The sequence below is a fragment of the Acinetobacter lactucae genome (assembly GCF_001605885.1).
In the GTDB taxonomy this organism is placed as follows: Bacteria; Pseudomonadota; Gammaproteobacteria; order Pseudomonadales; family Moraxellaceae; genus Acinetobacter; species Acinetobacter lactucae.
The window spans coordinates 1-57671 of sequence record NZ_LRPE01000007.1; the positions used below are offsets into that span (position 1 = coordinate 1).

Consider the following 57671-nt stretch of genomic DNA (forward strand, 5'->3'; position numbering starts at 1 on the left):
TTACACTACTATAAAAATATGAAATTAATAAACTAATTGTATAACAATCAATAAGTGAAGATCTAAAAGTATTTTTTTATTTTAATTTACTTTATTAGACATACTTCACATTACTCTAAGGGATAAGAAAGAGGGGGCATGGCTATGCGTATTTATGCATATATGCGAATAAATCCAAATATTGAGGATTTACAAAAAGAAAAAGAATCTTTTACTTCTGTACTAGCAAGCTTTAATCATAAAGTTCATCCAAATAGAGTTATTCTTGAATTAGTATCAGTAGATAAATCTATTATTATACGGAGTATTTTTTTTAATCTAATTAATTATTCCTTGGAGGAGGGTGACTTTTTAATTGTTAAAGGTATTGATTGTTTAGGAAATAGTTTTAAAGAAATATTATCTACAATTATTTTAATTGAAAAAAAGGAAATTAAATTAATTATATTGGATTATACAAATAGTGAGTTGAAAGGAGATACTAAAAATAGCTTTATTCATTTTATCGAAATTAATATTGGTTTTGAAAAACTTTTCATATCTGATCAATCTGTACAAAAAAACTATAGATTATCTAAAAAGGTTGGTAGACCTGAAAAATTAACGAATGATCAAAAACAGGATGTTATTAATAAGTTTAAAAAAGGATTTAGTGTATATTCTTTAGCTAAGGATCTTGCTGTTTCAAGGACTGTAATCCAAAGAGTAATTGAAAAATCCAATGATTAATTATATGAGTAATATTAAATTTAATAATGGATTGAAATAATTTAGTTTTTGTTGCGTATTAAATTGTGTTTTAATTTTTAATTTAATGCGTATTAAATTAAAAATTAATTTTAAAATTAAATTCATATTGATATTTTTATTTTTTATTCATATTGTTGTATGTGTTATATAAAATAATTTTAATTTATTAACAGTTATATTGGATAGCTATGTAGTTGGTTTTTATGATCTGGTAAAATTAAATATGGATAATAGTATTGATTTAGAGAAATGGAAGTGCTCTAAATGTAATGGTTTTATTGTAGTTGATCATTCAAAAATTCAAAAAGAAGATTCTGTGCAATTTGTATATAGACGAATAACTAATAATGATTCTATTTATTTTATTTATAGAGTTGGCATGGTGGTAGACCGAAAAGAAAAATTATTAACTATTAAGTATAAGAGTAGGTTATATAAGGTGCTGGATAGTGGTACTTATCCTGTAAATGCGCCAGCTCTTATTGTCTATAATATGTTTTGGATTTGTGGTTGTTAGTGTCTGAATATTAAAAAGGCTTATTTTAGCCAGTTAAAATTAATATAAATTTTAAATTTCTATATTGTTGATTTTTCTTTATTTTATCTGTTGTTTTCTAATTTAATGAAATATGTCTTAAATAAAAAACCGCTATAGATATAGCGGTTTTTTATTTAACAGATGCTTAAACTTACCAGCTTAACGCACCACCAGTTTGGTAGTCAGTTACGCGTGTTTCAAAGAAGTTCTTCTCTTTACGTAAGTCCATCATCTCAGACATCCACGCAAATGGATTAGTTACACCAGCAAATTGCTCTGGTAAACCTAACTGAGATAAACGACGGTTACAGATGAATTTCAAATATTCTTCCATCATGCTTGCGTTCATACCCAATACACCGCGTGGCATTGTGTCACGTGCATATTCGATTTCAAGCATCGTACCTTCAACAATCATTTGAACCACTTCTTGTTGGAACTCAGCAGTCCAAAGGTGAGGGTTCTCAATCTTGATTTGGTTAATCATGTCGATACCAAAGTTCAAGTGCATAGATTCATCACGCAAGATGTATTGGAACTGCTCAGCAACACCGTTCATCTTGTTACGACGACCCATACTCAAAATTTGAGTAAAGCCACAGTAGAAGAAGATCCCTTCAAGTACACAGTAGAACGCGATCAGGTTACGAAGTAAACGCTGGTCGTTTTCAGGTGTGCCCGTATGGAAATTAGGATCAGTTAAAGACTGAGTATATTTCAAGCCCCAAGCTGCTTTACGTGCAACAGATGGAACTTCACGGTACATGTTGAAGACTTCGCCTTCGTCCATACCTAAAGATTCGATACAGTATTGGTAAGCGTGAGTGTGAATCGCTTCTTCAAACGCTTGACGCAAGATGTACTGACGGCATTCAGGGTTAGTAATGTGACGGTAAATCGCCAATACCAAATTGTTTGCAACCAAAGAGTCCGCAGTCGAGAAGAAACCTAAAGAACGCATAACAATAGTACGCTCATCTTCGGTCAAGCCATTTTCAGACTTCCAAAGCGCGATGTCATGGTTCATGTTAACTTCTTGAGGCATCCAGTGGTTTGCACACCCGTCAAGATATTTCTGCCAAGCCCACTCATATTTAAATGGTACAAGTTGGTTCAAGTCCGCACGACAGTTAATCATTGCTTTGTCGTCAACTTGAACACGTTGAGCTCCCATTTCTAGCTCTTCAAGGCCAGGGGCAACGTCTAAATGTTCTAAGGCTTGAGCGGCTCTAGCCACTGTATCGGAGGCAACTGTTGGTCGCACGGAATGGGTTCCAGCGGATTGTGGAGCTGCCATGCTCGGCGATGATGGCTGCGCAGTAGATACATTCTGCGAATCTGACGCTTTTTCCGATTGGACGGGCGCAGACTTGTGTTCAGGTGTAGTCGGTTTTTGCGAATCATCTTCAAAATCGTCCCAACTAAGGATAGACATTTTTGTTCTCTCTTCGTTGTATATATCTATATTTGACATCTCTTAAACGAAGATGTCCCTACTATACGCTTTTAATGTGTAAACAAAATTAAGTTTTATTGATGCATGACCAAATTTTGGGCCTTTGGTCTCTACTCACTACAACTTATTTTGTTTACGCTGCTGCTTACGTATTGTGATAAATGCGTAAACCATCGGCATATAAAAGAAAATAAAGGCAAAGATTAAAACTCCAACACCAAGCATATAGTTATGGCTGAGATGAGAAAGCATAATCTTTACCTCTTTTAAGATTGCTCTTTAGTGAAAAAGAGCAACCTTATTGAATGTTATTGGCAAGCTTCACAATCAGGGTTGTCGATTGAACAAGCCATTGGTACTGGAGCTGCTTGAGTAAAGCCTTCTTCTTCAACCGCTGCTTCTGGTTTCTTCGCTTCTACCACAGGGGCAGCAACCGCCGCTGCTTCAACAGTCGCAGGTTTAACTGCGTTTAAAGCACCTGTGTTGATTGTAGATTTTTCAGCAGAAGTTGCACCTAAAGCTCGGAGGTAATAAGTCGTCTTAAGACCACGTAACCATGCCATCTTATAAGTGATGTCAAGTTTCTTACCGTTTGCACCAGAGATGTAAAGGTTAAGCGATTGAGCTTGATCAATCCATTTTTGACGGCGTGATGCAGCATCAACGATCCAACGTGTATCTACTTCAAACGCAGTAGCAAAGATTGCTTTTAATTCTTCAGGAATACGAGCAATTTTTTGTACTGAACCTTCAAAGTGTTTAAGGTCATTCACCATTACAGTGTCCCAAAGACCACGATCTTTTAATGCACGAACGAGGTAAGGGTTAATTACAGTGAACTCACCAGACAAGTTAGATTTCACATATAAGTTTTGGAATGTTGGCTCAATAGACTGAGAAACACCACAAATGTTAGAGATGGTTGCAGTTGGAGCAATTGCCATCACGTTTGAGTTACGCATACCGTCTTTTTGAACTTTGGCACGTAAAGTGTCCCAGTCTAAACGTTGAGTACGGTCAACTTCGAACATGCGCTCTGGACGAGACTTCGCAACAATTTCTAAAGAGTCGATTGGAAGGATACCTTGATCCCACAATGAACCTTTGAATGTTGAGTAAGCACCGCGTTCAACAGCCAAGTTGCTTGAAGTTTCAATCGCGTAGTAGCTAATTACTTCCATTGATTCATCTGCAAAATCAACAGCAGCGTCTGAACCGTAAGCAATACCCATTTCATATAGAGCATCTTGGAAGCCCATGATACCCATACCCACAGGGCGGTGTTTCAAGTTCGAGTTTTTTGCTTGTGGTACAGCGTAGTAGTTAATGTCGATCACGTTATCGAGCATACGTACAGCTGTTTTAATGGTGCGAGCTAATTTCTCACGGTCTAACACACCACCTTGAACGTGTTGTACAAGGTTGATCGAACCCAAGTTACATACTGCAATTTCGTCTTGATTTGTGTTCAAGGTAATTTCAGTACATAAGTTAGATGAGTGAACTACGCCAACATGTTGTTGTGGTGAACGTAAGTTACATACATCTTTGAACGTAATCCACGGGTGACCAGTTTCAAACAACATAGAAAGCATTTTGCGCCATAAATCTTTAGCACGTACTTTCTTGTGTAGCATGTTGGTTTCTTTCGCTACAGACTCATAGTAAGCATAACGCTCGGCAAATTCAGCACCAGTTAAGTCGTGCAAGTCTGGAGTTTCAGAAGGAGTAAATAATGTCCATTCACCATCTTCAAATACACGTTGCATAAACAAGTCTGGAACCCAGTTCGCAGTGTTCATGTCGTGAGTACGGCGACGGTCATCACCCGTGTTTTTACGAAGCTCTAAGAACTCTTCGATGTCTAAGTGCCAAGTTTCCAGGTATGCACACACAGCACCTTTACGCTTACCACCTTGGTTTACTGCAACAGCTGTATCGTTCGCAACTTTCAAGAATGGAACAACACCCTGAGACTTACCGTTGGTACCTTTAATATAAGAGTTCAAGGCACGAACAGGCGTCCAGTCATTACCTAAACCACCAGCCCATTTAGAAAGCATTGCGTTGTCACGCATTGCGCCATAAATGTCATAAAGGTCATCGCCAATTGTTGTTAAGTAACAACTTGAAAGCTGTGGACGTAATGTACCTGAGTTAAACAGGGTAGGCGTAGAAGCCATGTAGTCGAAGCTAGACAATAAGTTATAGAACTCAATTGCACGCTCTTCTTTATCTTGTTCATTGAGTGCAAGACCCATCGACACACGCATGAAGAATAATTGTGGTAATTCGAAGCGAACGCCGTTTGAGTGAATGAAGTAACGGTCAAATAAAGTCTGTAAACCTAAGTAGGTGAACTGATTAGAACGTTCTGGCTGAATTGCTGCAGATAATTTTTCTAAGTCGAAGTCAAGCAAGTCAGGAGAAAGCAAATCAAGCTCAACACCTTTTTTCAAGAATGCTTCAAGTGCATTATTTTCAGGTGTATCTGTTGATAAGCCTAAGAACGTTAAACCAGTGCTCACTAATTCGTTACAAAGCAAACGTGCAGTCACGTAAGTGTAGTTTGGTTCTTGTTCAATACGGGTACGTGTTGCCATCATCATTGTAGTGGCAATATCACTTTCTTTTACGCCGTTATATAAGTTTTTAACGGTTTCATCGACAATCGCTTGAACGTCAATACCTTCCAAACCTTCAGCTGCTTTAGAAACAGTTGCTTGCAATGCACTTAAATCAAGTGGCTGAAGCTGACCGTTTATGTCGGTAACTTGTAAAGTAGGGTGGTGGTTTGAGTTCGTTTGCTGACGAGCGCTAGCACGTTGTTCACGGTAAATCACATAAGCACGGGCAACCTTTTGTTCCCCAGTACGCATTAAAGCAAGTTCTACTTGATCTTGAATTTCTTCAATATGGATCGTACCGCCTGATGGTAAACGGCGAGTAAAAGTATTTAAGACCATTTCCGTCAACTGGGTAATACGGTCATGAATACGGCTAGAATCCGAACTCTGTTGACCTTCCACAGCAAGAAAAGCTTTACCAATCGCAACTGAAATTTTCTCTGCATCAAATGCAGCAACATCTCCAGTGCGCTTAATCACCTGAATTTGACCGGGAGTCGAAGTAATTACGCTCATGCCAGCATAGCTCCATTGTCACTTTTGTTATGTTCATAGACCGTTTGAACCGAGCAAAAAACATGCCACGATATTTGAGGGATAAACACAAGACTTAGTAGTTAAAGTTTATTTTCAACACAAGATACGGGATTTTTCATAGCAGATCAATCTTGACTTTTTAGTAATTTTTTATCTGTATGATTTGATGGGAGATAGCATAGCAAAGCTGTTAAAAATCACTTATAGATAAGTTTGTGGATAACTCAAAAAACAAACACTTAAATAAATTTAAACTAAACAGAGAAATAATTTGTTTAATATTCATACATTGGAAATATGAATAGAATATGAAATTTAATAACAATAAATAAATCTTAAAAACACGTGAAAATTCAAAGGTTAATAAAATGCAACAAAATACGATTGTCATGTATCAGTTTGGTGAACGCCTACTTGTTTACAATGTAAACGTGTGTATATTGCAAATGATAAACGAATGTATCTGCAAGATTTTTAAGATGCATGAAACGAGATTTATAGGGGCAATGATATGAGCCAAGAAGAAAAGTTACCAAAGATTCTGATCGTTGAAGATGACGAGCGCTTAGCGCGTTTAACTCAAGAATATTTAATTCGCAACGGTTTAGAAGTTGGTGTAGAAACTGATGGTAACCGTGCAATTCGTCGTATTATTAGTGAACAACCAGATCTAGTGGTCTTGGATGTCATGTTGCCGGGTGCCGATGGCTTAACAGTTTGCCGTGAAGTTCGTCCACATTACCATCAACCGATTCTTATGTTGACTGCACGTACAGAAGATATGGATCAGGTACTTGGTTTAGAAATGGGCGCAGATGACTATGTCGCTAAACCTGTTCAACCGCGTGTTCTTTTAGCGCGTATCCGTGCACTCTTACGTCGCACAGACAAAACTGTAGAAGATGAAGTTGCACAGCGTATCGAGTTTGATGACCTTGTCATCGACAATGGCGGTCGTTCTGTAACGCTAAATGGTGAACTTGTTGACTTCACTAGCGCAGAATATGACCTATTATGGTTGCTTGCATCAAATGCTGGTCGTATCTTATCGCGTGAAGATATCTTCGAACGTTTACGTGGTATCGAATACGATGGTCAGGACCGTTCAATCGATGTCCGTATTTCACGTATTCGTCCAAAAATTGGCGATGATCCTGAAAACCCAAAACGTATTAAAACAGTACGTAGTAAAGGTTACTTGTTCGTTAAAGAAACCAATGGGTTATAAGATCGGAATAAACTTCCTATAAGGTTGGTCGAGTGTTTAAACACAGTATATTCCTGCGAATATATGCGGGACTGGTAATTCTTGTTGTTTTGGTTGCTGTCTTTGGTTATTTGCTTGTACAAATTATCAATTATCAACGGGCACAAGAATACCGAGAATCTTTAACCGATGGTATTTCTTATGTCATTAGTGAGGGAGTCGCTCGACAACCGGGGAAGCAACAGAAAATAGATTGGGTTTCTGATGCGTCAGATTTATTGGAACTTCCAATTTACTATACTGATGCAAGTAAGGTTGAGTTATCTCGTACCGAGAAAAAACGAATCGAAGCTCAAAAATCTGTTGTCCGTTACGATGCCAGTAATAGTATTGCGTATATCATTATTGGCTTACGTGACGACCCACAACATTATTTATCTATAAAAGTAGACAAAATTAGTGAGCGCCAAATGAAGGCTCTCCCTATTTTTGTACTTGATTATCTAATGTTTTATCCGGGGCAAGAACAAGAATATCTTGCCAAGATTCAAAAACATTTCTCTTATCCAATTAATATCTACAATATTCAAGATATTAATCTGGACTCTGAGCAAATTGGCCGTTTGCGCCAAGACCAAAGTGTCATGTTGTACAAAGATAGTGCAACAATGCGTGGCACAACCATTTCAATCGTATCTCCAATACCAAGTCATCCTACACAAGTTCTCGTGCTTGGACCGGTTCCAATGTTTAACTGGATGCCTTTACAGCTTTCGGCAGGGATTACCTTATTTAGCCTATTCTTACTGAGCTTAGGTGTTTATGGGTTGATTTTGCCGCTAGAGCGTAAAATTCGCCAAGTACGTTATGCATTAAACCGCATGAAGTCTGGTGATTTGTCATTGCGTGTTCCTATTGAAGGAAGTGACGAAATGGCAAACTTGGCATCAAGTTATAACAACATGTCTGATCATATTCAGCGTTTAATTGAGGCTCAGCGTGAGTTAATGAGAGCTGTATCTCATGAGCTTAGAACGCCAGTTGCCCGCATTCGTTTTGGTACAGAGATGTTGGCTGAAGAAGACGATTACAATCATCGTATGCATCAGGTCGATATGATTGATAAAGATATTGAAGCACTCAATACTTTAATTGATGAAATCATGACTTATGCAAAACTAGAGCAGGGCACACCTTCACTAGATTTTGATGAAATTACTTTATTTGATGTATTGGATCAGGTTGCGGTCGAAACCGAAGCTTTAAAAACGCAAAAAGAAATTGAACTTGTTGCTCCGCCACTTTATGTGAAAGTAGACGCAGAGCGTCGTTATTTACATCGTGTTGTTCAAAACTTGGTGGGTAACGCGGTTCGTTATTGCGATAATAAAGTTCGGATTACCGGTGGTATCCACAGTGATGGCATGGCCTTTGTTTGTGTTGAAGATGATGGCGCAGGTATTCCTGAACAAGACCGTAAAAGAGTATTTGAAGCTTTTGCCCGTTTAGACGATAGCCGTACTCGTGCGTCAGGTGGTTATGGTTTAGGGTTGTCTATTGTAAGTCGTATTGCTTACTGGTTTGGTGGTGAAATTAAAGTGGATGAAAGCCCAACTTTGGGTGGCGCTCGTTTTATCATGACATGGCCAGCAAAACGCTTTAAACAGCCTCCTTTAAAAGCCAATAAAAAAGCACCTTCATAAGGTGCTTTTTTATTGAGCTATTTATAATTGAGTCGCATCTGGTTCCAAAATAGGTTTCCCGCTTCTTAAGCTGGTTAACGCCTCGGAATTAAAGTCGATCAGTAATGAATTATTTTTTGCATCAATCTGGTATTTTTGAATAAGAGGTTGATCTCCATTAATTGTTTCTATTTTATATTCATCTGCAATATGCAAAATACCTTCTAGGTTTGTTGTGGTTGACGCAAAATCCTGTCTAAATATTTCATAGACATCCCGCAAGTCAAAAATTGCATTGTTAGCATCTGGATGTTTGTGAATATAGCTTTCTATATGTCGCACAAGTAGCTGTGCAAACAAGTAGTAATTTGGTTTATGCGTATATTCTAGAGTCATGCATTTTTCTCCTTATTATCTGTTATTAGCATACATGGCAAAACACAGGTTATTGTATAAAATTCATTACACTAGATGATGAAATGAAAAAATTATAAAGATATAAAGACTCGATTACGCCCTTGGCGCTTTGCTTGATATAAAGCATCATCTGCTTCTTTAAATAAACTTTCAATCGCTCGATGAGAAGATGGGGAATATAAGCTTATACCAATACTGACTTGTATAAAAATGGGTAATTTCCCATAAATATAAATGGGTTGCTGGCTAATTTTAATTCGTATTTGTTCTGCAAGTTCAAAAGCACTTTCCTTAGTGGTATCTGCAATAAAAATGGCAAATTCTTCACCGCCCAAGCGGCCCAACAAATCATGAGGATGCAGAATATTTTGAATCGTGGTGACACAAGTCTGTAGCGCACGATCACCGATTTGATGCCCGTAGTTGTCGTTGACTTGTTTGAAATGGTCGACATCCAACATGAAAAAAGCTGAGGTTTTATTTTCTTTTTGTACTTTTTCTTGAAGTAATCTGACTGACTGTAAAAACTGACGTCGAGTCAGACTTGAAGTTAGTTCATCATGTGCAATCGCATGTTGAAGCTTTTGAATTAACTCTGAATGCAAAACACTAATACTCGAAACTGTCAGAGGGGCAATCGTCATCATGATTAACCCTATACGGATTGAAATCGTATTGCTGAAATAGTCATTCGGGTAGAGTAAAAGGTAGTGCCCAGAGACATGATAAATAATATAAGCACTGGTAAAGCTTGTAATGAGTGCAACAACAATAGGTTTGTAGCGAATAGCACACCAGATGAGTGCAGCAATTGGGTAGAGGAGTGAACCGGGACCAGAATCATAATAACTGGCTGCGATAGAAATAAGGACAGCCACGAAAGGTAAGAGGTCGGTTGCGTGTAAACCACGATTTCTTGAGAAGGAATGTTTTATCTGACTATATTGAGGGATGTTCAGTATGATTGGTAAAAGAAGTAAGGCATTTTGCAATTCTGAGGTAAACCAGTAACCAAATTCATCCAACAAGCCACCAAGCATAAATTTAGTATTAAACATAGGCACAAAAGTTGCTGCAAACAATCCGCCTACTACGCTACCGACCCCACATAAAGCAAATAAAAATAAGTAAGAATAACCTCGGTAAGCGGCTTTAATATACTGATTAAAAAACATGTAGAGCGCAAACGTAGTAACAACATAAAGAAAGTTTGAAGTTGTTAAAACGAGTGTGAGAGCAAATGGCGTACCCTGAAATAGATCGGCAATAACATAGCCGCTATATGCACCTAAAAATGTACCTAGTCGGCGTGTGCTTGGAAAGCGAATGAGTAACCCAAGCAAAACCGAGTTGGCAGGCCAAAAAAATGCGAGAAAACTTAAAGGACGAGATGCGATGCCGATGAAACAACATACTGCAATAATGAAGCTAAAGAGGAGAAAAAGTTTTAAAAAGGAGAGAAATGAAAATTCACGAAGTGAGTATGGCATCAGCTGCCCTTAATGATAAATACTCTTATCCAAGAGTAATAAAATATTATGCATGATTAAACATTCATCATAATTCAGAGGAGAAGCTGAATACAATAAAAAACAAACTAATATTATAAAAAAGTAAGTTATAAAAACTTAATCAGGGCTTCAACTGTGTAAATATTCTAAAATTAAAAAATGAAAAAAATCATCATAAACAAAAAAACTATTAAATAAACCGATTATGTGCGGTGAAACCCCCCTTACAACACATAGATGAATAGTTTTGTCTATAAAATCATCCGAAAGACTAAGACGCTTCAACTAGCATGGGAAATTAGAAATCAGGTACAATTGGCGGGATTAATTTTGTGTTTGGTGTATTTGAAGGCCAATACATACATTCTTTGTTAAATAATAGGCCTGCCAGGAGTTATCCCCGCATGAGTGCCATTACTCCATACGACTGGGCGATTATCGCCTTCGTGATCGGCGTTACATTTCTTTGCGTCTTTATGCTCACAGTTCCCTTACTCCTCGGGGGAAAATCGTGGGGACGTGCTAAGCAAGAGCAGTTTGAATCAGGTGTCGTGAGTGCTGGTGGCGCTCGCATTCGCCTGTCTGCAAAGTTCTATTTAGTTGCAATTTTCTTTGTTGTCTTCGACTTAGAGGCTCTTTACCTCTATGCATGGTCTACTTCTGTGCGTGAAGTAGGGTGGTTGGGATATACCACTGTTGTGATCTTTGTCGTTGATTTATTGATTGCGCTTGTTTATGCCTTCTCTGTAGGTGCTCTAAGTTGGTCGCCAGCAGATCGCCGTAAATCAGCAGGTGAGGCGATTAAAGTCGGTTCACCAACAATGAACATTGCTGAAATTACACGCTTTAACTCTATTGAAGAGCTCGTAACTGACCCTACAGGCCAGATTCCAGCTCAATCATCAGGTCGTGTTAAGTCAAAAACTACACCTGCATTGTCATCTGAAAAGGAGTAAGTCGGGATGAAATATACTCTGACCCGCGCGAATCCGGATGCTGATCAATACCCATTGCAAGAACGTCAAATTGTGACGGATCCGCTTGAAGAGGAAGTGAATAAAAACGTATTCATGACTCGTTTAGAGGATGTCTTGCATACAGCAGTAAACTGGGGACGTAAAAACTCCTTGTGGCCATTTAACTTTGGTACCTCATGTTGTTACGTCGAATATGCAACGACCTTAACAGGCGTGCATGACTTGTCACGTTTCGGTGCAGAGGTTATCCGTGCTTCACCTCGTCAGGCTGACTTGATGATTGTTGCAGGGACCTGTTTCGTAAAAATGGCACCAGTTATTCAGCGTCTGTATGAACAGATGTTAGAGCCTAAATGGGTCATTTCGATGGGTGCTTGTGCAAACTCTGGAGGTATGTACGACATCTATTCAGTAGTACAAGGTGTAGACAAAATTATTCCTGTTGACGTGTACGTCCCAGGTTGTCCGCCTCGTCCTGAAGCATTAATTCAAGCTTTAATGCTTTTACAAGACCAGATTCAATTAGAGCGACGCCCGCTTTCTGCCGTGATCGGTGATGATCTTCAGCCAGTGTATAAGCCAAAGATGATGCCAGAACGTGATCGTAAGAATGCAGAGCGTATTGCCGTTAAAAACTTACGCTCTATGGATGAGATTAAATAATTTTTTGACGGTGTTTTGACATATCTAACTGATATGTTCATCGAGAAAATTGACAGAATTTGTATTAAATAGGAAGCCAAGCCAATGGCTGAAACTGACATTGCTATGCCAGAGTCAACAGCAGTTGATTCACGCCCAGCATTTGCAATCGTAGAAGAGCTCAAAACCAAATTTGGTGAGAACTTTTACGTGCAGGCGACTTTTGAAGAGTTTCCAACAGTCTGGGTTGAGCGCGCACGCGTGCACGAAGTCCTTATGTTCCTGCGTAAAGTGGAACGTCCGTATGTAATGCTGTTTGACTTATCTGCGATGGATGAACGTTTACGTATTCATCGTGATGGCTTACCAGCATCTGACTTCACTGTGTTCTATCATTTATTATCGCTTGAGCGTAATAGTGACATTCGTATCAAGGTTGCCTTGAACGAAAATGATCTTAACATTCCGACAGCGACAAATATCTGGCCAAATGCCAACTGGTATGAACGTGAAGCTTACGATATGTTCGGTATCAATTTCGAAGGGCATCCAATGCTCCGTCGTATTTTGTTGCCAACCTATTGGGAAGGTCATCCGCTTCGTAAAGAATATTCAGCACGTGCGACAGAATATACGCCGTACATGCAAGACAAAGCGAAACAAGACTTTGAACAAGAGCACTTACGTTTTGTGCCGGAAGACTGGGGTCTTAAGCGTGGTAACGCTGATGAAGACTTCATGTTCTTGAACTTGGGTCCTAACCATCCATCTGCACATGGTGCGTTCCGTGTTGTATTGCAGCTAGATGGCGAAGAAGTGAAAGACTGTGTACCTGATATCGGTTATCACCACCGTGGTGTGGAAAAGATGGCTGAACGTCAAACATGGCATTCTTTCATTCCTTATACTGACCGTGTTGACTACTTAGGTGGTTGTGCTCAAAACATGCCGTATGTGATGGCTGTCGAGCAAATGGCTGGTATTAAAGTTCCTGAACGTGCGCAAGTGATTCGTGTCATGTTGAACGAATTGTTCCGTATCAATAACCACTTATTATTCTGTGGTACGGCAATTCAGGATGCCGGTGGTATGACACCAGTATTCTATATGTTCGCAGACCGTCAAAAAGTTTACGACATTGTTGAAGCAATTACGGGTTACCGTATGCATCCAGCATGGTTCCGTATTGGCGGTACAGCACACGATCTTCCAAACAACTGGCAAAAGCTTGTGAAAGAATTGCTAGAGTGGATGCCTAAACGCTTAAACGAATACTACACAGCAGCATTGAAAAACTCTGTGTTTATTGGTCGTACGCGTAATGTTGCACAATACGATGCCAAATCTGCACTCGCATGGGGTGTAACTGGTACTGGTTTACGCGCAACAGGTATCGATTTTGACGTACGTAAATATCGTCCATACAGCGGCTATGAAAACTTCGATTTTGATGTGCCGGTTGAGTATGAAGGCGATGCTTATGCACGTGTGCTTGTTCACTTCCGTGAAATTACCGAGTCGCTAAAAATTATTCAACAGTGCTTGGATAACATGCCTTCTGGTCCATACAAAGCGGATCATCCATTGGCTGTTCCACCACCGAAAGATAAGACATTACAAGATATTGAAACCTTGATTACGCACTTCTTGAGCGTTTCATGGGGTCCTGTCATGCCAGCGGGCGAGTCATCATTTATGACTGAAGTGGTTAAAGGTGCAAGTACTTACTACTTGACTTCAGATAAAGCGACTATGAGTTACCGTACTCGTATTCGTACACCGACGTTTACTCACTTACAGCAAATGCCGTCAGTGATTAACGGAAGTTTAGTATCTGACTTAATCATTTATCTGGCGACCATTGACGTGGTTATGGCTGACGTGGATCGCTAAGAGGTAACACATAATGATGATTTTGACTGATAAAAAACCACGTGTGAATGTTGAAGGAATTTTGACTGCGGAAGAAATTCACGACATCGAACATCACATTGGTCACTATCCATACCCTCGTGCAGCCTCTTTGGATGCATTGAAGTGCGTACAGCGCCGTAATGGTTGGGTAGATGACGCTCAGATGAATGCCATCGCACAGATGTTGTCGATGAGTGTTGCTGATTTGGAAGGTGTTGCAACATTTTACAACCGTATCTATCGCCATCCGGTAGGTCGTCACGTGATTTTGCTTTGCGACTCAATTGCTTGCTTCTTAATGGGTGCAGAAACTCTTGCTGAAGCATTCCAGCGTGAATTAGGAATTCAGTATGGTCAAACGACACCAGATGGTCGTTTTACACTGCTTCCAATTTGCTGCCTAGGCAACTGCGACAAAGGCCCAACTTTAATGATTGATGAAGATACTCACGGTTTAGTGGAAGTGACATCAATTAAACAGTTATTGGAGAAGTATGTATGAATACTGAACCAAAACCAATTTATGGCGACGGTAATCCGGAAACTCATCCGCTCACTTGGCGTTTAAGCAAACAAGAAGCGGTACGTAGTGCTGATGATTACGAAGCACTTGAAGGTTATGCAGGCTTTAAAAAAGCATTAGGCATGAAACCTGCTGAAGTGTTAGACGTCATTAAAGCTGCAACTGTAAAAGGTCGTGGTGGTGCGGGTTTCCCAGCGGGTATTAAATGGTCATTGATGGCACCAAATGATGGTGGTCCACGTTACTTGATCTGTAATGCCGACGAAATGGAACCGGGTACCTTTAAAGACCGTTTGTTGATGGAAAAACTTCCACATCAATTGATCGAAGGGATGTTAATTGCGGGTTATACCTTAGAAGCAACTCAAGGTTATATCTTTATCCGTGGTGAATACATCGAGGCTGCTCAATATCTAAATGAAGCATTAGAACAGATTCGTGCTAAAGGTTATTTAGGCGAAAACATCTTAGGTTCTGGCTGGAATTTTGATCTGCATGTACATACGGGTGCAGGGCGTTATATCTGTGGTGAAGAAACTGCATTGATTAACTCGCTTGAAGGCCGTCGTGCTAACCCACGTACTAAGCCACCGTTCCCGCAAGTTGCAGGAGCATGGGGCCGTCCGACGATTGTGAACAACGTTGAAACTTATAACAACTTGCCAGCAATCATGCTTCGTGGACCAGAATGGTATATCGGTTTATCAGCGGGTAAATCAAAAGATCCAGGCACTAAAATTTATGGTGCATCGGGTAAAGTTAAATTCCCGGGTCTTTGGGAATTGCCGTTTGGTACAACTGCACGTGAAGTGATTGAAGATCATGCAGGTGGTATGCGTGAAGGCCTGAAGCTTAAAGCATGGTTACCAGGTGGTGCTTCAACTGACTTTTTACCAGCAGATACCATTGATTTACCAATGGATGCGGACACGATTATGAAAGCAGGTTCTCGTTTGGGAACATGTTTGTTAATGGTGGTAGACGAAACTCAATGTATGGTATCGCTCACTCGTAACTTAGAAGAGTTCTTTGCGCGTGAATCATGTGGTTTCTGTACACCGTGCCGTGATGGTTTGCCATGGGCTGTTAAAGCGCTTAAAGCACTTGAAGCAGGCGAAGGTAAGAAAGAAGATATCGACCATTTACAAGAACTAACTCGTAAATTATGGATTGGTAAAACTTTCTGTGCCCACGCACCAGGTGCGATGGAGCCGCTTATGGGCGCACTCAAACATTTCCGTGGTGAGTTTGAAGCGAAAGTGACGAATCGTCCTGTCGTGCAAACCAGCAACGTAGAACAAGCTTAAGGAATTCGACTATGGCTACAATTCATGTCGATGGAAAATCGTATGAAGTCAACGGCTCGGAAAACTTGCTACAAGCATGTTTGAGTCTGGGCATCGACATCCCATATTTTTGTTGGCATCCATCCTTAGGTTCGGTTGGTTCTTGCCGTCAATGTGCTGTTACGCAATATGCGAATCCAGAAGATACGCGTGGTCGTTTGGTCATGTCTTGCATGACACCAGCATCTGACAATACCTATATCTCAATTGAAGACAAAGAAGCAACGGATTTCCGTGCATCTATTGTTGAATTTTTGATGACCAACCACCCGCACGACTGTCCAGTTTGTGAAGAGGGTGGTCACTGTCATTTACAAGATATGACTGTAATGACAGGTCATGACCGTCGTCGCTATCGTTTTACAAAACGTACGCATTACAACCAAGAACTTGGCTCATTCATTGCACATGAAATGAACCGCTGTATTGCTTGTTACCGTTGTGTTCGTTACTACAAAGACTATGCAGGCGGTACAGATTTTGGTGTCTATGCCAATGCATCTCGTGTTTACTTTGGTCGTCCAGAATCAGGTACTTTAGAATCTGAATTCTCTGGTAACTTGACTGAAGTATGTCCAACAGGTGTATTCACTGATAAGACTCATTCAGAGCGTTATAACCGTAAGTGGGACATGCAGTATGCACCAAGCGTGTGTCAAGGCTGTTCTTCTGGCTGTAACATTTCTCCGGGTGAACGCTATGGTGAAATTCGTCGTGTAGAAAACCGTTTCAATGGTTCGGTTAACCAATACTTCCTTTGTGACAAAGGTCGTTTTGGCACAGGTTATGTAAACCGTGCAGACCGTCCACGCCAGCCTCAGTTCCGTAATGGTGAAACTGTTGCAACTGTTTCTGTCGATCAAGCTCTCGATCAAGCGATTGCGAAGCTTCAAGGCAAAAAAGTTTTGGGTATTGGTTCTCCTCGCGCAAGCTTGGAATCAAACTACGCATTACGTGAGCTTGTAGGTCAGGCAAATTACTCAACTGGTATTGCACAAAAAGAGCAAAAACTTGTTGAGCTTGCTGCATCTATCATGCAAACCGAGGGTATTTACAACCCGAACATGCGTGAAATTGAAAGCTATGATGCTGTTCTGATCTTAGGCGAAGACCTCACTCAAACTGCACCTCGCATGGCATTGTCTGTTCGCCAAGCTGCGAAAAACAAAGCACGCGAAATGGCTGCAAAAACACGTACACCAGATTGGTTAGCTGAGCCTGTACAACGTATTGGTCAAGAAGCAAAATCTCCGGTTTACATTTTAGCTGCAACTCAAACTCGTCTTGCCGACGTTGCAACTGGTGAAGTTGTTGCTTCTCCTAATGACATCGCACGTTTAGGCTTTGCAGTTGCTGCGGCAGTTAATGGTGAAGTTGTAAGTGGTTTAGATGAAGATGCAAAAGCATTTGCTCAATCCATTGCCGACACTTTAAAAGCAGCAAACAAACCATTAATTATTGCGGGTACAAGCTTGCAAGATGCTTCTATTATGGAAGCTGCAGCACAGTTAACTCAAAACTTAGGTTCTAAAGCTGGTTTAAGTCTTGTAGTTCCTGAAGTGAACTCTATGGGCTTGGCATTGTTTGGTGGTTTAAGCCTTGAACAAGCATTTGCTCAAGACTACGACACGCTTGTTATTGTTGAAAATGACTTGTTCCGTCGCTTACCTGCTGCACAAGTACAAGCCGCATTAGATAAAGCTGAAACAGTAATTGTGCTTGATCACAGTGAAACTGAAACTGTGAAACAGGCTGATATCGTTCTTTCAGCAGCAAGCTTTGCAGAGGGTGACGGTACTGTTGTAAGCCAAGAAGGTCGTGCACAGCGCTTCTATCAAGTTTACGATCCAAGTTACTACAAACCTGAATACGCAATTAAAGAATCATGGCGCTGGTTACATGCCATTGAAACTGGCATTAAAGGTAAAGCTGTAGATTGGACATTACTTGACGATGTCATTGAAAGCATCGTGAAAAATGTACCAGTACTCGAAGCTATCCAAGATGTAGCACCTGATGCAGGTTATCGTGTACATGGCTTGAAAATCGCGCGTGAACCACGTCGTTATTCAGGTCGTACAGCAATGCGTGCGCCGTTATCGGTTCATGAGCCTAAACAGCCTACCGATCCAGATTCAGCATTAACATTCTCAATGGAAGGTTATGTTGGCCCGCAAAAAGCATCATCATTAGTACCATTTGCATGGGCGCCGGGTTGGAACTCTCCACAATCTTGGAACAAATACCAAGATGAAGTTGGTGGTCACTTAAAAGGTGGCGATTCTGGTGTTCGTTTATTCGATCGCTTGGCAAAACGCCCTGCACGTAGCTATGTTGCTCCAGTGCCGGTTGTTGCAAACCCTGAAAGTTTCCGCTTAGTACCAATGCATCATATTTTTGGTTCTGGTGAATTCACGATTAAAACACCTGCAATGGAAACTCGTATTCCTGAAGCTGTATTTGCAGTGGGCGAACAAGATGCAACTCGTTTGAACCTTCAAGAAGGTCAACGCATTACAGTAAAAGCAGGCGAAACAACTGTAAGCTTGCCAGTACAAGTAATTGAATATTTACCTACAGGTTATATTGGTTACCCAGTTGGTCTAGCACCAATGGTGTCACTAGCTGAGCCTGTTTCAGTGGCTTTAGGAGTGTAATTCATGAATCAAGAAATTATACGTCAAACGCCACTTTGGGCTGAAAACTGGCCGATTGCCTACGCTGTTGTTCAAGCAGTTGTGATTTTGCTTGTTGTGGTTTTAGTTGCAGCATTGATGTCTTTTATTGAGCGTCGTTTACTTGCTTGGTGGCAAGACCGTTATGGTCCAAACCGTGTTGGTCCTGGTGGTATGTTCCAGATCGTTGCCGACATGCTTAAGATCATGTTCAAAGAAGACTGGACCCCAAAATTTGCTGACAAACTTACATTCCGTTTAGCACCAGCTGTTGCAATGGCAACAGCGGTTCTTTCGTTCATGGTGATCCCAGTGAGTCCTTCACTGGGTGTTGCCGACATGAGTATCGGTTTATTGTTCTTCATGGCAATGGCTGGTATTGCTGTCTACGCAGTTTTATTTGGTGGCTGGGCTTCAAATAACAAATACTCATTGCTTGGTGGTTTACGTTCAGCTGCTCAAACCATTTCTTATGAAGTGTTCTTGGGTATTTCATTGATGGGTGTGGTTGCAATTGCAGGCTCATTTAACCTTCGTGAAATTGTTGAAGCACAACGTGATGTTTGGTTTGTCATTCCGCAATTCTTAGGTTTCTTGATTTTCGTAGTTGCTGGTGTTGCGGTAACTCACCGTCATCCATTTGACCAACCAGAAGCAGAACAAGAATTGGCAGAAGGTTATCATGTTGAATATGGCGGTATGAAATGGGGTATGTTCTTCGTTGCTGAATATGTCAACGTAGTACTAATCTCTGCATTGATCGTGACTTTATTCTTTGGTGGCTGGTTAGCACCATTCAATTTAGAAATTCCATTTGTTCCACAAGTATTCTGGTTTGTGATTAAAACAGCATTCTTTGTAATGATGTTTGTATTGGCACGTGGTTCTTTAATGCGCCCACGTTATGACCAAGTCATGAACTTTGGTTGGAAAATTTGTTTGCCATTGGCGTTGGTCAACTTGTTAGTGACTGGTGCTGTGATTCTGATGAATCAGGCCTAGGACAGCAGGGAGTACAAAATGTATAAATTTCTAGCTGGATTCGGATCAATTGTACGTACGTTACTCATGGTATTTAGCCATGCAACGCGTAAACGTGACACGATTTTATATCCAGAAGTTCCGGCTGAACAGATTGTGCCGCCACGCTTTCGTGGTCGTATCGTATTAACGCGTGACCCTGATGGGGAAGAGCGTTGCGTAGCATGTAACCTATGTGCGGTTGCATGTCCGGTTGGCTGTATCTCACTACAAAAAGCAGAAACAGAAGATGGTCGTTGGTATCCGGAGTTTTTCCGTATCAACTTCTCACGTTGTATTTTCTGCGGTATGTGTGAAGAAGCATGTCCAACAACTGCGATTCAGCTCACACCAGACTTCGAGTTAGGCGAATATGTACGTCAAGACCTTGTTTATGAGAAAGAAAACTTACTCATTTCAGGTCCGGGCAAATACCCAGACTACAACTTCTACCGTGTAACGGGTATGGCGATTAACGGTAAAGAGAAAGGTCAAGCACAAAAAGAAAGTGCACCAATCGATGTACGGAGTCTATTACCATGATGTGGCCGTTTTATTTGATGGCACTCGTGGCCATCGTTTCTACGGTTCGTGTAGTGACTAACACGAACCCTGTACACGCTTTACTTAGTCTAATTGTTTCATTGCTTGCTGTTGCTGGTATTTTCATGATCGTGGGGGCGCCTTTTGCAGGTGCTCTTGAAATCATCGTTTATGCCGGAGCGATTATGGTTCTGTTTGTCTTCGTGGTGATGATGTTGAATTTAGGTCAACACACCGTTGAACAAGAACGTAAATGGCTTTCTTCAGATGCTTGGGCATATCCAGCACTCATGAGTTTCTTGCTCGGCTTGCTTTTAGTTTGGATGCTTGGTGGCGAATACACCACTATTTCAGCACCGCTTGGGGCACAAGTGATTGGACCAAAAGTCGTTGGTCAAGCACTCTTTACTCACTATTTATTATTGGTTGAAGTTGCCGCGATGTTATTGCTAGCAGCCCTTGTTGCAGCATACCACTTAGGTAAACGTGAACCAGGTGCAGAAGAGGAAAAAGAATAATGGGCCAGATTCCTTTAGAACATGGTTTGATTGTTGCAACCATCCTTTTTGCACTCGGTTTTTACGGTGTAATGGTGCGACGCAACCTATTATTTATGTTAATGAGCCTTGAGATCATGATGAATGCTGCAGCATTGGCATTTGTTCTTGCGGGTAGCGTATGGGCACAACCAGATGGGCAAGTGATGTTCATCCTGATTTTGACCCTTGCAGCAGCAGAGGCATGTATCGGTCTTGCGATTGTCCTTCAGTTCTATCATCGCTTCCATCATTTGGATGTGGATGCTGCTAGTGAGATGCGCGGATGAGTTATTTATATCTAACAGTATTATTTCCGCTAATCGGTTTTATTTTATTGGCGGCGGGACGAGACAAACTCTCTGAAAACGTTGCAGCAATTATTGGTGTAGGTTCTGTAGGCTTATCTGCATTATTTGCACTCATTGCTGGAATGGCATTTACCACGAGTGGTCAGCAAGTTTTTGTTCAAAACTTGTGGACATGGTTCAATGTTGGCGGTTTTGCTCCTGGCATTAGCTTACATCTAGACGGCTTATCTTTACTCATGATGGGCATGATCACGGGTGTTGGTTTCTTAATCCACATCTTTGCATCATGGTACATGCGTGGTGAAGAAGGCTATGCGCGTTTCTTCTCTTATTTCAACCTGTTCGTTGCCAGCATGCTTGTGCTTGTATTGGGTGACAACTTAGCGTTGTTATTCTTGGGTTGGGAAGGCGTAGGTCTTTGCTCTTACTTGCTGATTGGTTTCTATTATGCAAACCCTGCAAATGGTTGGGCTGCGATCAAAGCGTTTACAGTGACCCGCGTTGGTGACGTATTCTTACTTATTGCTTTATTCTTGCTTTACCAACAATTTGGCACGCTAAATACTCAGTACATCGTTGAACACGCAGCAGAAGTAATGACGAAGAGCTCGTCACTTACTATTTGGACTGCATTAATGTTGTTCTTGGGTGCTGCTGGTAAATCTGCTCAAATTCCATTGCAAACATGGTTGGCAGATGCGATGGCAGGTCCAACACCTGTTTCTGCATTAATTCACGCTGCAACAATGGTAACAGCTGGTGTGTACTTATGCTGTCGTCTATTTAGCGTATTTGAACTTGCTCCTGAAGTGATGCAATTCATTTCAGTAACAGGCGCAGTAACTTTGTTAGTTGCAGGTTTTGCTGCACTCGTTCAAACAGACATCAAACGTATCTTAGCTTACTCAACAATGAGTCAGTTAGGTTATATGTTTATGGCTGTAGGTGCGGAAGCTTATCAAGCTGGTTTGTTCCACATGTTGGCTCACGCATTCTTTAAGGCATTATTATTCTTGTCTTCTGGTGCGGTTATTCTGGCTTACCATCACGAGCAAAACATTTTCAAAATGGGTGGTTTGTTCAAACGTAACAAATTCCTGTTCGCTTGTTTCGCGATTGGTGGTGGTGCATTAGCAGCTATTCCATTCTTAACAATTGGCTTCTTCTCTAAAGATGCGATTCTTGGTGAAGTTTGGGTACAAGGTCAATCAGTTGCTTTATATCACACCTTATATTGGGTGGGTGTAGCAGGTGCATTCCTGACTTCAATCTATACATTCCGTTTAATCTGGGTTGTATTCTTTGGTCAAGAAAACACGCCTTACCATGAAATTAAAGGTGCAACTTACTGGGCTCCATTGGGTATTTTAGCTGTACTGTCTACTTTTGTTGGTGCCGTATTAAAAGCACCTGTAGCTGGTATTCTTAATACTGCAAAAATTCCTGAATTCCATGTGGCTGAACAATTTGTAGAAGGCATGCATGGGGCAGAGCATTTAGCAGTAGGTATTGCGCTAGTTGGTCTAGTTGTTGGTATAGCATTATTTACATTTGCTTATGGTGCAGTGAAATCATTCGCTCAAACAAGTTTGGGTGCAGGTCTGGCACATATTTGCCGTACTGCTTTTGGTTTTGATGCACTGTATGACATCGTTTTTGTTAAACCTTATTTATTCTTCGCCAAAATCTTTGGCCGTGATCCGATTGACGGTTTGTGGTTGGTTCTTCCTGCACTCGTGAAAGGCGGAAACAGTTTTACAAGCTCACGTCAAACAGGTTCATTGCGTGAATACGCATCAAGCATGTCACTCGGTGTAGTGGTGTTATTGATGATCTTGATCGTTATTCAGGTAGTGGGGAAATAAAATGGAAAACAATTTAATTTTACCCGCGCTGATCCTTGTTCCGTTCATTGCCGGTTTTATTTGTTGGTTAGTCGATAAGCTCGACAAAACTCTGCCACGCTGGATTGCCTTAATTGGTATGCTCATTACTTTGGGCTTAGGTCTTGCACTTTGGCAAAGTGGAACTTATAGCTACGAGTTGGGTTCTAAAATCCCAACTTGGTCTGCTGAGTTCTATTTACCGTGGATTCAATCACTCGGTATTGGCATTCACTTAGCTGTGGATGGTTTATCTTTACTCATGGTGTTATTAACAGCGTTACTTGGTGTACTTGCTGTTGGTTGTTCATGGGGTGAGATTCAAAAGAACGTTGGTTTCTTCCACTTAAACCTCTTATGGAGTTTAGGTGGTGTTATCGGTGTATTCTTAGCGATTGACTTGTTCTTGTTCTTCTTCTTCTGGGAGATGATGCTTGTACCAATCTACTTCTTGATTGCGTTATGGGGTCATAAAGGTTCAAACGGTCGTTCACGTGTTTACGCGGCTACTAAGTTCTTCCTTTACACGCAGATTGCTGGTCTAGTGATGTTAATCGGTATCCTAGGTCTTGTGGTTTATGGCTACATGATGACAGGCATGATCGGTTTCGATTACAACTATTTATTAGCTGTAGCTAACCACTTACCTGCAGGCTTAGCATACGGTTTCATGATCTGTTTCTTCATCGGTTTTGCGGTGAAGTTACCAGTATTCCCATTACACGGTTGGTTACCAGATGCACATGCTCAAGCACCTACAGCGGGTTCTGTAGACTTAGCGGGTATCTTGATTAAAACAGCTGCGTATGGCTTACTTCGTTTTGTTATTCCTTTCTTCCCGACCGCTTCTGCACAGTTTGCAGACATTGCGATTATTTTCGGTTTGATTGGTATTTTCTACGGCGCATGGTGTGCTTACCAGCAAACTGACATGAAACGTTTACTTGCGTATACGTCGATTTCACACATGGGCTTTATCTTACTTGCAATCTATGCAGGTAACATTTTGACCTTCCAAGGTCTAATGATCATGATGTTGGCACATGGTTTGTCATCAGCTGCATTGTTCATTATGTCTGGTCAAATCTACGAACGTTTACATACACGTGATTTACGTTTAATGGGTGGTCTTCGTGGCCAGCTTCAGTACTTGCCATTTTTCTTGATGTTCTTTGTTGCTGCTCTTGTAGGTGTACCGGGTCTAGGTAACTTTATTGGTGAATTCCTGATTTTGATGGGTTCATTTAATAAATATCCTGTCTTCACGATCCTTGCTTCTATCAGCCTTGTGTTCGCAGGTTTATATGGCTTGATCTTGATTCACCGTGCTTTATTCGGTGAACCAAATCCTGAACAAAAGCAACATTACACTAGTCCATTGAAAGACTTATCTGCTCGTGAAGTTGGTATTTTGATGATTTGTGCGATTGGTCTCGTTTGGCTTGGTATCTACCCACAAACATTCTTGGATGTATCTCATTCAAGCATGCAGTGGTTAGTCAATAGTTATGTGCCAGTACAAGAAGTCGTTGAAACTGTTCAGCAAACAGCTACTCAACTTGACCATGTGGAGATCCAATAATCATGAACTTCACAGTATCATTCTCTACGCTTATGCCTTTAACTCCGGTGATGATTGTTGCTTTGACAACAATCGTCGTCATGTTGTTAATTTCTATTAAGCGTAATCATAATTTAATCGCAACGACTTCTGTTGTTGGTTTAAACCTCGCTGCACTTTATATTTTATTTGCAGTATTTGGCGGTAAGTTTGTTCCGGCAAATGTGATGGGCATGTTTATGGTTGATCCATTTACCATGTTCTATCAATTTATGATTTTGATTGCGGCATTGGCTTGTTGTACTTTGTCTCATGCCTATATCGAAACTTATAAAGATAACCGTGAAGAGTTATACCTTTTGTTACTTGCTTCAGTAGCAGGTGCAATGTTAATGGTTGCAAGCTCTCACTATGCATCGTTCTTCATTAGCCTTGAGTTAATGTCGATTCCTGTATATGGCTTACTTGCTTATACTTATCAACGTAGTAATTCACTTGAAGCGGGTATTAAATATCTCGTACTTTCAGCAACAGCTTCTGCAATGTTGTTGATGGGTATGGCATATATCTATGCATATACTGGTTCGCTTTCATTCTATGATTCTGTACAAGCATTATTTGAAGCAATCAAACAGCCAATGGTGTTATTAGGTTTAGCACTTATTATCTTTGCTGTTGCATTTAAATTGTCGCTTGCACCGTTCCATAAATGGACACCGGATGTATATGCAGGTGCACCAGCACCAATGGCAACTTTCTTAGCAACTGCTGCTAAAGTTGCAACAATTGGTTTATTCGTGCGCTATATGCTTGCTTCGGGCGCAATGATGGTGAACTCGTTAGTAACTATTTTGACAATCATTGCTGTTTTGTCGATTTTGGTTGGTAACTTACTCGCTGTTCGTCAAGTTAACTTAAAACGTATTCTTGGTTATTCATCTATTGCTCATTTTGGTTATTTGTTAATTGCTTTAATTAGCATGACTTATGCAAGCTTGGGTAGCGTAACTGTATATGTGGTGTCTTATGTATTAACAACTATCGGTGCCTTTGGTGCGGTAGCGTTAATGTCTAGCCCATATAACAACGTAGATGAAGCACAAAGTCTTGCAGACTACCGTGGTTTGTTCTGGCGCCGTCCAGTACTTACAGCAACTTTAACAGTCATGATGTTGTCTTTGGCTGGTATTCCATTAACAGCAGGCTTCATTGGTAAGTTCTTGGTGGTAATGGCAGCTGTAACAACTCAACACTGGTTCTTAGCTGCAATGATTATTGTGGGTAGTGGTATTGGTTTGTACTATTACTTACGTGTGATGGTTGTCATGTATATGACACCACCAGAAACTCCTCGTATTGATGCGGATGCTCATTGGGGACAAAAAGTGGGTGGTTTAATGGTATTAGCTGCTGCTGCATTAGTTATTATTTTGGGTGTTTACCCAGATCCAATGATTAATTTGGCATTAAAAGCAGAAATTTTATCTCCATTACATTTCATGCTTTCACAACAGTAATTCTGGTGTACAAAAAAGCCTCCAAAACTGGAGGCTTTTTTTTATTGGGCGTTAAAAAAAGATTATAATAAATACGTTTTTATATTTTTAGGTAACATCTGTGGCCATTCAAGAAATTCGTCACCCACTTATTCGTCATAAATTAGGTTTGTTACGCCGTGCTGACATCAGTACTAAGAATTTCCGTGAGCTTGCTCAGGAAGTGACTATGTTGTTGACGTATGAAGCAACAAAAGATTTACCCGTTGTGGATTGCGAAATTGATGGATGGGCTGGAACTGTTACTACACAGCGTATTGCTGGTAAGAAAATAACGATTGTACCGATTTTACGTGCCGGAATTGGTATGTTGGATGGAGTACTTAACCTAATTCCAAGCGCAAAAGTGAGTGTTTTAGGTCTTGAGCGTAATGAGGAAACTTTAGAAGTTCGTACTTATTATAAAAAACTAGTTCCAGATGTCGCTAACCGTCTTGCGATGATTATTGACCCAATGTTAGCAACAGGTAATTCTTTAGTTGCTGCTATTGATGTGTTAAAGGCGAGTGGTTGTAAAGATATCCGTGTTATGGTGTTAGTTGCTGCTCCTGAAGGCGTTGCTAAAGTTGAAGCAGCTCATCCTGATGTGCAAATTTATACAGCATCTATTGATAATGGCTTAAATGAACAAGGTTATATTGTTCCTGGCTTGGGCGATGCTGGCGATAAAATTTTTGGTAGTGTACAAAAAGATTAATTTTTTGAAATCGCATTAAAAAGAGACTTCATTAAACCGTATAATTTTAAAAACGGAATCGTGAGTCTCTTTTTTTATTTACTGCAACGACTGGATTGGAAAAGTAGGGGAAAGATCATGAAGCAAGAGTTTTATACTGGAAGGGTAAAACAATATAACGCTGATAAAGGGTTTGGTTTTATTGAAACTACCGAAGGAGATATTTTCTTTCATATTTCTGATTTCCCTGCATCAGAGGGCGAACCGAAAAGAAATGAAAAAGTGAGATTTCTTGCCGCAGATAATCAGGGCAAATTTAAAGCGATCAAAATTGAGCGTGTTGACCCGAATCCTGCGAAAACCAAGAAAAATAAAATTGCTGATCACAATAAAGCGATCACAAGCGAATTGTTGTCAAATTTTCGACGTTAATTAATGAAAAGATCAGGTTTTAAACCTGATCTTCACAAAATTGTAAGAATGCTTTGAGGCCTGGACCCTGATACTTTTGACGGTGTACCAGCATATAAAGCGGACGGGTAAGTTGCCAGAATGGTGTATCTAAAATTACTAATTGTCCCTTTTCAATTAAAGGTTCAATGGCAAGTTTAGAAATACATGACATACCTAAACCACCAGCAACGATTTTTAAAATTGCTTCATTGTGACCTAAAGTTAGGCGAATATTCGCGTCTGGCAGATCTTGCAATATAGCATTATCAAACACTTCACGAGTTCCTGAACCTTCTTCACGTAAAATCCATTCAACTTGAAGAAAATCATGTGCTGTTAAAGGTCTATTTAAACGTGCTAATGGGTGATTTGGGGAACAGCAGACTGCAAGCTCATCATCACGCCAATGGATACATTGGAGCTGAGGTAAGTGACATGAGCCTTCAATTAAAGCTAAATCAAGTTGGAATTGATTAACTGCTTCAATCATTTGGCGTGTATTACCCACCTGTAATTGCAAATGTGCTTTAGGGTGATGTTGTAAAAAGTTTGCCATTAAATCTGGCATGAGGTAATCACTAATTGTTAAAGTGGCCCCAATACGTAAATCAATACTTTGCAACTCACCTTTTGCAGCTTGCTCAAAAGCTTCACAGCGACCTAATATTTCTAGGGCTTGTGGTAACAGAAAGCGACCTAAATCATTAAGTTGTAAGCGTTTACCTAAACGGTCAAATAGAGGAGCACCAAGGCCATCCTCTAAATCTGCTAAAGCCATACTTGCTGCACTTTGCGTCAGTCTGACCGCATCACTGGCTTTAGTGACAGTTCCTTCTTGAGCGACTGCTACAAAAACAGCCAACTGGCGTAATGTCATGCGCATGTTTAAAAAGCCTTAACGTTTAAAAGTATTCATTATTTCGGCTGTCATGCTAACATGAGCGCACTATTTCATGCCACGTTGAAATCATGTCAATTGAAAAATTTAGCGTAGAAAAAGTTTTATCTGTACACCGTTGGACCCCAACTCTTTTCAGTTTCACCATGACTCGCCCTGCACATTTTAAATTTACGGCTGGGCAATTTGCACGTATTGGGCTGAAAGTTGGAGAAGAACTTGTTGTTCGTGCTTATTCTGTAGTTTCTTCTCCATTTGATGAAACGCTTGAATTCTTTTCGATTGTGGTACCCGATGGCGCATTTACTTCAAACCTTCAACATCTAAAAGTAGATGATGAGCTTTACTTAGAAAAAATACCATATGGCTATTTGACCTTAGCTCGTTATCAACAACCTTTACCGCATGATTTATGGTTATTGGCAACAGGTACAGGTTTAGCTCCATTTTTATCGATGCTACAAGACTTTGAAACTTGGTCTAATTATCAAAAGATTAATTTGGTTTACAGTGTCCGTACTGCAGATGAATTGGCTTATGTCGATCGTATTCAAGAGATTGCTGAAACTTTTGGAGAAGGACATAACGGATTTAAATTTATTCCGATTATTACTCGAGATCCATCTGCACCATTGCATGATCGTTTGCCGATTCTGATTGAAAACGGGGAACTGGAAAAATCTGCTGGTATAGAACTGAACCCTACCACAAGCCATGTCATGCTTTGTGGAAATCCACAAATGGTGGATGACACTAAAGAGGCTTTAAAGCGCCGTGGTTTGACGATGAATCGTCGAGGTGAGGGAAATATTGCGGTAGAAAATTACTGGTAATAAATCTTATTTTGAAAGTACTTTAAAATTAATTTTATGGATATGTTTATTAGTGGACAAACATATCCATAAATTCGCGAATTTCTGCAATTGCACTATCTACATCAGTTGAAAGCCAAGTTGGCTCAAAAAGACCTGCATAATGTTCCAAACGATCTTGTGGAACCACTAGGCGAACTGGACAATCTTCTTCAAGTAAACGCCAAGGTAAAATCGGAACTTCATTGTCCAAAAAAATATTGATATTACGAATATCAACAATCATGGCATTAATGCAGTCAGGAAACGGCATAACAGAAAATTCTTCAGTACGGCGACGAAAATACTCTAAATCACCCCATTTGAGTTCATAGCTTGGTTTATTAAATTCAATAATACCAATGAGATGTTCGTCTCTCGTCTGATGTAAATAACATTGATGTGTGACGTCAGTGTCGAGATCAAGTGTTACGTTTTGCTGACGATACATCATAAAATAGAGCAGCTTTAAAATAAGGGGGCTTATTATAGCCTATTTTATAAAAAGTAAGCGCTAAAACATATTGTATTACAAATAGAACATTAAAGAAGTTCGAGCATAACTGGTCATTATTTTTATACAGCTAAATAATTTTGCATAAATTTTATACAGTTTTTATTGTTTTAATAGTAGAGTTTTGCAACTACAGACACCTTAGCATAATGCTTTTTCACACAATGCAACAAACCAAATTGCTATGATGATTATAAAGTTAATGAAAAAAGAAGAGGGGAAAGAAGATGCATGATTTTTCAAAACCACCTCATGTGACGAGTCCTGAAGAAACTGCGAAAAAAAGAAGATTGCCAGTTTACATTTTAATTATTGTTGGGCTTTTTCTTATAGCACTCATCGTCTACATGGTCGCTGATCACAGCACAACACCTAAAGAAGAAGCCGCTTTTCAACATGAGGCCATACCACATGTCATTAAGAGCACTTCAGATTTAAATATCTATAAAGGGTAAGCTAACCAGTATAGCTTGATAGAAAGCCTTTGGGACGTGACCTGAAGGCTTTTTTTGCAACCTTTTGCATCAATTTGTTGTATTTATGCAGAACTGTGTTGATTAGAAAATACTCAAAACATAAGGTGAGATAGACCGCATTTATCGTCATTTTTAACAACGAATGGTGTTTTTCATAATTGATGGCACTGAAAAGAACATAACAATTGAGGACATAACAATATGAATGAATTTTTTGATGGGCCTCGCGGCGCTCAGTTTGATGCGATGTATTACTGGGATCAGTTTCATCCTATATTAGCTGCAATCGTCATCTTACTGGTTGGCTGGATAATCGCTTTATTAGTTGCGGCAGGTGTAAAAAAACTTCTGCAAAAAGTAAATACCAATGCAAAATTATCTTCAGCAACTGGGCGTGCTCCAAACATAGAAGGTCTTATTTCAAAAGTTGTATTCTGGTTTATTTTAATTTTAGCTGTTGTCGCAGCTCTCAATGTACTTAACATTAGTGGAGTAAGTGGCCCGTTCAGCAATATGGTGAATCAGGTACTCGTCTATATTCCAAATATTATTGCTGCTGTTGTGGTGGGTTTTATTGGTTGGATCGTTGCTCGACTGGTGCGAGCGGGGGTGACCAATGTTTTATCCCGAACTCAACTCGATGATAAGTTAAGCAGTGAAGTGGGTGTAGGTGGAATTAGCCAGAATATTGGTGAAATTCTTTACTGGCTTGTATTGTTACTTTTCCTTCCGATTGTTCTTTCAATACTAGGATTAACAGGCTTACTGATTCCAGTTCAAAATATGGTAAATGATGCAGTAGCGTTCTTACCAAATATCTTTATTGCTGGTGTTATCGTTTTTGTTGGTTATATCTTGGCAAAAATTGTACGCGGTATTGTTGAAGGTTTAGTAAATAGCTTGGGTGTTCAGGCGCAAGCTGAAAAAATTGGTCTTTTTAAAAGCTCTAACGTAGGCAAATTCTTAGGTTCATTTGTTTTCGCAATCATCATTATTACAACATTGATTGTAGCGTTTGAAGCTTTAGGCATTGAGACAATTTCTCAGCCAGCAACAGCTATGCTCAATGAAATTTTGCAGGCGATTCCAAACATTATTGCTGCTGGTTTAATTCTACTGGTTGCTTATATTGTTTCTCGTTTTGTTGGTCGCTTAGTCGCTGAATTAATTGCAGGTACAGGTGTTGATGAAATTCCTGCAAAGTTAGATGTACAACGCTTTTTAGGTCAAACTAAAGTTTCTAATGCAGTTGGCTGGCTAATTGTATTCTTTACGATGCTGTTTGCGGTTTCTGAAGCTGCGGATCGTCTTGGTTTCGATCAGATTAGTAGTCTAATCGCAATGTTTATCCATTTCGGTGCAAACATTCTATTGGGCGCTGTAATTTTAGTGATTGGTTTCTGGCTTGCCAATGTTGTGGCAAATGTGGTTCAACGCGGCGAATATAATAGCTCGCGTTGGTTGGGTAGTTTAGTTCGTGTGTTAATTATTGGTCTTGTACTTGCGCTTGGTTTAAGAGCGATGGGTATTGCAGATTCAATCGTTAATCTTGCATTTGGTTTGACTCTAGGCGCCGTTGCTGTTGCTTTTGCTCTTGCATTTGGTTTAGGTGGTCGTCAACCAGCAGAAAGACTGTTGAGTGATTTGCTAGATAAAGCTAAAAAAGAAGCGAATGAACCAAATCCTCTATACCAACCACCTTCTACTACGACAACGAGCAGTCCATCTGCTGGTAGCTCATCTGCAACCACTACTTCGTCAACATCTACAGTTACACCAACGTCTACAACTTCACCATCAACGGTTTCATCTGATGCAAAACCAGCTGATTCTGCGCAAGTAAATCCAGCACAACCACCAGTAAATAAACCGTTTGGATCTACTGGAGAAAATGACGAAATTTAGTAAATAAAATCAATTTTCAGATAAACCGTACAAAAAATCTTTGATTTTTGTGATAAGTTCGACCACTCTATATTGAGTGGTCGTCCTTTTTTGGCCGTTATAAAAACAAATAAGTGAGGAAAATACGATGAAGAAACCAGGTCGTTTTTTAGCACCGATTGTCATTGCGGGAATTACTGTCGGTTTTTTGGCAAGTGCTTATAAGTTTGTATTTAACAAATCTAATTCATCAAAACAGACAACAACGCATACGCGTAATTCTGAAAATTCGTCAAATGATTCGAAAGCGTCAAATTAGCTAATTCATCATTTAAACGTATTGTGCTGCTGCATAAGCGGAAGACCAAGCCCATTGGAAGTTATAACCTCCTAAGTGGCCAGTCACATCAAGTACTTCGCCAATAAAAAACAAACCTTTTTGCTTTTTACTTTCCATGGTTTTAGAAGATACTTCAGTTGTATCAACTCCACCTAAAGTAACTTCGGCAGTACGATATCCTTCTGTACCTGATGGTTTGACGGTAAAGCCATGTAGCTGCTCAGCAATATGATCTAGCTGTGCATCACTGATATTACCAATCGCTGTTTCACTCTGCTCTGGCCAGATGAGTTGCTGTAACTCTTGAACAATACTCTTGGCAGTAAAATCACTAAGAAGGGTACGCAATAAAACTTTAGGTTGAGTTTTCTTTTTATCTTTTAAATAAGTTGCTAAATCTTGGCTTGGGAAAAAGTCAATTTTAAAATTTTCACCAGTATTCCAATAGTTTGAAAGCTGTAAAGAACTTGGACCACTCAAACCACGATGGGTAAATAATAATGCTTCAGTAAAGCTATTTTTCGAGTTACTGAGTGTCACATCTAAAGCATTACCACTTAGACGTGTAGTGACTTCTTTAATATGATCTGAAAAAGTAAATGGAACCAAACCTGCGCGAGTTGGGAAAACCTGATGTCCAAATTTTTGTGCCAGTTCATAGCCAAAACCAGAACCACCCAAAGTTGGAATGGATAAGCCACCTGTAGCTACGACTAGGGACTCACAGCTAAATCGACCTTGATTTGTGTGTACAGTAAAACCACCTTGTTCTAATGGATTAATCTGGACAGCTTCGCATTGAGTTTGAATATCCACATTGTTAGTTTTATTACATTCACTCACCAGCATTTCTAAAATTTCTTTAGAGCCATTTAGCGTGAATAACTGTCCGTGTTTTCGTTCTTCATAAGCAATTTTATAATCACATACCAAACCGATAAAGTCCCAGTTGCTATAGCGTGACAGGGCTGAAATAACAAAGTGTGGATTATGAGAAATATAGTTGTCAGGCTCTACATAAAGGTTGGTAAAGTTACATTTACCGCCGCCTGACATTAAAATCTTTTTACCAATTTTATTGGCTTTTTCTAAAATTAAAACCGAGCGACCTCGTTTAGCAGCATGTGCAGCCAACATGAGTCCAGAAGCACCTGCACCTAAGACAATGACATCAACATGACTGTTAGACATAAGAGGTTCTCGATTAATCGTGAAAATTTAAAAGGGGCATATACTATCATGCCGAGCCTTAGTCATGCTAAAGACATTTATTATGGTAGTGAACAATGCGACCTAAAAATGATAAGTTATTGATGTGATTTATTTCTTATATCTGCCTGTAAACCACCAGAATGAATTGCCAAAATACGAGTTCCTTTAGGGAAGTAATTATTTTTTATAAGATCAAACAGACCAAACACCATCTTTCCCGTATAGATCGGTTCAATTGGTAGGGCATGTTGCTCTTCAAAATTTTCTATAAATGCCAATAGTTCGGGTGAGGTTTTTGCGTAGCCGCCACAGCAGTAGGCATCTGTCAGAGACCAATTCTGTTTTTTGGTCCAATGCCGAATTTCTTGTGGTAAAAAATCACCTTTTAGAGCCGAAAATCCTAAGACTTCTTGATCTGCTGAACTTCGTTCAATAAGTCCCGAAATCGTTCCACCAGTTCCTACTGCACAGCAAATCACATCATATTGTTCTAAATCGCTTTGACTGAGAATTTCCTGACAGCCTTGAACTGCGAGTTCATTAGTCCCACCTTCGGGAATAATGAAAGTTTTAGGAAACTGCTGATGTAACTGTTGAAGATAGTTTGCATCATCTCGTAAGCGATATTCACTGCGTGAGACAAAATGTAGATGCATTCCTAAACTTTGAGCTTTTGCTAAGGTTGGATTAAGAGGTCTGTCAGCTAACTCTTCTCCACGAATAATTCCTATACTTTTTAAGCCAAAAAGATGAGCTGCATAGGCAGTCGCGGCAATATGATTTGAATAGGCCCCTCCAAAAGTCAAAATGCTTGATAAATTTTGCTGTTTTGCGGCAAGAAAATTGTATTTTAATTTGAAAAACTTATTGCCCGAAATTTGAGGATGAACTAAATCTAATCGTTTAATGTCGAGATGAACTAAAGAGGGGAGTTCAATGTGCTGGTAGGAGATGGGCTGGGCAATGTGATCAAACATTAGAAATTGAGAAAAATAATGATTGATCACATTGTAGCTTTTTAATGAGGTTTTTAAAAAGCAGTTTACGAACCTGTATCGACAGAAGTAATTACTGACATGCCAGGGCGTAAGTGTTCCATTCCTTCCTGATTTGGATCAATGGTAATACGTACCGCAATTCGTTGAACCACTTTGGTAAAGTTTCCTGTTGCATTGTCAGGTTTCAATACACTGAACTCAGAACCTGCAGCTGGTGAGATCTGCTCAACATGTCCTGTAAATTTTTTATGTTTCATGGCGTCGACTGTGAACCATGCTTTTTGACCGATTCGCATATTAGCAATTTGGGTCTCTTTGAAGTTAGCGATTACCCAAGTTTGCTGTGGAATCAGATAGAGTAATTGTGAACCTGCTGCTACATATTGCCCAACACGAGGGTTCACCTCACCAAGTTGACCATCCATTGGAGCAACAATAACACTGTAGTCTTTAGTAGTTTGCGCCTGATCTAATTGTGCTTTAGCGCTAGAAACTTGTGCTTCTAAGCCAGCTTCTGCGACCTGCGCCGTTTTAAGTGCTTCTTTGGCAACTAAAACGTTAGCCTCTGCCTGTTTAAGGGCTGCAAGATTATTTTCAGCATCTGCTGCGGCTTTATCTTGTTCAGATTTAGAGGCAGCGCCACTATTTCCTAACTGTTGATAGCGTCTAAGCTGGGCTAAAGAGAGTTCATATTGAGCTTTAACTTGTTCTACTTTAGCTTGTGCAGCCACAATATCAGCTTGTTTTTGAGCAATAGACTGTGTCTGATTGGCTAAAGTATTTTTAGCTTGCTCAACACCTGAAGCGGCTTGCGCTACTTTTTGGTCGTAAGTCGTTGCATCAATATGCATTAATACTTGACCCTTCTTAACGTAGTCAAAGTCCTTAACTAATACATCTTTAACGTAACCATTAATTTGTGACGATAAAATCGTGGTTTTACCTTTGACATAGCTATTGTCAGTTTGCTGAACACTCGTTGCGAAAGGTCCGATTCTCCATGCCCATAAAATCACTAAAATACCGACAATGAGCACAACCAGCATCCATAATAAAGTTGAACGTTTTGTCGGAATCAGTTTACTTGCAGGTGCAGGTGCAGGTGCAGGTGCAGGTGTTGGCTCGTTGGCAGGTGCCTGAGCAGGTGTTGGTTCTGGTTTGTTTTGATCATCTGACATATATCAATCTCAATTTCTATTTCATCAATAAAGAAGCTATTAAGGACGGCTAATTCCTCTGCGTTGTAGATATTTACTCCGTGCAATATTAAATCCACCCCACAAAAGTAGTGCGACAGCAAAAATACCGTTTAATGCAATAACATCATTGTAGGCACGCACTTGCGCTTCACGAGTGACTACTTGATTAAGTGAGCGCATGGATTGAGCTGTTTGTAATGCTGGGTCAGTCGTAGTAACTGATGCGCTGCGTTGATAGGTAGAGAGTCTTTGAGCGACCAGAGGGTCTGCTTGTTCTAAATCTTTAATAATTTCGGCTTGATAGTTTTGCGTCCGATGTTGTTGATAGGTCGAGAAGAACGAAGACCCGACAAGACCACCGAAAGTTTGGGTTGCAGAAAATAATACGATGAAGGTCACCACATAAGATGGACCTTTAGCAAGTGTTTGCGCAAAGCCAATTAAAAGCAATGGTCCAATAAATAGACCACCAGCAAAGCCGACTAAAAACTGACTTGCAAAGAAATTCACAGGTCGGACATCACTGGTTAAGTGATAATCTAGTCCACACGCGACTAAAATTAAAAACTCTGCAAAAAGTAAGTGGAAGATAATTCTTTCACGTGAAAAAGTAAGCGCACTAAAAAGTGTTCCGCTTAAAATCCCCACTAATATGACCACATAGAGGGGAACAAATTGGTCAGGACCCATTCCCATAGTTTTTAAGAAGTTAACCGCTGCATAACTTTGTTCTGACATTAAAAGTCGAATGGCAAAGGCACCAAAAATGAAACGTAAGGTGGAAGCGGCCCCTAACCAGCGCGTCATAATTAATGGATTGGCGCGATAATGTTCATACAGCAAACCTAAAACAACTAAGCTAAAACCTGCAATTAATACATAAGCAAGCCACTCGCTATTAAACCACCATAAAATTGGACCTTGTGTGAGCACAATACATAAACAGGCAAAGCCGGGAGCGAGTAAAGCAAAGGTGAAAAAATCTTGCTTCTCAAAAACATATATTCGTAAGCTACGTGGTAATTTCAATGAAACAACCATAGCTAAACAACAAAGTGCTAAACCAAGCTCAAAAGTGTAAAGAACAGACCAACTGTCTGTACTGACAAGAAATGGAGAAATAATCCAAGCCAATGGTACGCCGAGTTGCTGAAAGCCGAAGGCGATATATATTCCTTTTGCCATGTCTGCTTTTTTAAAAGCTTGCATGGTGTAATACATACCTAATGAGCTCAGTGGCGCGCCAGCTAAACCTGCCACAACCCGAGCGAATAGCGCCATTTCATAGGTATGCACAAAAATATGTAATACCAGAACTGCAATAAAAATCACGAGTCCTATTTCTGAAAACACTCTCAGACCATACTGTTGTCGAGCTTTAAACAAAATCAGGTTTGAGCTGACATTTGCCATAACATAGGCCGCAGGCAGCCAAGCAGCTTCGGAAGGAGTTAGTCCATACTCACCTTGGATTAAGGGTAAGTTTGCTGTAATAAAACCATTACTTAAGCTTGCTGAAAGAGCGACGAATAAACCGATAAAAAAGTAAATAAACCGCTTAGGTACAGAATGCGCAATAGCTGCTGGTGAACCAGGTAAAGTCGGTTGCTCTTCAGGCGTCCAGTCGGGTGGTGTTTCTAAATAACGAGGCGTTTTACTCATTCTATCCCTCGAATTTTTTGTATTTGAATACCATGAAATAGTAATTCAATTGCTCGTTTTGCTAAGCGAGTCTGTTCTTCTGGCTCATGTCCTTGAAATGAAGAACCTAACATTGCAGTGACCATTGCATAGTCGTCCGCAGTTAGATCGGCTCGGCACAATTTTTGTTTTATCGCATTTTCAATCAGTGGGTTAAGTGCATTATTTCGCCGTTCATAAATTTTTAACATAATTGGATCTTGTCGATCAATCACTCTCCAAAAATCTTGCAAAATTGCAAGCTTGGGAAGTTGTGCAATATGTCCTTCAATTAAACGAAATAAACCATCCTCGAATTGTTGAAAATGAGCTGCTTTTTGCTCTAGCTGTGTAATCGCACGCTCTAAAAGGGCGCTAATTAAAGCTTTGCGATCACAAAAGTTGCGGTAAAAAGTTGCTCTACCAACACCAGCGTGGTCAATTACAACTTGTAAGGGGACATTAATGCCATGGATACGAAAACATTCTTCGGCTGCATTGAGTAATTCATCCCGATTATGGGCAGCGATTTTTTGACGTTTACTCATGTCATTGATTGAGGAGTTTTAAAGGTTATATATTTAACGGACATTTTTGTCCGTTGTGAAGATATAAATTGTAAAAACATGAAAATTCAATTTTCATCATTTATATCTTCTGCATTTTTATATGTGTCATAAAAAGCTGTTAGAATACCGCGCAATTGCGTGATGCTAGGTCAATACAATGTTTGAGTCCCTTATTCCTCTTTTTTCAATTGCGATGGCATTGATGCTTGGAGCAATAAGTCCTGGGCCAAGCTTTATTTATGTTGCACAAAATTCAATTTCTAAATCACGTAAACATGGGTTGTTTACCGCTTTAGGGACGGGGACAGGCGCAGCGCTTTTTGGTCTATTAGCAGTAATGGGATTACAAGCAGTTTTATTGGCGGTACCTTCTGCTTATCTAATTTTAAAAATTGGTGGTGGGCTATATTTGCTTTGGCTGGCTTTTAAAATTATTAAACATGCTAAAGAACCAATTGCAATGGAAAACGATGGGAAATCGAAAATGACTTATAAACAGGCATATCGATATGGCTTAATTACCCAGTTAAGTAACCCGAAAATTGCAGTCGTGCTAGCAAGTGTATTTACAGCTTTACTGCCAAAAGAAATCCCAAATTATTACTATGTCGCATTGCCAGTGATTTGTTTTATGATTGATGCTGGCTGGTACTCATGTGTTGCGATGCTGCTATCTTCAGAGAAGCCTCGAAAAATGTATTTAAAGGCAAAAACAGGTGTTGATCGAGTTACTGGAAGCATTGTTACGCTATTAGGTTTAAAACTGATCTTTTTCAAGTAAATAAAGTTTAATTCAAATATCTAAAAAATAGAAAGCCGGACAATGAAAGTCAGGCTTTCTTTTGTGTAAAATATATACAAATTGAAATATCTTTTTTAGCATTTAAACACTTAAAAAGTGGTAACTTAATAAATAAAACAAAAAGAAATGAGGATCACGTTATGAAAAAACTAATGGTGAGCATTTCTGTAGTTTTTCTCATCTTAACGACTGGATGTGAGATGAGAACGATGAGCAAGCAGCAACCGGCAAATGAACGGTCCATGAGTATTGTGGGTACACCTGTTCATGAAAAAGATTATAAGATTTCTGATTTACAAACCAATAATCATGAGCTATCCAACTATTAAATTATTTCTAGGCTGCATCACTTACTTCATTTTAAATGGGGTAAGTGCATGTGAGCCTGCGTCTTTAGATTGGAAACTTTTTCAGGAAAAATATGATCTAAATCATGATGAAATGTATAGTTTAAAAGAATTTCAACGGGTTGAAGACTTTTATCCTTATAACTGGCCGAGTGATAAGCGCTTTCAAGGCGAAAATAAGCAAACGAAGCTATTCAATTATTTAGATGAAAATAAGAATGGTTATTTAACAAATGAAGAGCTAGGTAATGTTCATGTTTTATTTAAAAATCCTTGTGAAGGATGGCCATGGTCATAATTTGATATGGCTAGTTTAAAAGCATTGAAGATTCTTAAATATAAAAAAGCTCCCAATTTAGGGAGCTTTTTTTATGAACCTAGATTAAGAAACTTTATCGCCAGGTTTCGCACCGCTATCTGGTGAAATAATGAAAATACCTTCACCATTTCCGGCAGCAAGTACCATACCGTTTGAAATACCAAAACGCATTTTACGTGGTGCAAGGTTAGCAACCATCACGACCAATTTACCTTTTAGATCTTCTGGTGCATATTGGCTACGGATACCACTAAATACATTGCGTGGTTCAGCTTCACCAACGTCTAAAGTAAGTTGAAGTAACTTATCTGAACCTTCAACTGTACCTGCTTCAACAACCTGAGCAACACGTAAGTCAACTTTTAAGAAGTCTTCAATACCGATAATTTCAGCTTCACCCACTGCTGGAGTAGGCGCTGCTTTTTTCTCTGCAGATTTCTCTTTTTTTGCAGCGGCTTTTGTTGCTTGTGGAGCGGGAGTACCCAAAGACTCTTTAGAAGCATCAACCATGGCTGCAACAGCTTTCGGATCAACACGCTGCATGAGAGGTTGGAACTGCGCAATCTCATGGCTTACAAGAATTTGTTTACGCGATTCAAAATTAAAGCTGTCAAGTTTTAAGAAATCTTGAACTTGTGCAGCCAAAGTTGGTAAAACAGGCGCCAAGTACACAGCTAATTGACGGAATAAGTTGATACCAACCGAACATACATCAAGAACTTGTTGTTCTTGACCTTCTTGTTTCGCAAGTGCCCAAGGCTTTTTCTCATCAATATATTGGTTTGCACGGTCAGCTAGCGCCATAATTTCACGAATAGCCGTAGAAAATTCACGTGCTTCATATGCAGCAGCAATTGAATCACCTGCATCAATAAAACTTTGTACTAAGTCAGATTCTGCACAGTCAGCAGATAAAGTATTGTTAAAGTTGCTATTGATGAACTTCGCACAGCGGCTAGCAATATTGACAACTTTACCCACTAAGTCTGAATTTACTTTTTGAACAAAATCATCAAGGTTCAAGTCAGAGTCTTCAACTTTATCTGAAAGCTTAGAAGCAAAGTAATAGCGTAAATATTCTGGATTTAAATGCTGTAAGTAAGTCTCGGCCTTAATGAAAGTACCACGTGACTTAGACATTTTTTGACCATTTACAGTCAGGAAACCGTTTACAAACAAGCCAGTTGGGGTGCGGTAGTTCGCGCCTTCAAGCATTGCCGGCCAGAATAAAGCATGGAAATAAACAATGTCTTTACCAATGAAATGATAAACATCATTTTGGCTATCTTTTTTCCAGAAATCATCAAAGTTTAAATCTGGGCGTTTAGTTTTGATGTAGTTTTCAAAACTAGACATATAACCGATTGGGGCATCTACCCAAACATAGAAATATTTGTTTGGCGCATCTGGAATTTCAAAACCAAAATAAGGGGCATCGCGAGAAATATCCCAGTCTGCTAAACCGGCTTCAAACCATTCATCAAGTTTGTTTGCAATCGAAACTGGTAAGCGACCTTCATCACGGGTCCATTTCTGCAAATATTCAGCGAAGTTAGGAAGTTTGAAGAAGTAGTGATCTGATGATTTTTCAACTGGTGTTGCACCACTTAAAGTCGAACGAGGGTTAAGTAACTCGGTCGCATTATAAGTTGTACCGCAGACTTCACATGAGTCGCCGTATTGATCTTCTGACTTACATTTTGGGCATGTACCCTTAATGAAACGGTCGGATAAGAACATACCTTTTTCTGGGTCAAATAATTGAGTTACAGGACGAACTGCAATATTTCCAGCTTCACGGTTTTTAATATAGATATCTGTTGAACGTGCTTTGTTGGCATCGCTATGTGTAGAATCGTAATGATCGAAATGTACGCCAAAACCATCAAAATCACGGATATGTTCTTTTTGAACATTGGCAATTTGTTCTTCTGGGCTAATACCATTTGCTTCGGCACGTAGCATAATTGCTGTACCGTGAGCATCATCCGCACATACATAAGTCACATCATGACCCATTGCTCGCATGGCACGAACCCAGATATCTGCCTGGATGTAACCGAGTAAATGACCCATATGAATTGGACCATTAGCATAAGGGAGGGCATTAGTGACTAAAATTTTACGCACGGATTTCATTCTCTCATTCGTATTTATAAGGTGGAAGATTTTAACTGATGCAGGGAGATAAGCAAAGATTAATAATCTTGGGCTTGGCGTAAGAGGATTCTATGAAAATGAATTTTAGTCATTGATAGTTTCCTTTAGAACAGATAAACAAATCAAAAAATATTTGAATCATCCTGTATTGTCTTTGTTTCAAATTGCAGTTACGGTCAGAAAATAAGCCATAACGATGTATAACTAATAACTTATTCAGGTAATTTTTTAATTAGCTATGAGGATAACAACGATGACTACTGAAAATAAATTAGACGAATTAAAGGCAAAAGCGGCTGATGCAAAAGTACAAGGTGAAAAAGCTTTGGACGATTTAAAAGAAAATGTAAAAGAGAAACAAGCTGCTGGTAAAGAAGCAGTTGAAGAGAAAGTAGACCAATTAAAGGCAAAAGCAGCTGATGCAAAAGTACAAGGTGAAAAAGCTTTGGACGATTTAAAGGAAAATGTAAAAGAGAAACAAGCGTCTGGTAAAGAGGCTGTTGAAGATAAAGCAACTGATTTAAAAGGCAAACTTGAGGATGCTCAGCATACTCTACAAGACAAGTTCGATCATTTACGTACTGAGGCAAGCCATAAACTTGATGATGCCAAAGTTAAAGCTGCGGAACTAAAGCAAGAAGCTGCTACAAAATTTGATGAGTTAAAAACTCAAGCAACAGCAAAATTTGACGAGTTAAAGAAAACAGCAACTGATAAGTTAAATAAATTAAAAAATCATGATTCTGCTGAATAAGCTGATCTAAACTAAAATCTGCACTCCTCACCTAAAAGATGAGATTGTAAGTGAGTAATTATTCATCCCAAGGTGAGCGAGTGCGGACCAATACTGTTACACTATCTCCATTAAGCTGTAATGATCTGTTTTTGGAGTAAACAATATGTCTTGGCTTTCTTCATTAAAGTCCGTTTTTTCACCCGCACAAGAAGTGAAAGAAGATGAAATCCAAACCGTACTCCAGAATTATTTATTACCGCATTCAAAAGATGCTCTAAAAGAGCGCATTAGTCAGCTTCAAGTTCAAGGTCGTGTATTACAACTTACGATTAATACATTTCCAGATGAAAAAGAGCATTTGCAGCAAATTCATGATGATTTAGCGAGTGCATTAGAAAAGTGCGGTATTGAAGAACTTAACCTGCATGTGGTTCAACAAAAACGCCCTACACCAGAAAATTCAAATTTACCTCCTGTGCTGGATGCTTCACCTAAATCAGAACCAGATCCAAATAATCCACCGATTCAAAAAGCCGCTCCGCAACAAAGAGAGGTTCCACTTCACCCTCGTATTAAAAATGTCATTTTAGTTTCATCTGGGAAAGGCGGTGTTGGTAAATCGACAACTACAGTCAATTTAGCACTTGCCTTGCAAAAAATGGGACTTAAGGTTGGGGTATTAGATGCTGATATTTACGGCCCAAGTATTCCGACCATGCTAGGTAACGCTGGTAAAACTCCTCTTATTGAAAGTGAAAATTTTGTACCTTTAGATGCTTATGGTATGGCTGTACTTTCTATTGGACATTTAACTGGTGATAACAACACACCTGTTGCATGGCGTGGACCAAAGGCAACAGGCGCTCTAATGCAATTGTTTAATCAAACGCTTTGGCCAGATTTAGATGTACTTATGATTGATATGCCACCGGGTACTGGTGATATTCAGCTTACACTTGCTCAGCGTATTCCTGTTACAGGTTCAATCATTGTGACTACTCCACAAAATGTTGCTTTGCTAGATGCCACTAAAGGAATTGAGTTATTTAATAAAGTTGGTATTCCAGTATTAGGTGTCGTTGAGAACATGTCGACCCATATTTGTTCGAACTGTGGGCATGAAGAGCAAATTTTTGGTATTGGTGGTGGTGAGAAGCTCTCCGAGCAATACCATATTCCATTATTAGGTCGGTTGCCTCTAAATGCTCAAATACGTGAACATGCTGATCAGGGTAAACCGAGTGTTGTAGCAATGGATGATGCGGCTGATAGCTATATTGAGATTGCTAAAGCAGTCTGGCAGCAGATTGAAAAAATCCCTCAACGCACACGTGATGATAAGCGTATTTTCTAATTTATTAAAACCCGGCTTTAAGTCGGGTTTTTTATCATCTGATTAAAATAAAAAATTAAATTACTGAATCCTAATAACAAAGCTGAACTTGAAATTGGCATGTAGATTGCTACCTTACACTTTTTAAAAAGAAAGGTTAAAAAATGCAATTTAAGTATAGTTTGGGCGTAATCAGTTTATGTAGCGCTTTATTTTTAGTGGGATGTAATGATGACAACTCATCCGTTTCACAAACACCAACAGTTCAGGAACAAAAACAGAAGTTACAGCCAATTATTATTCAGGGTGCTTTACCCGTAGAGTCGGAAAGAATGGCTTCAAAGTTAGAGAATAAGACTGTTGAAAAAGTTGGTGGGTGGACCTTCTGGAAAGGAACCTATAACGGCTATCCAATGATTATTTCTAAAACCCGCATGGGTATGAGTAACTCGGCTGCCGCAACAGCTTTAGCGATTGAACGTTATAAACCGATTGCGATCATTAATCAGGGAACATCAGGTGGACACGACCCAGATCTACATGTCTACGATATTGTTTTAGGAAAATATACAACCAATATTGGTGCATTTAGAACACCTAAACAGCCAGTAGGTGGTGGTTCAGACTCACTCACCTGGGTTGAGGCTTTCGATGTTTTACCAACAGATGAATCTGACCCAGAACCGATTGCAATACGCAAATTTGAAGGTGACCAAGAGTTGTTAATGGCGGCACATAAAGTTCGTTATGATAAAGGCGAAGTAGTTGAAGGAACGATTGGTTCAGCAGATGTTTGGAATAACGAACTTGATCGTATTCAATTTTTCCATCAGCGTTATGGTACTTCTGTTGAGGAAATGGAAGCAGCATCAGTTGCACAAATCGCAAGCCAGTTTAATGTTCCGTTTTTAGGCATTCGAATCTTATCCAATAATATTACCAATAATGGAGCTTATGACCCAGGTACGGGAGAGGCTTGTCAAGAGTATGTGCTTAATGTGGCTGAAGAGTATATGAAATCAAAACTGCCAAAATAATGATTTAAACTTATGCAAGAAGAGAGGAACCTTTATAAAACCTCTTCTTGCTTCTTTTGACGATGTCTACTTTTCCAGTTTTTAATGACCATCCAGCGCCAGAAAATTTCTGTGCATATATATAAAATGACGGCAAATACAAAAGCTTCTACAACAAGACCTGTCATTAAGATTTTCGCAAGACTAAAGTCAATGTGTCCATGCCCGAAATGAGTAATCCAGCGCGAAATTTGGTGCAATACACCTAGCAACATTTCTTTATTGATCATATGCACATGAAAAATGTGTGCACCGAACCAAAAACCAATATATAAAATAGGAACTAATGTAATAGGATTACTTAGCCAAGCCAGCATTAAGCTAATGGGTAAATTTACTTCAAATAGTAAGACCGCCATCACAATAAATACGCTGTGAAAAGGGATAGGCAGTAAACCAAAAAAAGTTCCGACAAAAACAGCACGAGTAATTGATTTTCGATTGACGTACCAAAGCACAGGATTCAGGGTCTTTTTACCAAAAATCCTTAGAAATTTCATATTTGAAACTTTCTCGGGGGAGGGAAGCCAAGATTGAAAAAAATGCTTTGCCATAATCATTAAGGGTATTAGAGCGCGATGCTCTATATAAAAAATCAGAAATAATATAAGAATCGAAACTTATTAAAAGCTTAAAATTTAAACTTACCATTGCTATATATTTTTTATTATAAAGACTTTTGATGGAAAAATAGACTTAAAATAAAAATACTTATGTTACTTAATGCGTAATCTATTTGAAAAGCATCACAACTGACCGTAAAGTTTTCTTCTCTATTTTTTGAAATAATTTTATAAATATTTGTTTTTATAAATTTTATTGAGAGGATAAAAATAATTTTAAAAATTTTGTCTTACAATTACCTTTTGCCTTGTAACAGGATATCTATTAATCTGAGATGACTATATTATGAGGTCATTCAATGATTTCATGGCTTTTTATTGGCTTAGTAGCCACAATTTTACTTACTCCTGGTCCAACCAATACACTACTCGCTTCTTCAGGCGTGCAAGTGGGCTTAAGGAAATCAGTAAAACTTATTCCAGCAGAAGTTTTGGGCTATGTGATCTCTATTTCTGCATGGGGAATGCTGATTGGGAAAGTGTCTAACACACTGCCAATGCTGCCGCCTATTCTAAAGCTATTGAGTGCTTGCTATATTATTTTCTTGGCCATTAAGTTATGGCATACGGCGAATCAAGAAGTTGAATTAAATCAGCCGACGATACGTGCTCGTGAGTTATTTTGCGCCACTTTATTAAACCCAAAAGCCTTACTCTTTGCCTCAGCAATTTTCCCGGTAGCTGCGTGGAGTAATTTTCATATTTATTTAATTCATATGATTGCTTATTTAGCGCTTATTACACCAATTGCGTTGTTATGGATTTTCTTGGGATCGGTTTTAGCTTCTAAAAAAGTAGGTTGGCTAAATCAAACTAACTTGCAAAAAACCGCTTCACTTGTCTTGGTCAGCTTTTCAATTCCAATTAGTTATTCTGCTTTACTTAACCTTTAAATGTACCGCCGAGCTATTCTTATTTGTTTGAGTAGCTTTGTGTTGTTTTCATAATTGGTTTTTTAAGTTAAAGTACGTCGCAATCAATGAATTTACCTTTTGGATAGAAAATACATGGCCATTAAGTCTGATCGTTGGATTCGCGAAATGAGCGAAAAACACGGCATGATTGAACCTTATGCAGAGAATCAAGTCCGTTTTGATAAAAATGGTGAAAAGTTGATTTCCTACGGGGTCTCTAGCTATGGTTATGATGTACGCTGTGCCCGTGAGTTCAAGGTTTTTACAAACGTACATTCTGCAATTGTCGATCCGAAGAATTTTGATGACAAAAGTTTTATCGATATTGAGTCTGACGTTTGTATTATTCCGCCAAACTCATTTGCTCTAGCACGTACAATTGAATATTTCCGTATTCCTCGCAATGTGTTGACTGTTTGTCTAGGCAAGTCGACCTATGCTCGCTGCGGTATTATTGTAAATGTGACTCCCTTAGAACCTGAATGGGAAGGTCACGTTACGTTAGAATTCTCAAATACCACTAACTTACCTGCACGTATTTATGCTGGGGAAGGCGTAGCACAAATGCTATTCTTTGAAAGTGATGAAGTGTGTGAAACATCTTATAAAGATCGTGGTGGTAAATACCAAGGCCAAACAGGTGTTACACTTCCTAAAACATAATTTTCTTAGCTGAATAATAGTTTTAATATGATGGGTCACTTAGGTGGCCCAATTTTATAAATAAAATTTTTGTGAAAAGCGTTTATCGGAATTATGATAAACGACAGTTTCCTTTTGTAAAAAATGATATAAAATGATCAATGATGGATTTGTTTTTTGCTCTGCATCACAGAATTTAAAAGCAAATGTGGTTGATATAGGCGCTCTTTGATAATGTTTAGTTAAATACATGATCAAATGTAGATAGGCCAAATAAAAAGAAATTAAACAGGATTATGCCCCCACGGATACGGAGGTCGGCCATGCGACAGTTTACGTCTCTTCGAGTAGCACTTTTGACACTCGGAAGCTTATGCTTTTCTTCAGCTTATGCTGCTTCGACATTAGTTCCTATGTCAGATGCTGAATTATCAGCGACCCGTGGCCAAGCCTTGATGAGTATGTCATATGTTGCGCCTACCGATTCTGCAAACTTAGAAAAACTACGTGACAGTAATAGTAATGTAGGCTTTTATAAATTAGGCCTAGATGCTGATTTAGAATTGAACGCGAATATTAAAAAGTTACAGCTTGGCTGTGGTGGGGCTAACGGTGCAGGTGCTTGTGATATTGATATTGATAACTTAAGTCTAAGCGGCATTTCAGATACTAACGATGGCCGTGCGAGTTCTTCGGCAAAATTAACCAATCCATTTATTGAGTTTGCGATTAAAAACCCTAACAGTGCATCGACTCGTGAAGTAGCGGGGGTGAGATTAAGTGCCGAATCTATTCAGGGCCTACTTACTTTTGGTTCGGAAAATACGACTACAAAAAATGGTATTAACTCTTTTAGTGGTTATATGGTAACTCAAGCGACTGGAGGAACTGTTAGTACTTTACAAGCAGTGTCAGGACAAGCTGGCTTAACTCAGACAAATTTAGGCACAGCAATTACGGGGAAAGTAAAAAGCACGACAGGGTTAGTCACCGCAGATTTCCAGACAACAAGCTATGATTTAGGTTTAAGTAGTGCATCTGGTAGTTTATTTTTACCTTCCCAGGTTATTTCTGGAAAACGTATTACCACAGCTAATCTAACTGGTACCGCTGTAGTTAGTGGAATTAATTTATCGGGACCTATTCAAGCAAATGCCCAAGCATGGGGGGCTATCCCGCTTACTATTAGTGGGAATCTATCAGGGACAATTAATAATCTAGGTGTAAATGTAGCAGTTAATGAGGACTTAGGATATTTCCATAAAGTTAATTTGAATGGGACTGCGGCCTCTCTTTCCTTACAAGGACAAAATTTACAATGGACAGGAGCAAAATCAGTTTCTCAGGCTGGTTGGTGGTTAGAACTCTCAAATCCAATTGATATTGGTGACGTGACCCCACAATCACAGGTCAAAATTACAGACGATGTTGTCAAAGCAACTTTAGGTAAAGTGAGTCAGTATTTAACGGCTAATCCAATTGAATGTGGGATTCTTGCTACTTCTTGCTTATTGGGAGATATCAATGTTCAATCAGTTGATTTAACAGGTCAATATGTTCCTATGAATTTGACGAATTTGGTCTTAAAAAACCAAAGTTTTGCTCCGAACTGTTATGGTAGCCTAAAGTTCTGCTAACTTGAAAAGAAAGTAGCTATTGCTATTTTACATTCATCGGAAAAGTAAATTTTTACATGCTTTTTTTTGCATTTGTGCAAATATTCCGCATAATAGAAATGTGGAAAGGTTGGCAATATCTTTTAGATTTGCCTCTTTGTCTAAGGTGAAAAGGATAGCTTCACCTGGCATCAGGGATTGTTAAAGAAAAATAAATATGGTGCGCGGCATCGTATAAAACAGGAAGGTCAAGATGACTACACTTAATTATACGGTAAGGTTTCAAAAAACCGTTTTGGCAAGTTTAATCGGGCTTTGTATAAGCCAACCTAGTTTCGCACTCGAAGAACTTTCTGATGCGGGCTTGAGTGAAACGACAGGTGAAGGTATTGCTATCTTGCCACAGAATACTTATATGGTATTTCGTGGTGCAGGTGCAAATGAAACCTCAACCCAGATTTTAACTGATCGTACTAAAGATACAGGTTATATCAATTATGTACCGGTTGGCCCTTTAAGTATGACAGCCGCTGATACCAATAAAAATGGTTCTATTGATTCAGGTGACCGTGCGGTAGGTAAAGCAGATATTTTTCTTTATGGCTTAGCACTTTCTAAATCTGATAATAATACCAATACTCGCCTTGCTTCTACCGATGCAGCTGCTGCAATCTCAAGTTGGGGTACTGCTGTTAACCCGTGGATTTTCAAAGTTGCGACTGAAAACTCAGTGCCGAATTTTAGTGCAAATAATTGTACAGGTGCGACTGACCCAACATGTCAGGTAACTTACTTAGCTTTAGAAGCCCCTTTATATGAAGTCGGAACAAAGGATTCTGCAGGTATTGACGCTTATAAGCTGAAATTAGGCTTATGGACAGATATTTTTGTCCGTAATCCAAATAAAATAAATGGCGTCACAGATCAATTTAATTATGGCGATTCAAATGGTCTAATTGGCACGAGTACTGACGCAACTCGTGCAAACCGTCTTCGTTTACAAGGAGTGTGGAATAACTTTAGCTTAAATGGCAGCCGCTTACAGCTTTTCCAAACATTAGGTGGAGCGACATCTGCTGGAGGAATGAGTCCTTTCTATAACGATACTTTAGGCTTTGCTGGAGTAGTACGTTTAAATAGTGGTGATGCCTCTAATTTAAGAGCAACGATTACTTCAAATACTCCAACGTCTACAGTAGGGCCATGGGTAAATCGTTATAGCACTCAATATACTGGCGCACCGAGTAATAACTCCCCAAGTTCAGATTGGTTATATCGTATTCGTAGTCAGACCACGACTGTGACATCAACAGGGTCATGGACTGCCCCAACTGACAGTGCTATGAATAATGTTTTACGTTTAAGTACGCGCGAGTCAGGGACTACACAAGGCAATTTGGTAACACCTGCAATTAATGGTGGAACTGCTCCAACTTTTGATGCAAATGAAGGGTTATATCTCTATAACCCGAATATTAACCTTGTATTGGGTTCTTTATATCAGCCATTAGTTTTAAGCTCGGATGGCAAGAACTTTAGTATAGAACTCGCTCGTATTCCAAATAAACCTGAAATTTATAAGAAAATCTATACAGACTATAGTGGAGCAGATACGAGTTATTTAGGTTCTACTTGTAATATTTATCAATGTGGTACGAACGTAACATTAGGTGGAAAAACTTATCAGGGCTCTAGCGCCACTCATAGTAGCATTTCAATTGGTTCAACTGTCTATAATGCAACCAATAATACTTTAGAAGCATTTAAAGGAAATAGCACACAAGATGCGGTTGGTATTTCATTTGGTAAATTACCTACAGGCACTGTGGCTGCGATCACGCAAACTAAAAACTTCTACCAATTGCAAAATCAAGAACGCCGTGCTGGTAGCTATAGCTGCGGATTTTTGAATTTAAGTACTTGTTATGATACATGGCAATATCGGACAGCAACAGGCTGGACTGGCAATGCTGGCTCAGGTTTAAAATTTGATTCTCAGGGTGCGAATTGGGCAAATGTAGAGAGTACTGCTTATTATAATCCTACTGTGAATAATACAGGTTATACCTTAGCTGATGCCGGAAATGGCGCTCAGTACACAGTACCGAATGGTACGCCTTTGCCAGATGCCCGTTATGAGGGTGGGCGTTGGTACACGACCACGCCAAATGCAGATTTGAACACGTATAAGTTATCTGGAGCGCAAATTAGCTCAGCAATTACGAATAATATGGGTTCTGCTGTTATTGATGGTGTTTTAATTCAGCACTTAAAACTCACAACTAAAGGCCTATAAGAGGAGGAAAGTGATATGAAAAAAATAAGTACTTTAATCCTCGCTCTTTGTGCAACGGTCACTCATGCAGAGCTACAAACTTTAGATAATGAAGCATTACAAGCCATCAATGGTCAGGCTGGTGCGGATTTATCGTTAATGCTTAATTTAAACCAGACAGCTAACGGTGTGTTTGACAATGGTAGTGGTGGTGTCTGTGAGAACGTAGAGTTTTGCCATATTGGTTTGGCAATTAATAAGCGTTTTGTACAGGCTGATGCAACGAAACCAAGTGGCTGGGCCGAAAATAGTGATAGTGGTAATAAACTTTGGCTCGTATTTAAAGGCGTACAAGGTACTTTAAATATTCAAAAGATGGGTTTGGATGGTGCTGATTTAAAGTATTTGGATAAAAACAATACTGAAATGATTAAGCCTGCTATTCAACTGAGTTTTAGTGCAGCACAGCCAATTTTAATTCGTAACTTTGGTTTTAATGCTTTATCAATTGAGCAAGATAACTTTACCAGCTCAACAACAGCGCAAGGTTCGAGCGCAAATATGTATGATTATGCATATTTCAAAAAGCCAACTTATGCAGCAACTGCCAATAGTGCAAACCAGCAAGTGGCTACTGCAACACCATCGGTGTATGACCATGGGCGTGAAACTGGTTTTATGGGCTTAATGATGAACGGAAACTTGGCTATTCAAGGAAAAGTCATGGTCTTTAGCTGTGATGGCAGCCATCCTCGTTGTTAAGGGTTAATGTAGATTTCAAAGGAACTGAAGTGATGAAAAAAAATAAAGAAAATCACAGCTCAAAGTTTATTTTAAATGCATTAACAACCAGCATGTTGTTAGTGAGCGGACACGTTTTTGCTTTAGAAGCTTTAACAGATGCTGATTTGAGTGCTGTTAATGGACAAGATGGAATTTCGATTCAAACGACGTTTAATGAAATCAATATTGATAATGCTTACTGGGATGACCATGCGGGTACATCTAGCAGTGCTGATCAGGTTTTAAGGGCGCAAGCCGGTGGCATAAAAGTTCAAAAAAGTAATGCATCTAGTCAGCCTTTAAGCACAAATTATCGGTTAGATGTAGGGAGCAATCCAACTACGGGTAAAACTGGACTCGACTTTTCTATGCAAAGCAGTCCCTCACTTATTACTGTGAATAGTTTTAAGGTATGTAATAACTCTGCTACTTGCTCACCGACTATGGGGCAGTTGGCTATTCAAACAACTTCTCCACTAAATTTGGCACTTACCACCCAAGACGGTCTATTTAATGCAAATAGTCAGTCAAGCATGACGCTCGGAATTAATAATGCCAATATTTATTTAGGGCAAGTCGATGCGCGCAGCCAGTTAAATCAATTAATTTTAAGAAATTTTAACTTTAATTTTGTCGGTAAAGGGGCGATGTTAATTGACCCAACTCGTGGCCTAGTTTTACAGACAAATACTGGAACTAACGTCGCTAGTGTAGGTCAAACCCCGAATAATACCTATGGATATGTTGATTTTAACCGTGTAGCAGATTCAGCTTCTGGTTTAACAGCAGGCACATATGTAGATAGTAGTGGAAAAGTAACCAATTCGGGCCTGAACATTGAGGTCATGTTAAGTTCTAATGTTGATAAAACTAATCCTTATGCTTTAGATGCCACCAATAGTCCACAAAATGCGAAAGGTTTGATTCGTTTAGGTGCTAGTGGACGTATGGTAAATAGTTATTTACAAGTCCGTGGTATGGATGGTACGTCAGATACAACAATATTAGGTACGGCAAATACCGCTTCGGGCACCAGTTCAAGTAATAGTATTTTAGGTAATTCTGGAATTGCCTTTCGTATGAAAGGTGAGTTCACTAAAGATAATGACTCAATGCTAGGTTCAGATGGTAAAGCAACCACGTTAGAAATTGGTGGAGCAGGTCTGAATGCTTATGGGTTCGAATTTGGTAATTTAACAGGTCTTAATTCTGCTACGCGCGGTTATTTCGACAGCGGAAATATTTATTTAAATCTCGCTGATACAAAAACGTTATTAATGCCAAACAACGCGACTTTAAATGCAATTCGTTTAGGGTCGGGTACTTTAACTACAGCTGCTGATTATCAGCATAATATTCATCGTGATACGATGACTAATCCATTTAGCTTAATTCTTGCGATGCGTGGAGCAGAGTTTCAAGCATTTTCAAGACGCGGTCGTTTTACGACAAGTGCGAATGTCGCTGCTGCCAATCAGTTTGCAGACAACGGTGCAAATAACCAGTGGGGCTTAGCCTTACCTTTTTATAATTTGAATGCTAACGCTGCTGTATATGGTTTAGATGCACCAGCAAATAGTGCTTATTACTATACAAAAGATGCAAATGGTAAGCCTGTTCGAAATGTTGTGGCTACATCTGGAACGACTTCGCGTTTAGGTTTTGGGATTGCTGCCGGAACTACTGGACGTGATGCGACTGGAACCAAAACAACCTCAATTTTATTAATTGATGGTTCTCCAAATGCTAATAATGGTGGTAGTCCTACTGATTATTACATGGGCTTACGTAATATCGACATGTTCCTCAAAGGCAATGGAACTATTGGTTTAGAAAATGGCAGCCTCAATGTTAGTTTAAAAGAGATGCTGCTTGCTTTATCAACAGAAATTGCAGCAGGTTATTTACCAGGTGCTAAATATAAAACTTGTCCAGCGACAGGTTCATGTACTTCACCTATCGATAATTTTGCCAAAAATAATGATGTTTTATTTGGTTTAAAACTACGTTTAGGTGGCGATCTTAACTTATCGATCGTTCCAAATAGTTCTATTGCAGATGGTAGTGCTTTAACTGTACTCGGCGATTTCACAATGCCGGCGACAGCAACTGGAAATACAGTTCAAATTAGTGATCCGATTGATGGTTCTGCAATTGGCTTTGATAATATTACCGGAAAGCTAGCATTTAATACCGCTTTGGTTGTGGGTAAAGATACAACGAGTGGTTTAGGTAAAGTTGGCGTAAATACGGCGGTTTATTTTAACCCTGATAAGAGTATTGATGGCGCGTTACGTGTTAAAGATATTAATTTCTATCCACCTTCAACAGGAGCTGGAGCGCGTTTAGGTGAGCTTGCAATTACTGGTGGACGTTTAAATAGTAGCTTTAGTATTGTGCCTAGAAATGGAGCCTTTAACTAATTAAAGAAAGCAGCGTTAATCGCTGCTTTTTTATATAAATTTTATTTTAGTGTGATTGGATTTGCATTCGTCGGGTTATAGAGATAATTGCTTTGTACTTGAATATTATTCTGATAGTCTGAACAAATAATAAGCGTTTGTCTCTTAAGGATTAGAGCGACATGAAGAATAAAAATATAGGGTTCTGGCTGCTACTTGCCAGTAGTTCAAGTGTTTTTGCAATGCAACCTTTGGATGATCAAAGCCTTGCAGCAGCGACTGGCCAAAATGGCTTAACCTTAGGCATTCAGGCCGATAGCGTTAAATTTAATCAAGTCGCTCTCATTGATACTAACGGTATTGCCTCAACGTCTTATAACAGTAAAGCTGGTTTTGTCATTGCGGGAAACTCTACTAATCCAGTTCCTGGCATAGAATTTATTAAGGCTGCTGTATCGGGTAATCCTTCTTTTAATATTGCAATGGATGCCGATGCTGGTGGTGGAAATCCGTTTTTAAATTTAGCTATATCTATGGGGAATGATGTAAACGGTATTCGACTTTTACCTTTTTCAGTTTATTTAGCCCCAAGTGCATCTTTATCTAGCCCATCCGATTATGCATTAACAAGTTATGCACCCAAATCAATTTTTAGTTCGGGAACGACAGTAAATACGGGTGTAAAAGAACTGATCCGTTCTACTGGAAATCTAGATATTAACTTTGTACAAACCAATAAACCCCGCTTAAATATTCAACTTGGCCATGCTGCGCAGTCCGTCATGGTTAAATTTGGTGGGGCAATTCAATCTATTTGTTCTGCTGCCTCTGGCTGTCCAATTACTTTGGTGTCCGATAATACAGGCGCAACATTTGGGTTTAAGTTTGCAGGAACAAATACTTCAACGGGTTTTGTGTTAGATGGTTTTTATGCAGGGGTTGATTCAACTGGATTAGCTTTTGGCAATACAGGCGCATCTAGTAAATTTGATGCTTCACTTAACAATGTCACTTTAGGAAATATGGGTACACAAAATACAACAACGTTTAATAATTTACCTAATGGCTCTATGGGGAGTTTTGGTGTCACTGGCGTTTCTGTAACTGACTTTAAAATGAAAGTAAGCGGCTTTTAAAAAAGAATAATAGCTTAACCTGAAATACGAGAGGGAGACTATGAAAATAATCGCCCTCTTTTTTATGGCTATACCAAGTTAAATATTGTCTGATCTGGTGTGTTCTAATTGTTGAACAATTTCATCTAAAGCTTTAATCCGTTTCACTTGATCCCATAATTCTTTCGCTTGTGGATAGGCTTTGGTCATCATACCTAACCATTGCTTATAACGACCTACCATCCCAATTTCTGTTTTTGCTTGACCGTTTAAAAAGCGAATTTGTAAGTCAACGAGCTGTTCCCAACTGAATAATGCCTCATTCATATTTTCACGAATGCATTGTGTTAAATCAGGAGTCGTCACCGCACCACGGCCAATCATTAAGTCTTCACAGCCAGATTGTTGCTGACAGGCTCTAGCATCAGCATTGGTCCAGATTTCACCGTTAGCAATGACATTAATTTTTAAAGCTTCTTTAATCGGTAGAATTTTTTCCCAATAAGCGGGTGGCGTATAGCCATCTGCTTTAGTTCGAGCGTGTACGGTTAACCAGCTTGCACCCGCATCTTCAACAGCGTGGGCATTTTCCATCGTATGGTTTTCATCGAGATAACCTAAGCGCATTTTTGCTGAAACAGGGATGTGCGCAGGTACTGCATCTCGGACTGCCTTAATCAATAGATGTACAACATCCGGTTCATCAAGAAGTACTGAACCACCGCGATGTCGATTAACAGTTTTTGCGGGACAACCGAAATTAAGGTCGATTGCAGGTGCACCAAGCTCTACAACTTTTGCCGCATTGGCTGCCAGCATATCTGGGTTGTTACCTAAGAACTGAACATGAACAGGCGTACCAGCGGCTGTTTTACCGTCATTTTTTAATTCTGGACAAAAACTATAGTAAATATGGTCTGGCAAAATACTGTCTGTAACGCGAATAAATTCGGTCACACACCAGTCGAAATCACCAACAGATGTGAGTGTATCCCGCATGATCGGGTCAGTTAAACCTTCCATTGGAGCGAGTATGAGTTTCACAGTCTGTGTCACCTGAATAAAACGAAAACAGCGTTATACGGGATATGTATAACGCTGTCTAGTATCGATTAAATTTTAATTTATCTAGCGACCCAAGATCATCTCAAGCACAAATTTACTACCAATAAAGCCAATCGCCAAAAGCACAAAACCGATCAAGGTAAAGCGAATCGCTTTTTGACCTCGCCATCCTAGTTTGTAATGGCCGATCAATAGTGAGCCATAGATAAACCAAGAAATAATACTAAAAACGGTTTTATGAGCGAGATGTTGAGCAAAGAAGCTATCAATAGTTAAAAAACCAAATGCAAGCGCAATTGTTAATAGAATGAAACCAGTAATAATCAGATCAAATAATAAAGATTCCATCGCCTGAATTGGCGGAAGTAAGTTGACCCAGAAACGTTTTTTTTGTTTCTTTTTGAGTTCACGGTTTTGAAACCATATTAAGATCGCATGTATGGTTGCCATTAATAAAACAGCATAGGCAGAAAGCGAAAGAATGATATGAGTATCAAGTCCTAGAGAATGCTGCTCAATAAATTGATCTGGTCGGCTAAAGGCAAAACCTAAAATAAGACCAATAGCTGCGACAGGTATGCCTAATAAATTTAACGGCAGAATTGGGCGGAAAGTACTAAAAATTAAGCTTAACAGTAGCATAAGCCCCGATGTGAAAGACATCAGGTTAAATACATCGTAGTTAATTCCTGCTGGCGTAAGCATAGCATCGCACAAAACTGTACCGTGTAGTGCTAGTGCCAAGAGAGCAACAAAAGCAAATAACCATGGGTTTGGTTCACGTTTTGACATTAAACGAATAAACAGATACCAGAAAGAAGTGGTATATGCGATGAGTGCCAAAATTGTGTAAACCAAGGGGAGGCTAATCATGTCAAACCTTTTTCAGGATTAATTCATCTATATAAGATATAAATTCGCTGCGAACTAAAGTATCCTATAGCATTCTATGCATAAATTTTCTATTTCGAGAAAGATTTTTTTGCAACTAGCCATTTTAAGCGGATTTTGCAATGTTTGATACCTTAACAGAACGACTCACACAGAGTTTAAGAAATGTTACTGGCTCAGGGCAGCTGACCGAAGACAATATTAAAGATACCTTACGTGAAGTACGTATGGCACTTCTTGAAGCCGATGTCGCGTTACCTGTAACTCGTGAATTTATCGCGAAAGTTAAGGAAGAGGCATTGGGCCAAGAAGTGATGACTCAGTTATCACCAGGCCAGGCATTTGTAAAAATTGTTTATGACGAACTCACCAAGATGATGGGTGAGGCGAATGAAACACTAGATTTAAGTGCGAAACCTCCTGTTGTAGTATTGCTTGCTGGTTTACAAGGTGCAGGTAAAACAACAACTGCTGCCAAGTTGGCACGTTTCTTAAAAGAACGTCAAAAGAAAAAAGTAATGACTGTTTCTGCCGACGTTTACCGTCCAGCAGCAATTAAACAGTTAGAAACTGTTTCAAATGAAGTTGGCGCAGGCTTTATTCCTTCAGA

Annotated in this window: 54 protein-coding genes (1 of these 54 running past the window's edge); 38 read left to right on the forward strand and 16 right to left on the reverse strand. The window is 39.4% G+C overall.

Annotation, left to right across the window (positions count from 1 at the left end; translation table 11 throughout):
* The first annotated feature begins 144 nt into the window (after nucleotides 1–144).
* Together AWW73_RS03045 and AWW73_RS03050 are read left to right on the forward strand one after the other, a co-directional pair.
* Nucleotides 145–729, forward strand: coding sequence for a recombinase family protein (locus tag AWW73_RS03045; protein ID WP_062848756.1), 585 nt, complete (start codon nucleotides 145–147; stop codon nucleotides 727–729).
* A gap of 244 nt (nucleotides 730–973) precedes the next feature.
* Complete coding sequence (locus tag AWW73_RS03050; protein ID WP_062848706.1) at nucleotides 974–1267, forward strand: hypothetical protein; 294 nt, start codon at nucleotides 974–976, stop codon at nucleotides 1265–1267.
* Nucleotides 1268–1439: 172 nt separating this feature from the next.
* Here the strand turns inward: AWW73_RS03050 and AWW73_RS03055 are convergent, their stop codons facing one another.
* The 3 genes from AWW73_RS03055 to AWW73_RS03060 all read right to left on the reverse strand — a co-directional run bounded on the left by AWW73_RS03055 (nucleotide 1440) and on the right by AWW73_RS03060 (nucleotide 5887).
* Complete coding sequence (locus tag AWW73_RS03055; protein ID WP_057106871.1) at nucleotides 1440–2723, reverse strand: ribonucleotide-diphosphate reductase subunit beta; 1284 nt, start codon at nucleotides 2721–2723, stop codon at nucleotides 1440–1442.
* A gap of 138 nt (nucleotides 2724–2861) precedes the next feature.
* Nucleotides 2862–2996, reverse strand: a complete 135-nt coding sequence (locus AWW73_RS18355) for a hypothetical protein (RefSeq protein ID WP_002120013.1) — start codon at nucleotides 2994–2996, stop codon at nucleotides 2862–2864.
* Nucleotides 2997–3052: 56 nt separating this feature from the next.
* Nucleotides 3053–5887: a ribonucleoside-diphosphate reductase subunit alpha gene (locus tag AWW73_RS03060; protein ID WP_062848707.1), complete on the reverse strand. Its 2835-nt coding sequence runs from the start codon at nucleotides 5885–5887 to the stop codon at nucleotides 3053–3055.
* A gap of 353 nt (nucleotides 5888–6240) precedes the next feature.
* Here AWW73_RS03060 and AWW73_RS19145 point away from each other — a divergent pair, with 353 nt between their 5' ends.
* Genes AWW73_RS19145 through bfmS form a run of 3 tightly spaced genes read left to right on the forward strand, consistent with a single transcriptional unit; the run spans nucleotide 6241 to nucleotide 8818 of the window.
* Nucleotides 6241–6423 (forward strand): hypothetical protein, encoded by a 183-nt coding sequence (locus AWW73_RS19145; protein ID WP_031947470.1) that lies wholly within the window; start codon nucleotides 6241–6243, stop codon nucleotides 6421–6423.
* Nucleotides 6420–7136 carry a response regulator transcription factor BfmR gene (bfmR, locus tag AWW73_RS03065; RefSeq protein ID WP_000076440.1) on the forward strand — a complete coding sequence of 239 codons (717 nt, stop codon included), beginning with the start codon at nucleotides 6420–6422 and terminating at the stop codon, nucleotides 7134–7136. The genes AWW73_RS19145 and bfmR overlap by 4 nt, the downstream gene beginning before the upstream one ends.
* Before the next feature lie 32 nt (nucleotides 7137–7168).
* Nucleotides 7169–8818 carry a sensor histidine kinase BfmS gene (gene bfmS / locus AWW73_RS03070; protein ID WP_016144445.1) on the forward strand — a complete coding sequence of 550 codons (1650 nt, stop codon included), beginning with the start codon at nucleotides 7169–7171 and terminating at the stop codon, nucleotides 8816–8818.
* A 21-nt stretch (nucleotides 8819–8839) separates the two neighbouring features.
* Here the strand turns inward: bfmS and AWW73_RS03075 are convergent, their stop codons facing one another.
* Complete coding sequence (locus tag AWW73_RS03075) at nucleotides 8840–9193, reverse strand: hypothetical protein (protein WP_016144446.1); 354 nt, start codon at nucleotides 9191–9193, stop codon at nucleotides 8840–8842.
* A 92-nt stretch (nucleotides 9194–9285) separates the two neighbouring features.
* Nucleotides 9286–10704, reverse strand: a complete 1419-nt coding sequence (locus AWW73_RS03080; RefSeq protein ID WP_062848708.1) for a sensor domain-containing diguanylate cyclase — start codon at nucleotides 10702–10704, stop codon at nucleotides 9286–9288.
* A gap of 425 nt (nucleotides 10705–11129) precedes the next feature.
* Between AWW73_RS03080 and ndhC the strand changes: the two genes are divergently transcribed.
* From ndhC to AWW73_RS03155, 15 genes are all read left to right on the forward strand, one after another.
* Nucleotides 11130–11681, forward strand: coding sequence for an NADH-quinone oxidoreductase subunit A (ndhC, locus tag AWW73_RS03085; RefSeq protein WP_016144448.1), 552 nt, complete (start codon nucleotides 11130–11132; stop codon nucleotides 11679–11681).
* 6 nt (nucleotides 11682–11687) lie between these two features.
* Nucleotides 11688–12365: a NuoB/complex I 20 kDa subunit family protein gene (locus AWW73_RS03090; RefSeq protein ID WP_002120034.1), complete on the forward strand. Its 678-nt coding sequence runs from the start codon at nucleotides 11688–11690 to the stop codon at nucleotides 12363–12365.
* 84 nt (nucleotides 12366–12449) lie between these two features.
* Nucleotides 12450–14237 (forward strand): NADH-quinone oxidoreductase subunit C/D, encoded by a 1788-nt coding sequence (nuoC, locus tag AWW73_RS03095; RefSeq protein WP_062848709.1) that lies wholly within the window; start codon nucleotides 12450–12452, stop codon nucleotides 14235–14237.
* 13 nt (nucleotides 14238–14250) lie between these two features.
* The gene (gene nuoE, locus AWW73_RS03100) at nucleotides 14251–14760 is read left to right on the forward strand and encodes an NADH-quinone oxidoreductase subunit NuoE (RefSeq protein ID WP_016144449.1); all 510 of its coding nucleotides are present in this window, start codon (nucleotides 14251–14253) and stop codon (nucleotides 14758–14760) included.
* Nucleotides 14757–16088: an NADH-quinone oxidoreductase subunit NuoF gene (nuoF, locus tag AWW73_RS03105; RefSeq protein ID WP_002120030.1), complete on the forward strand. Its 1332-nt coding sequence runs from the start codon at nucleotides 14757–14759 to the stop codon at nucleotides 16086–16088. The genes nuoE and nuoF overlap by 4 nt, the downstream gene beginning before the upstream one ends.
* Before the next feature lie 11 nt (nucleotides 16089–16099).
* Entirely contained in the window at nucleotides 16100–18784 is a 2685-nt protein-coding gene (nuoG, locus tag AWW73_RS03110) for an NADH-quinone oxidoreductase subunit NuoG (RefSeq protein WP_062848710.1), read from the forward strand.
* A gap of 3 nt (nucleotides 18785–18787) precedes the next feature.
* Entirely contained in the window at nucleotides 18788–19804 is a 1017-nt protein-coding gene (gene nuoH, locus AWW73_RS03115; protein WP_062848711.1) for an NADH-quinone oxidoreductase subunit NuoH, read from the forward strand.
* A gap of 18 nt (nucleotides 19805–19822) precedes the next feature.
* Nucleotides 19823–20365: an NADH-quinone oxidoreductase subunit NuoI gene (gene nuoI / locus AWW73_RS03120; protein WP_002120012.1), complete on the forward strand. Its 543-nt coding sequence runs from the start codon at nucleotides 19823–19825 to the stop codon at nucleotides 20363–20365.
* The gene (gene nuoJ, locus AWW73_RS03125; protein WP_014205902.1) at nucleotides 20365–20883 is read left to right on the forward strand and encodes an NADH-quinone oxidoreductase subunit J; all 519 of its coding nucleotides are present in this window, start codon (nucleotides 20365–20367) and stop codon (nucleotides 20881–20883) included. Before nuoI ends, nuoJ begins: the two co-directional genes overlap by 1 nt.
* Nucleotides 20883–21191: an NADH-quinone oxidoreductase subunit NuoK gene (gene nuoK, locus AWW73_RS03130; RefSeq protein WP_000529822.1), complete on the forward strand. Its 309-nt coding sequence runs from the start codon at nucleotides 20883–20885 to the stop codon at nucleotides 21189–21191. The genes nuoJ and nuoK overlap by 1 nt, the downstream gene beginning before the upstream one ends.
* On the forward strand, nucleotides 21188–23077 hold the full coding sequence (gene nuoL / locus AWW73_RS03135; RefSeq protein WP_016144452.1) for an NADH-quinone oxidoreductase subunit L: 1890 nt from the start codon (nucleotides 21188–21190) through the stop codon (nucleotides 23075–23077). Before nuoK ends, nuoL begins: the two co-directional genes overlap by 4 nt.
* Before the next feature lies 1 nt (nucleotide 23078).
* Nucleotides 23079–24677, forward strand: coding sequence for an NADH-quinone oxidoreductase subunit M (gene nuoM / locus AWW73_RS03140; RefSeq protein ID WP_002120006.1), 1599 nt, complete (start codon nucleotides 23079–23081; stop codon nucleotides 24675–24677).
* A gap of 2 nt (nucleotides 24678–24679) precedes the next feature.
* Nucleotides 24680–26173, forward strand: coding sequence for an NADH-quinone oxidoreductase subunit NuoN (nuoN, locus tag AWW73_RS03145; protein ID WP_016144453.1), 1494 nt, complete (start codon nucleotides 24680–24682; stop codon nucleotides 26171–26173).
* A 100-nt stretch (nucleotides 26174–26273) separates the two neighbouring features.
* Nucleotides 26274–26909, forward strand: coding sequence for a uracil phosphoribosyltransferase (gene upp / locus AWW73_RS03150; RefSeq protein ID WP_002120045.1), 636 nt, complete (start codon nucleotides 26274–26276; stop codon nucleotides 26907–26909).
* A 117-nt stretch (nucleotides 26910–27026) separates the two neighbouring features.
* Nucleotides 27027–27320, forward strand: a complete 294-nt coding sequence (locus AWW73_RS03155; protein ID WP_016144454.1) for a cold shock domain-containing protein — start codon at nucleotides 27027–27029, stop codon at nucleotides 27318–27320.
* A gap of 19 nt (nucleotides 27321–27339) precedes the next feature.
* Here AWW73_RS03155 and gigC read toward each other — a convergent pair whose 3' ends face one another.
* Nucleotides 27340–28224, reverse strand: a complete 885-nt coding sequence (gigC, locus tag AWW73_RS03160; protein ID WP_009393857.1) for a LysR family transcriptional regulator GigC — start codon at nucleotides 28222–28224, stop codon at nucleotides 27340–27342.
* An 86-nt stretch (nucleotides 28225–28310) separates the two neighbouring features.
* Between gigC and AWW73_RS03165 the strand changes: the two genes are divergently transcribed.
* Nucleotides 28311–29072, forward strand: coding sequence for a ferredoxin--NADP reductase (locus AWW73_RS03165; RefSeq protein WP_016144455.1), 762 nt, complete (start codon nucleotides 28311–28313; stop codon nucleotides 29070–29072).
* A 49-nt stretch (nucleotides 29073–29121) separates the two neighbouring features.
* Here AWW73_RS03165 and AWW73_RS03170 read toward each other — a convergent pair whose 3' ends face one another.
* Nucleotides 29122–29541 (reverse strand): hypothetical protein, encoded by a 420-nt coding sequence (locus AWW73_RS03170; RefSeq protein ID WP_171067949.1) that lies wholly within the window; start codon nucleotides 29539–29541, stop codon nucleotides 29122–29124.
* 290 nt (nucleotides 29542–29831) lie between these two features.
* Between AWW73_RS03170 and AWW73_RS03175 the strand changes: the two genes are divergently transcribed.
* The 3 genes from AWW73_RS03175 to AWW73_RS18360 all read left to right on the forward strand — a co-directional run bounded on the left by AWW73_RS03175 (nucleotide 29832) and on the right by AWW73_RS18360 (nucleotide 32283).
* Nucleotides 29832–30059, forward strand: a complete 228-nt coding sequence (locus AWW73_RS03175) for a hypothetical protein (RefSeq protein ID WP_031947475.1) — start codon at nucleotides 29832–29834, stop codon at nucleotides 30057–30059.
* 222 nt (nucleotides 30060–30281) lie between these two features.
* A complete protein-coding gene (locus AWW73_RS03180) occupies nucleotides 30282–31985 on the forward strand; it encodes a mechanosensitive ion channel (RefSeq protein ID WP_062848712.1) in 1704 nt (567 codons plus the stop codon).
* A 127-nt stretch (nucleotides 31986–32112) separates the two neighbouring features.
* On the forward strand, nucleotides 32113–32283 hold the full coding sequence (locus AWW73_RS18360) for a hypothetical protein (protein ID WP_016142085.1): 171 nt from the start codon (nucleotides 32113–32115) through the stop codon (nucleotides 32281–32283).
* A 12-nt stretch (nucleotides 32284–32295) separates the two neighbouring features.
* Here AWW73_RS18360 and AWW73_RS03185 read toward each other — a convergent pair whose 3' ends face one another.
* The 5 genes from AWW73_RS03185 to AWW73_RS03205 all read right to left on the reverse strand — a co-directional run bounded on the left by AWW73_RS03185 (nucleotide 32296) and on the right by AWW73_RS03205 (nucleotide 37941).
* Nucleotides 32296–33495, reverse strand: coding sequence for a BaiN/RdsA family NAD(P)/FAD-dependent oxidoreductase (locus AWW73_RS03185; RefSeq protein WP_062848713.1), 1200 nt, complete (start codon nucleotides 33493–33495; stop codon nucleotides 32296–32298).
* 116 nt (nucleotides 33496–33611) lie between these two features.
* Nucleotides 33612–34493 (reverse strand): 1-aminocyclopropane-1-carboxylate deaminase/D-cysteine desulfhydrase, encoded by an 882-nt coding sequence (locus tag AWW73_RS03190; protein ID WP_057106578.1) that lies wholly within the window; start codon nucleotides 34491–34493, stop codon nucleotides 33612–33614.
* Nucleotides 34494–34558: 65 nt separating this feature from the next.
* Nucleotides 34559–35692, reverse strand: a complete 1134-nt coding sequence (locus AWW73_RS03195; RefSeq protein WP_062848714.1) for an HlyD family secretion protein — start codon at nucleotides 35690–35692, stop codon at nucleotides 34559–34561.
* A gap of 39 nt (nucleotides 35693–35731) precedes the next feature.
* Nucleotides 35732–37375, reverse strand: a complete 1644-nt coding sequence (locus tag AWW73_RS03200; RefSeq protein ID WP_057106576.1) for an MFS transporter — start codon at nucleotides 37373–37375, stop codon at nucleotides 35732–35734.
* The gene (locus tag AWW73_RS03205; RefSeq protein WP_061874909.1) at nucleotides 37372–37941 is read right to left on the reverse strand and encodes a TetR/AcrR family transcriptional regulator; all 570 of its coding nucleotides are present in this window, start codon (nucleotides 37939–37941) and stop codon (nucleotides 37372–37374) included. Before AWW73_RS03205 ends, AWW73_RS03200 begins: the two co-directional genes overlap by 4 nt.
* Before the next feature lie 178 nt (nucleotides 37942–38119).
* Between AWW73_RS03205 and AWW73_RS03210 the strand changes: the two genes are divergently transcribed.
* The 3 genes from AWW73_RS03210 (at nucleotide 38120) to AWW73_RS03220 (ending at nucleotide 39409) form a co-directional block, all read left to right on the forward strand.
* Nucleotides 38120–38743 carry a LysE family translocator gene (locus tag AWW73_RS03210; protein WP_031947482.1) on the forward strand — a complete coding sequence of 208 codons (624 nt, stop codon included), beginning with the start codon at nucleotides 38120–38122 and terminating at the stop codon, nucleotides 38741–38743.
* A 161-nt stretch (nucleotides 38744–38904) separates the two neighbouring features.
* Nucleotides 38905–39093 carry an NF038215 family lipoprotein gene (locus AWW73_RS19060; RefSeq protein WP_057106574.1) on the forward strand — a complete coding sequence of 63 codons (189 nt, stop codon included), beginning with the start codon at nucleotides 38905–38907 and terminating at the stop codon, nucleotides 39091–39093.
* Entirely contained in the window at nucleotides 39074–39409 is a 336-nt protein-coding gene (locus AWW73_RS03220) for an EF-hand domain-containing protein (RefSeq protein ID WP_062848715.1), read from the forward strand. Before AWW73_RS19060 ends, AWW73_RS03220 begins: the two co-directional genes overlap by 20 nt.
* Before the next feature lie 84 nt (nucleotides 39410–39493).
* Here AWW73_RS03220 and metG read toward each other — a convergent pair whose 3' ends face one another.
* Nucleotides 39494–41560 carry a methionine--tRNA ligase gene (gene metG, locus AWW73_RS03225; protein ID WP_062848757.1) on the reverse strand — a complete coding sequence of 689 codons (2067 nt, stop codon included), beginning with the start codon at nucleotides 41558–41560 and terminating at the stop codon, nucleotides 39494–39496.
* Nucleotides 41561–41843: 283 nt separating this feature from the next.
* Between metG and AWW73_RS03230 the strand changes: the two genes are divergently transcribed.
* The 3 genes from AWW73_RS03230 to AWW73_RS03240 all read left to right on the forward strand — a co-directional run bounded on the left by AWW73_RS03230 (nucleotide 41844) and on the right by AWW73_RS03240 (nucleotide 44696).
* On the forward strand, nucleotides 41844–42344 hold the full coding sequence (locus AWW73_RS03230; protein WP_062848716.1) for a hypothetical protein: 501 nt from the start codon (nucleotides 41844–41846) through the stop codon (nucleotides 42342–42344).
* Between the two features lie 145 nt (nucleotides 42345–42489).
* Nucleotides 42490–43680, forward strand: coding sequence for an iron-sulfur cluster carrier protein ApbC (apbC, locus tag AWW73_RS03235; RefSeq protein WP_062848717.1), 1191 nt, complete (start codon nucleotides 42490–42492; stop codon nucleotides 43678–43680).
* A gap of 143 nt (nucleotides 43681–43823) precedes the next feature.
* Entirely contained in the window at nucleotides 43824–44696 is an 873-nt protein-coding gene (locus AWW73_RS03240) for a 5'-methylthioadenosine/S-adenosylhomocysteine nucleosidase (RefSeq protein ID WP_062848718.1), read from the forward strand.
* 32 nt (nucleotides 44697–44728) lie between these two features.
* On the opposite strand, the gene AWW73_RS03245 is transcribed toward AWW73_RS03240, so the two are convergent.
* Nucleotides 44729–45295: a DUF2062 domain-containing protein gene (locus AWW73_RS03245; protein ID WP_081409472.1), complete on the reverse strand. Its 567-nt coding sequence runs from the start codon at nucleotides 45293–45295 to the stop codon at nucleotides 44729–44731.
* A 362-nt stretch (nucleotides 45296–45657) separates the two neighbouring features.
* On the opposite strand from AWW73_RS03245, the gene AWW73_RS03250 reads away from it, so the two are divergent.
* The 7 genes from AWW73_RS03250 to AWW73_RS03280 all read left to right on the forward strand — a co-directional run bounded on the left by AWW73_RS03250 (nucleotide 45658) and on the right by AWW73_RS03280 (nucleotide 55126).
* On the forward strand, nucleotides 45658–46251 hold the full coding sequence (locus tag AWW73_RS03250; protein ID WP_062848719.1) for a LysE family translocator: 594 nt from the start codon (nucleotides 45658–45660) through the stop codon (nucleotides 46249–46251).
* 114 nt (nucleotides 46252–46365) lie between these two features.
* Nucleotides 46366–46935: a dCTP deaminase gene (dcd, locus tag AWW73_RS03255; RefSeq protein ID WP_002120290.1), complete on the forward strand. Its 570-nt coding sequence runs from the start codon at nucleotides 46366–46368 to the stop codon at nucleotides 46933–46935.
* Between the two features lie 302 nt (nucleotides 46936–47237).
* Nucleotides 47238–48551, forward strand: coding sequence for a hypothetical protein (locus AWW73_RS03260; RefSeq protein WP_062848720.1), 1314 nt, complete (start codon nucleotides 47238–47240; stop codon nucleotides 48549–48551).
* A gap of 232 nt (nucleotides 48552–48783) precedes the next feature.
* Nucleotides 48784–50826, forward strand: coding sequence for a hypothetical protein (locus AWW73_RS03265; RefSeq protein ID WP_062848721.1), 2043 nt, complete (start codon nucleotides 48784–48786; stop codon nucleotides 50824–50826).
* A gap of 15 nt (nucleotides 50827–50841) precedes the next feature.
* Nucleotides 50842–51567 carry a DUF6160 family protein gene (locus tag AWW73_RS03270; RefSeq protein ID WP_062848722.1) on the forward strand — a complete coding sequence of 242 codons (726 nt, stop codon included), beginning with the start codon at nucleotides 50842–50844 and terminating at the stop codon, nucleotides 51565–51567.
* A gap of 32 nt (nucleotides 51568–51599) precedes the next feature.
* Nucleotides 51600–54011 carry a DUF6160 family protein gene (locus AWW73_RS03275; RefSeq protein ID WP_062848723.1) on the forward strand — a complete coding sequence of 804 codons (2412 nt, stop codon included), beginning with the start codon at nucleotides 51600–51602 and terminating at the stop codon, nucleotides 54009–54011.
* 161 nt (nucleotides 54012–54172) lie between these two features.
* Nucleotides 54173–55126, forward strand: a complete 954-nt coding sequence (locus tag AWW73_RS03280) for a DUF6160 family protein (protein WP_062848724.1) — start codon at nucleotides 54173–54175, stop codon at nucleotides 55124–55126.
* Between the two features lie 78 nt (nucleotides 55127–55204).
* On the opposite strand, the gene AWW73_RS03285 is transcribed toward AWW73_RS03280, so the two are convergent.
* Both AWW73_RS03285 and AWW73_RS03290 read right to left on the reverse strand, forming a co-directional pair.
* Nucleotides 55205–56149: a tRNA dihydrouridine synthase gene (locus tag AWW73_RS03285; protein ID WP_062848725.1), complete on the reverse strand. Its 945-nt coding sequence runs from the start codon at nucleotides 56147–56149 to the stop codon at nucleotides 55205–55207.
* An 84-nt stretch (nucleotides 56150–56233) separates the two neighbouring features.
* The gene (locus tag AWW73_RS03290) at nucleotides 56234–57043 is read right to left on the reverse strand and encodes a cytochrome C assembly family protein (RefSeq protein WP_061874482.1); all 810 of its coding nucleotides are present in this window, start codon (nucleotides 57041–57043) and stop codon (nucleotides 56234–56236) included.
* Nucleotides 57044–57183: 140 nt separating this feature from the next.
* Here AWW73_RS03290 and ffh point away from each other — a divergent pair, with 140 nt between their 5' ends.
* Nucleotides 57184–57671 carry the 5' end (the start) of a signal recognition particle protein gene (gene ffh, locus AWW73_RS03295; RefSeq protein WP_016142064.1) on the forward strand. 925 nt of this gene lie beyond the right edge of the window, so 488 of the gene's 1413 nt are visible here — the first part of the coding sequence; the start codon lies at nucleotides 57184–57186; its stop codon lies off the right edge, out of view.

What these genes read in the sequence shown, in the direction of transcription:
- AWW73_RS03190 (WP_057106578.1), bottom strand. Translation starts at nt 34,493, where the DNA reads ATGTTTGATCACATTGCCCAGCCCATCTCCTACCAGCACATTGAACTC.
- AWW73_RS03090 (WP_002120034.1), top strand. Translation starts at nt 11,688, where the DNA reads ATGAAATATACTCTGACCCGCGCGAATCCGGATGCTGATCAATACCCA.
- nuoH (WP_062848711.1), top strand. Translation starts at nt 18,788, where the DNA reads ATGAATCAAGAAATTATACGTCAAACGCCACTTTGGGCTGAAAACTGG.
- AWW73_RS03185 (WP_062848713.1), bottom strand. Translation starts at nt 33,495, where the DNA reads ATGTCTAACAGTCATGTTGATGTCATTGTCTTAGGTGCAGGTGCTTCT.
- bfmR (WP_000076440.1), top strand. Translation starts at nt 6,420, where the DNA reads ATGAGCCAAGAAGAAAAGTTACCAAAGATTCTGATCGTTGAAGATGAC.
- AWW73_RS03060 (WP_062848707.1), bottom strand. Translation starts at nt 5,887, where the DNA reads ATGAGCGTAATTACTTCGACTCCCGGTCAAATTCAGGTGATTAAGCGC.
- nuoE (WP_016144449.1), top strand. Translation starts at nt 14,251, where the DNA reads ATGATGATTTTGACTGATAAAAAACCACGTGTGAATGTTGAAGGAATT.
- AWW73_RS03270 (WP_062848722.1), top strand. Translation starts at nt 50,842, where the DNA reads ATGAAAAAAATAAGTACTTTAATCCTCGCTCTTTGTGCAACGGTCACT.
- nuoJ (WP_014205902.1), top strand. Translation starts at nt 20,365, where the DNA reads ATGTGGCCGTTTTATTTGATGGCACTCGTGGCCATCGTTTCTACGGTT.
- ndhC (WP_016144448.1), top strand. Translation starts at nt 11,130, where the DNA reads ATGAGTGCCATTACTCCATACGACTGGGCGATTATCGCCTTCGTGATC.
- AWW73_RS03280 (WP_062848724.1), top strand. Translation starts at nt 54,173, where the DNA reads ATGAAGAATAAAAATATAGGGTTCTGGCTGCTACTTGCCAGTAGTTCA.
- nuoF (WP_002120030.1), top strand. Translation starts at nt 14,757, where the DNA reads ATGAATACTGAACCAAAACCAATTTATGGCGACGGTAATCCGGAAACT.
- AWW73_RS03260 (WP_062848720.1), top strand. Translation starts at nt 47,238, where the DNA reads ATGCGACAGTTTACGTCTCTTCGAGTAGCACTTTTGACACTCGGAAGC.
- AWW73_RS03250 (WP_062848719.1), top strand. Translation starts at nt 45,658, where the DNA reads ATGATTTCATGGCTTTTTATTGGCTTAGTAGCCACAATTTTACTTACT.
- nuoI (WP_002120012.1), top strand. Translation starts at nt 19,823, where the DNA reads ATGTATAAATTTCTAGCTGGATTCGGATCAATTGTACGTACGTTACTC.
- nuoC (WP_062848709.1), top strand. Translation starts at nt 12,450, where the DNA reads ATGGCTGAAACTGACATTGCTATGCCAGAGTCAACAGCAGTTGATTCA.
- AWW73_RS03180 (WP_062848712.1), top strand. Translation starts at nt 30,282, where the DNA reads ATGAATGAATTTTTTGATGGGCCTCGCGGCGCTCAGTTTGATGCGATG.
- AWW73_RS19060 (WP_057106574.1), top strand. Translation starts at nt 38,905, where the DNA reads ATGAAAAAACTAATGGTGAGCATTTCTGTAGTTTTTCTCATCTTAACG.
- AWW73_RS03155 (WP_016144454.1), top strand. Translation starts at nt 27,027, where the DNA reads ATGAAGCAAGAGTTTTATACTGGAAGGGTAAAACAATATAACGCTGAT.
- AWW73_RS03240 (WP_062848718.1), top strand. Translation starts at nt 43,824, where the DNA reads ATGCAATTTAAGTATAGTTTGGGCGTAATCAGTTTATGTAGCGCTTTA.
- AWW73_RS03055 (WP_057106871.1), bottom strand. Translation starts at nt 2,723, where the DNA reads ATGTCTATCCTTAGTTGGGACGATTTTGAAGATGATTCGCAAAAACCG.
- AWW73_RS03245 (WP_081409472.1), bottom strand. Translation starts at nt 45,295, where the DNA reads ATGATTATGGCAAAGCATTTTTTTCAATCTTGGCTTCCCTCCCCCGAG.
- AWW73_RS03075 (WP_016144446.1), bottom strand. Translation starts at nt 9,193, where the DNA reads ATGACTCTAGAATATACGCATAAACCAAATTACTACTTGTTTGCACAG.
- nuoL (WP_016144452.1), top strand. Translation starts at nt 21,188, where the DNA reads ATGAGTTATTTATATCTAACAGTATTATTTCCGCTAATCGGTTTTATT.
- nuoG (WP_062848710.1), top strand. Translation starts at nt 16,100, where the DNA reads ATGGCTACAATTCATGTCGATGGAAAATCGTATGAAGTCAACGGCTCG.
- AWW73_RS03275 (WP_062848723.1), top strand. Translation starts at nt 51,600, where the DNA reads ATGAAAAAAAATAAAGAAAATCACAGCTCAAAGTTTATTTTAAATGCA.
- dcd (WP_002120290.1), top strand. Translation starts at nt 46,366, where the DNA reads ATGGCCATTAAGTCTGATCGTTGGATTCGCGAAATGAGCGAAAAACAC.
- AWW73_RS03210 (WP_031947482.1), top strand. Translation starts at nt 38,120, where the DNA reads ATGTTTGAGTCCCTTATTCCTCTTTTTTCAATTGCGATGGCATTGATG.
- apbC (WP_062848717.1), top strand. Translation starts at nt 42,490, where the DNA reads ATGTCTTGGCTTTCTTCATTAAAGTCCGTTTTTTCACCCGCACAAGAA.
- nuoN (WP_016144453.1), top strand. Translation starts at nt 24,680, where the DNA reads ATGAACTTCACAGTATCATTCTCTACGCTTATGCCTTTAACTCCGGTG.
- AWW73_RS03230 (WP_062848716.1), top strand. Translation starts at nt 41,844, where the DNA reads ATGACTACTGAAAATAAATTAGACGAATTAAAGGCAAAAGCGGCTGAT.
- AWW73_RS03045 (WP_062848756.1), top strand. Translation starts at nt 145, where the DNA reads ATGCGTATTTATGCATATATGCGAATAAATCCAAATATTGAGGATTTA.
- AWW73_RS03165 (WP_016144455.1), top strand. Translation starts at nt 28,311, where the DNA reads ATGTCAATTGAAAAATTTAGCGTAGAAAAAGTTTTATCTGTACACCGT.
- AWW73_RS03265 (WP_062848721.1), top strand. Translation starts at nt 48,784, where the DNA reads ATGACTACACTTAATTATACGGTAAGGTTTCAAAAAACCGTTTTGGCA.
- AWW73_RS03080 (WP_062848708.1), bottom strand. Translation starts at nt 10,704, where the DNA reads ATGCCATACTCACTTCGTGAATTTTCATTTCTCTCCTTTTTAAAACTT.
- AWW73_RS03220 (WP_062848715.1), top strand. Translation starts at nt 39,074, where the DNA reads ATGAGCTATCCAACTATTAAATTATTTCTAGGCTGCATCACTTACTTC.
- AWW73_RS03205 (WP_061874909.1), bottom strand. Translation starts at nt 37,941, where the DNA reads ATGAGTAAACGTCAAAAAATCGCTGCCCATAATCGGGATGAATTACTC.
- gigC (WP_009393857.1), bottom strand. Translation starts at nt 28,224, where the DNA reads ATGCGCATGACATTACGCCAGTTGGCTGTTTTTGTAGCAGTCGCTCAA.
- AWW73_RS03170 (WP_171067949.1), bottom strand. Translation starts at nt 29,541, where the DNA reads ATGTATCGTCAGCAAAACGTAACACTTGATCTCGACACTGACGTCACA.
- nuoK (WP_000529822.1), top strand. Translation starts at nt 20,883, where the DNA reads ATGGGCCAGATTCCTTTAGAACATGGTTTGATTGTTGCAACCATCCTT.
- AWW73_RS03200 (WP_057106576.1), bottom strand. Translation starts at nt 37,375, where the DNA reads ATGAGTAAAACGCCTCGTTATTTAGAAACACCACCCGACTGGACGCCT.
- AWW73_RS03195 (WP_062848714.1), bottom strand. Translation starts at nt 35,692, where the DNA reads ATGTCAGATGATCAAAACAAACCAGAACCAACACCTGCTCAGGCACCT.
- AWW73_RS03175 (WP_031947475.1), top strand. Translation starts at nt 29,832, where the DNA reads ATGCATGATTTTTCAAAACCACCTCATGTGACGAGTCCTGAAGAAACT.
- nuoM (WP_002120006.1), top strand. Translation starts at nt 23,079, where the DNA reads ATGGAAAACAATTTAATTTTACCCGCGCTGATCCTTGTTCCGTTCATT.
- AWW73_RS18360 (WP_016142085.1), top strand. Translation starts at nt 32,113, where the DNA reads ATGAAGAAACCAGGTCGTTTTTTAGCACCGATTGTCATTGCGGGAATT.
- AWW73_RS03050 (WP_062848706.1), top strand. Translation starts at nt 974, where the DNA reads ATGGATAATAGTATTGATTTAGAGAAATGGAAGTGCTCTAAATGTAAT.
- AWW73_RS03290 (WP_061874482.1), bottom strand. Translation starts at nt 57,043, where the DNA reads ATGATTAGCCTCCCCTTGGTTTACACAATTTTGGCACTCATCGCATAT.
- AWW73_RS18355 (WP_002120013.1), bottom strand. Translation starts at nt 2,996, where the DNA reads ATGCTTTCTCATCTCAGCCATAACTATATGCTTGGTGTTGGAGTTTTA.